This is a genomic window from Corynebacterium sp. UMB6689, assembly GCF_030215295.1.
In the GTDB taxonomy this organism is placed as follows: Bacteria; Actinomycetota; Actinomycetes; order Mycobacteriales; family Mycobacteriaceae; genus Corynebacterium; species Corynebacterium aurimucosum.
In genome coordinates, this window is the sequence record NZ_JASOLS010000020.1 from 1 (window position 1) to 42,117 (window position 42,117).

Sequence of the window (42,117 nt, forward strand, 5' to 3'; positions counted from 1 at the left end):
CCACTACATCTTGCGATGCCTCATCCACTCCGGACAACTACAGGACAAAATCAACGCACTCTAAAACCGGAAGGGCCACTTTTCGGCCTCTTCAGTCGCAGCGGTAGACGCGTCCAGAGCGTTCACGATGCTCCGTTGCTGGCCACCATCAAGACGATCCTACTGCTCGTTCAAGGCCGCGACGATGATCGCCTGGGCGTGCACGCTGACCCCAATCTGAGTATTCCCGATACTGCCCAGGAGCAGCGAGCCCATATGACTACTTGTTCAAGCCGGTTAGAATCCAAGCACTACCCGGATTATCCAGAGAAAAAGTGAGAGCAACTGTCGTTGACTCCATGATTAAAGAAGACGGACTTGATGGAGAACACAGATCGAGAGCCTGTCGAGAGAACCTCACCCATTGTTCGCTGTCGCCCTTTCCTCTAAGAAAGAGGAAGTTTTCGTGATCGGAGAAGCCGTGTTCTGGAACAGGGGGATCATCAGCCATAAGTGTTTCTTTGACTGTTTGATACGGAGTGTATGGGCACACGAGCGAAAACTCAGTCCACTCTGGTCCGTAGAGTTCCTCCAGTGTGATGGACTCAGTAACGGGCATTGCATGTCCCGATCGTCCTAGGGACGCGAGATGAGAAGCCAATGGGTCATCAAAACTACAAGAGGAGAGTAATAGGGAGACAATACTAGTGAACCCTATCCGCGCCATCATGCGTCTCATTAACATAAACCCCTTCTCGTGCCTATCCTAGGAAAGTGGAGATAGCAGTCCAATGCTAGCCCAGAGGGCGCACTGGTTCAGAGCAGAAGCTTCGTCGCCACTACTTGCGAAAGCAAATCCAAGAAATCGACCTTGGGCATTGTTATACAGGTCCATGCTGGTCTCATCCGCTGGCCCCTGAGCGACAGTTTCGTGGTTAGTAGCAATGCGTTCAGCTGCATCTGCACCGATTCTCATCGTCATCAGGGCATTCCACGAGCAGTGCCGAAAAACATCGCCCTTTCCATTGTGGAGTGATGTGGCGCCAGGAAACCGGTTCTGCGCTTCCATACTCGCGGTTGTGGCTGCCTGATTGGCGATGCCGCATGATACTACATCGACCAGCGCGATGCAGGACAGCATTTCAAGGCCCTGGATATATATCCGGTAGGGGTCCGACTGGGCGGTCGCAAAAGGCGCTACCTGAGGATTGATGTCAGTGACCCTGGCACGTTCAACTGCAGCAATGATTGCGCGTTGTTCATTAGCTGACAGGGATGCGAAGTAACCGTACGGGTCGGCTCGAAGTAGAAAGCCATCTTTACCAAACAGTTCAGTGCGCAGATTGGATCTTTGCCCTACTTGGAAGGATTTCAGCCTACAAATATGACCCAGATTTCAAGGATTTCGACTGGGCAATCAAGTATTTCGGAAACCGACTAGCCCATGCGAGTAGTCCCCACAGCAAGATTCGTGCCGCAGGAACAGGTCGGGACGTTTATGCGAATCATCTTGGCAGCTACCGCAGTTGTTTTTCCAAACCCGAAATCCCCATGAGTCCTACCGATATGGAAGCTCTGGCGAAAAAGTTCAACGGTTAATTCTCTATTTTCTGAAGCGCCGGTTTAAACCGTTAGGCGGCCGCTCAACGCACGCGAAAGCGTCAGCTCATCGACGAACTCAAGGTCGCCGCCCAGCGGCATGCCGGAAGCTAGGCGCGTGATTTTCAGTCCCGGGAAGTCTCGAAGCAGACGCACAAGATAAGCTGCGGTGGCCTCGCCCTCGGTGTTGGGATCGGTGGCGAGGATAACCTCGGTGATGTCCGGGGAGTCGTCGTAAAGCGGCTCCTCCGGGGTGGAGTCCGCCAGCTCTCGGTCCGGTAGCACGCCGCCGAGGCGCTGCAGTAGTTGCGAGATGTTGAGATCCTTCGGGCCCACGTTCGCCAACGGATCGAGTGCGCCGCCGAGCACGTGATAGCGGCCGTCATATTCGCCGGTGCGCTCGATAACCTGAATGTCCTTGGGCTCTTCCACCACGCAGATGGTGGAAGCATCGCGCTGCGAATTGATGCAAATACGGCAGACTTCCTCGCGGGAAATATTGCAGCAGATGCGGCAGAAAGTCACACCATCACGCACTGCTCCCAGCGCCTTCTGGAGGCGATCAATCTCCTCTGGGTCTTGATGCAGTACGTGGAAGGCGATGCGTTGCGCTGACTTCGGGCCAATACCCGGCAGGCGCGAGAACTCATCGATGAGATCCTGCAGAGGTCCTTCAAACACGCAATGCTCCCCTCACTCAACAATCCCCTAGACCGCGACGGCCGGAGACACAACTAAAGGCCGCGCCGCCCTCCGCAAGAGGGCAACAACGGCCTTTAAGTCTAACGCGCGGCTTACTGGTTACCGCCGAAGACATCCTGGATGGACGGACCATCGTAGTTCTGCTGGGACTGCCCCATGCCCTGGGACAGCGGGCCAATCTTCTCCTGGGCCAGGCGGCCAGCAGCAGCGTGAGCCTCCTTGAAGGCGCCAACGATGAGGTCCTGAAGGGTATCGATATCCTCCGGGTCGACGACGGACTTATCAATGGACACGCTCTGCAGCTCAGCGCCACCGGTCATGGTGACCTTCACCAGGCCATTGCCAGCGCTACCCTCAACGGTGGCGGCCAGGATTTCCTTCTGAGCCTTCTCCAGCTCAGCCTGGACGCGGGCGGCCTGCGCCAGGATCTCGTTCATGTCATTTGCCTGCTGCATCGGGTCGTTCTCAGTCATGCTAAAAATCCTTTCACACGGTTATTTTCACTACGGGCCAAGTGTACAGATGCCACGCTAGAGCCGCCGCGCTCCCAACTCCTGTGCGAGAAGCTCCATCGCGACTTCCGTGGCATTGCGGTGGTCCATCTCGCCGGCGTTCTGCGCGGCCTCCATCATCTCGCGTTCCTCATCCGCGCGGGTGTATTCCGGCTGCGAGGCGGGAGCTTGTTGAGGCGCAGACTGTTGCGGCGGGACAGGTGCTTGGCCTGCGCTTTCCGGCGCCCCACCCATCCCTGTCGGCGGACCGTAGTTCTCCGGTGGTGCTTCGAACTCACCCTCGTCCGGGCCCGGCTCCGGCGGCAGCGGAACGCCGTTGCCAAACTTGGGAACCTTGGAAAACTCTTCATCCCGCTGGGCTGCTACTTGGCTCGCTTGCGCGATGCGTGATCGCCATTGGCTGCCACGGGCCTCCCTCTTTGGGGGCACTGCTGCCCCGCGCGGGGCAGCTTCCGGTCGCGTGCCTGCCTCCTCGCGCGCACCGTGCTGAGACTGGGGCTGATCCGCCGTCATTTCAGACGACGGCCCCTGCTGCCCGATCCGACGCGGCGCGCCCCACGGGTCATCGCTAGCGTCGCCGCGTTCCTTCGCCTCGGGCTCGCTGGTCTTGTCGACCTCATCAGATTCTGTTGCGGCTGCGGAAGCTGGCGCAGTTTCGGAAGAGTGCGAATCAGTAGCGTTGTCCTGAGTCTCCGGACTCTCTGCCTCCTCGTCGGGCTCGGCGGCCTCACGTGGCGGTTGGTTGGGGTTCCACTGGGTACGTTGAACTGGCTCAGTCACCGTGAACCCGTGGGCCTTCGGGTCGGTGCCGATGACACACGTGACCTTCAGGGTGCGGTTGAGCTCCTCCTGAAGGACGGTCACGATGACCTCGTTGGTGCCTGGAGAATTGATGCGTTCCGCCAGCGCACCGGTGGTGTGCCCAAGAACCAGGGTGTCATCACGCACGCCGAGGACACGGGCTTCGGCAAGCATGATTTCAGCGACCTTGTTGCGACGGCCAATGGTGGCGCGCAGGTCCGACCACCGCCCGCGAATCTCCGCGGCTGGGTCGTGCGGCTGCTCAGGCTCAGGATGCTGTTCTTGAGCCTGTTCTTGTTGTTCCGTCTGCTCCTGTTGCTGCTGTTCCTGTTGCTGGCGCTCCGGCGGCTCTTGGCGCTGTTTAGCCTGGTCTGGCTGCGGCTCAGGCTGCGCCTCCGGCTGTGCAGGACGCTCTGGCACTTGGGGCTGCGAGTCCTCGGGGGCTGGGGGCTGCTGCACCTGCTGGACTGCTTCCTGAGCCTTGTCGGCCTGCTGCGGTTGCTGCAGTGGTTGCTGTTGCTGGGCCTCTTGCTTTGCTGCTTGACGGCTGCGGCGCTGCGCGATGATCGCCGCAGCGGCGGCCTCGGGATCCTGGGCGCTGGCGACCGCAGATTGCTGGCGCTGTGCAGGCGCGGTGGGCTGCCCTGCGGGTGCCGAAGGCTGCGCTCCCGCACCTTGCGGGGCAGCGGTGGGTAGCTGACCGGCCGCTGCCGCTGCGGGGGCGGCACCAACGATGAGGTGCGCACACAAAATTTCTAGAAGTAGCCGTGGGGACGTCGCTCCCCGCAGGGAGGACACGCGCTCGTTGACGGTTTCCGCCAGGTAGGCCAGCTGCGGGCCAGAGAAGCGCTGCGCCTGGGCAGTCAGTACTTCCCCGCGGTCAGTCGGAGCCGAGACCAAACCTTCCTCCAACGCGGATGGCACGGCCTGCAAGATCATCAAATCCCGCAAACGATCCAAGAGGTCAATAGCAAAACGACGGGGATCGTGGCCGGCCTCAATGACATCGTCGACAAGCCGGAAGAGCCCAGCCTTATCCTGGTTTGCCAGGGATTCAACCGTGTTATCCAGCAGGCCCTCGTCCGTGACACCCAGAAGCGGACGGGCCACATCGTAGGTCAAGCCATCGGGCCCCGCGCCTGCCAACAGCTGGTCCAGGATGGATAGCGTGTCACGCGGTGACCCGCCGCCGGCCTGGATGACCATGGGGTACACGGTGTCATCCACGTGGACGTTCTCCGAGGCCACGGTGCGCTCCAACAGCCCCTTCATCGCCGGTGGGGTTAGCAGGCGGAAGGGATAGTGGTGGGTACGCGAGCGGATGGTGCCGATGATCTTTTCCGGCTCCGTCGTGGCGAAGATGAAGATGACGTGCTCCGGTGGTTCCTCGACAACCTTGAGCAAGGCATTCGCACCGGAGGCAGAAATCATGTGAGCCTCATCGATGATGAAGATGCGGTAGCGCGACTCTGCCGGCGCGTAGTAGGCGCGATCACGCAACTCGCGCATATCCTCCACACCGTTGTGGGAGGCGGCGTCGAGCTCCGTGACATCGAGGTTGCCCGGGCCGCCAGGGGCCAGCGAGACGCAGGAATCGCACACCCCGCACGGCGTAGAGGTGGGGCCCTGTTCGCAGTTCAGCGAGCGGGCCATGATGCGCGCAGACGACGTCTTTCCGCAGCCACGCGGGCCGGAAAAGAGGTAGGCATGGTTAATGCGCCCCGCATCAAGGGCGGCGGACAACGGCGTGGTGACCTGCTCTTGGCCTACCACTTCCGCGAACGTTGCTGGACGATATTTCCGGTAAAGAGCCACGGTTAGTCAGTCTAGCGTCTCGCCCCGACACGTCACTCCGAGCGCTGCCAATCCAGTAGATCGATGCCTTGCTCCGCCACCGCCTGCTGCAGCGCCGGCACGCCTTCCTCGACGGCGTAGGCGTACTCGGCGTCGCTCAGCATCAGCAGTTGGCAGACCAGTGTCAGGCGGTCCTCCTCCGCCACCTGCGGGGTCTGGCCACCCCACAGGTACGGAGCGATGAGCATGCCATGACGCACGCTCACGTGGGCGAAGCGCTCGTCCCCTTCAGCAAAAAGTTTGGGCAGGAGCAAACCCGGCTGCGCGGGCAGCAAGCCTGCGGACTCTGTGAGCAATGCCGCTGCCGCACTCACTGCAGCAGCCGCTTCAGCCTGGTTGGTGCGGGCGACGGTGAGGAGCTCGCAGCGCACATCGATCCCCTGCTCGGCGTGCGCCAAGCCGGTATCGACGTCGGCGAAGCCACAAGTGACCGCAAGGGACTGCTCACCCTCCAGCGAAGCTAAGCCCAAGCGCTGCCCCTCGACATTCTTAAACGCCAGTTCAGCGGGAATAATCTGGTCGAGCCAGTAGGCCGTCTCGTCAGAGTTGATTGCCTTATGCCCCCAGCTTCTCCAGTGCGGCGAGCAGCACACAGGTGGCCACGCCATCCATTGCTGCCTCAACCTCTTCCTGCGGCGGCAGGGACGGGGCCAAGCGAATGTTGTGGTCCTTCTCGTCCTTGCCGTAGGGGAAGGCCGAGCCAGCCTTGGTCAGGAGAATGCCGGCATCGCGGGCCAGCTCCCACACGCGGGTCGCGGTGCCCTCCAGCACGTTCAGGGAGATGAAGTAGCCACCCTCCGGGTGGGTCCAATCAGCGATTTCGTGATGGGTGAGGTTCTTATCCAGGATGCGCAGAACCGCTTCGAACTTCGGCGCCAGCAGCGCAGCGTGGCGGCGCATAACCGCACGCACGCCCTCGGCGGACCCAAAGAACTCGTAGTGTGCCAGCTGGTTAATCTTGTTCGGGCCAATGCCGCGGATTCCGGCATGTTCCAGGTACCACTTCAGGTTGTCCGCGGAGGATCCGAAGAAGCTCACGCCGGAGCCAGCGAAGGTGATCTTCGACGACGAGGACATAGCCCAGAAGCGGTCCGGGTTACCTTCCTGCTCTGCAATCTCCAGAATCGGCAGAACCTCCGGGAAGTCCTCGGTCAGCGTGTGCACGGCATAAGCGTTATCCCACACGATGCGGAAGTCCGGTGCACCGGTCTCCATCGCTGCAAGGCGGCGAGTCTTCTCTTCAGAGATGACAGCGCCCGAAGGGTTGGAGAACATCGGCACTACCCACATGCCCTTGACCTGCGGGTCCTTGGCCAGCTCTTCTACCGCTTCGATGTCCGGGCCGTCTTCTTCCATCGGCACCGAAATCAGCTCGAAGCCGAAGGATTCCGTGATGGCGAAGTGGCGGTCATATCCCGGGGTGGGGCAGATCCACTTGATGGTCTCTTCTTTAGACCACGGCTTCTCAGAGCTGTTGGTGCCGAAGGTGTAGGCCCACAGGATGAGGTCATACATGATGTTCAGGGAGGAAGAATCCGCCGCGATGAGGAGCTCCGGATCCATGTTGGTGAGCTTGCCCCACAGTTCACGCAGCTCCTTGATGCCCTTCTGGTTACCGTAGTTGCGCAGGTCATTGCCTGCGGCATCGGTGTAGTGGCCGCGGCCCGGCAGGACGAGCAGATCATTGGACAGATCAAGCTGAGCCTTAGACGGCTTTCCTCGGGTCAAGTCAAGTTCCAAACCCTCAGCCTTGAGGGCCTCGTAGTCCTTGCGTACCTGCGCGGCAAGCTCAGTAAGCTCGGACTTTTCAAGATTAAGAAGAGACATCCGTCTTCCTTCCGGGACGTAGTGCGGACATATGGCAACCATACTAACGCCCCGTTACATCCCCCGTGTTAAAGCACACAAAATAAAAGGGGACCCCGCGCACCCGCCAGAGCCTCCTGACCCTTGCTGCATTCCTGCCCTGGGGGAGTTCAGAGGATGGACGCCACGCGGAATCCTGCGGTCTAGCCTAGCGTGCCTTGCTTGTCGACGCCAAACCGCTCCCCCACCGCCCGGCTCCCGCTCCGCTTCCAAGCGCACTTCTTACCTCGCGCCCCTAAACCCTCAAGTTCTTCGCGCTGACCTGGCGATTTTGCTTCATTAGGGGGCTCATGTAATGTTTCTCAGCGGAGGATTCGACTAGCGGCCTATGTCACACGCCTGGAACGCGTGCGGGAGTCACATCCCTCAGGGGTTCAAATCCCCTATCCTCCGCCACTGGGAAATCCCGGGCTTCACAGCATCACGCTAAGAGGTCCGGGATTTCTCGCATTTAGCACTGCAGACCCTTAACCCTTAAGCCGCCCGGGCAAAGGAACCAAAGTAGGGGAACCATTTGCGGGACCCCAAACGGAAAACCCCAGGTGATTACATGTGATTCTTCGCATAAGGTGTCAGTACTTTGGTTTCTTTGCAGCCCGTCTGCCAGCCGTGCAATCCAACCCAAACGCTGTTAATCGAACTCGGGAGCCTCGTAGCCGTCTTCCTTGAGCCACTCCACGTGTGGCGGGGTGTTCATGCCCCACTCGGTGCGGGCAAGCAGGAAGGCCTCTTTCACCTCGGCCTCGCCATAGCCGCCATCGCGCAGGTACTGGCGGAAACCGTTGGGCCCCGGTTCTTTGATCCAGAGCCACACGTAGTCATCCAGTGTGCTATCCCCCAGGATGTCTTCCATGCCCGCCGGCAGCAGCTCACGCCCGGCGCGCACGCGCTCCTCCAAGTCCTCTTCGAAGAAGTCATAGAGGTAGTCCAGACCGTCTTCCAGATGGGCGTACTCAAAGGCTTCCATGCTGCTCCGTTCTACACCGTTCCATCCCAGACAAAGGGCTCCCGTGAAAGCTTATCGGGGATAAAGCGTTCGAGGAGGTCCGCGGCGGTGTTAATCCCTTCGGTGTCATATCCCAGCGAGCGGGCGAGTAGGCGAAGCACATCGCCCATCTCCCGCCCTGGCTCCGCGAGTAACTGGCGGAGAGTTACTGCCCCATCGCGCTTGGACAGGCGGACGTTGTCCGAATTCAGCACGAGCGGGACATGAACGAACTCCGGCTCCGGATAGCCCAGCTTGTGCGCCAGGTAGGCCTGACGCGGGGCGGAAGACAGCAAGTCATCGCCGCGCACGATCTGATCGACGCCTTGGAAGGCATCGTCGACGACAACCGCCAAGTTATAGGCCCAGTCCATACCCTGGCTCGGATCCGCCGGGGGCTGGCCGCCACGGCGCAAGATGAAGTCATCCACCTCCCCGGTGTACTCGCCGGCGAAGGCGTCATGGATGGTGAAGGAGGAGACGTCAGCACGCAAGCGTATGGCGGGCACGCGGTTCTGAGCGGCGAGCTCGGCGCGTTTGGCCTTGCGCTCGGCGTCACTGAGATCGCGGCACGTTCCCGGATACTGCCCAGGAATAGCATGCGGCGCACGGGAAGCTTCCTGGATATCTTTGCGCGAGCAGTAACACTCAAAGGTAGGAAGCTGCGCCAGCGCCGCCTCATAAGCCGCATAGCGATCCTGCTGGTAGATGACTTCCCCGTCCCAGTCCAGGCCGAGCGCGGCAAGGTCCTCCAACTGGCGTTGTGCCGACTCCCGGGAGGAGCGCTGCGTGTCAATGTCTTCCACGCGAACAAGGAAGCGGCGCCCACTGCTTCGGGCGTAGAGCCAAGCCAGCAACGCCGTGCGCAGGTTACCCAGATGCAGATCTCCGGACGGGCTCGGGGCATAGCGCCCAGCGGGGCTGAGAAAATCCATGGCAACCAGTCTACGAGGAGTCCCGCGCGCGTCGGGGTCCTCTACTAGAATCTCCCCCATGGCTTCTGATGCGACGTATCCCCTGCTTGATTCTGCCGACGCCGAGAAGATGCTCGCCTTCGCGCGGGCCCAGGCGCCGGGGGTTTCTCTCCCCACCGATGAATCCGCCCACATTGATGAGCAGATCAACCGAGTACTCGCAGATGACAGGTTCTTGGGCAGCGTGGAGGACGCCGTCCCCGCCGCCCAGTACCTAGAAGCCCGCGAAACCCTTCGCGTGGCTGCCGGCACCATCGAGAACATCGACGATTCTCTCACCATTGCCTCACTGGGCGCGCTGACCGGACAGCCTGCGCTCGTGGCTACCGGCTATACCCGCGTGGCCCGCGCATGGCTGGATAACAACAACACTGAAGCGGCAGAGAAATTCGCAGCCAAGGCCGCTGCAGCTGGCGACGACACGGCGTTGAATGAAATTGCCGCAGCGCGCACCGCGGCCAGCCAAAAAGACTTCTCTGAATCCGCCCCCACCAGCGCGGAGGTGTCCTCCGGCTCCGCCAGCAACACCTCAAGCACCGACAGCAATGTATCACTGGCCGTGCTCCAAGAGCGCCTAGAATCTGCCAAGAGCGGTGAAGCGAGTGCAGTGAAAGGACACGCTGCTGAATTCGTGGCTATCAACGACGCCGTCACTGGAGGAGATTTCGACGGCGCAGGGGCCACGATGGGTGACATCCTCCGCACCATCCTCGAGTCCGCCGTGGGCGCGCTGTGGGCATCTAATTCTGCCGCCGACTGCGAGCGCGTGGCTACGCAATCTTTCACCATCCTCTCCAACGCACGGGCGGACGAGGAGTACCAGCAGCTCCCCGCAGTGATGCTAGCCCGCTTCTATAGCGATGCTGCACAGCACTCTTCTTCAGACTTAGAGCAGCGCGTGGCCTGCTTTGCCGCTGCTGCCCGCGAGTTCCAACGCTGCGGAGACCTCGATGGCGAGCTCCATGCTTTGCTCAAGACCGTGGCCCTCGATGTTCGCCACAGCGATCCAGAGGAGGCCTATGACATCTTGGCCTCGCGCTACGTGGATTCGCTCAAGCTCCAGAGCCTTCCCGTATCCGCCAAGTGGACCGTCCTGTATTCCGAAAGCCTCCGCTTGCAGGCGCAGGACATGTTTAAATCCACCCAGGTTTTGCTCGATTTCTTGGACCGGCACTCTGTCGCCGAAGCCACGACGCCGTCGGAGCAAAACGCCATGGCGGAGGTCGCCGAACTTTTAGGTGATCGCTACTCTTCCGCCGACGCAACAGACCGCGCGCGCAAGATGTACCACCTTGCGTTCAACCTCTTTGCCAAGGCCAATAATGTGCGCGCTCTCGAGGAGCTGCGCAAGAAGGCCTAAGCCCCGCGGTGCACGGGGCCTAGGCTTGTCACGCTTGGCCGCCGAACCACTGCCGGTTCGCAGGCAGCCACAGCAGCACAATGACCACCGCCGATGCGATGGACGCGGGCATGACCGAACTCGCCGGAATGAGCAGCACCACGATGGCGCTGATAACGGTCAGCGCAATCCGCGCGGACTGCTGCGCGTGCAGCACATAGGTGGTGAGGGCACACACCAAGAGAACCAGTACGGCAAGTAACACGCCGAGCTCAGTGGAGAGCTGGTCCGTGCGGCTTACCGCCGCCGGGCTGTTTTCAAAGGCGATGAGCCGGCAGATGTTGTATACCGCGTAGCTCGTGATGAAGACCTCCAGTACCGCTGCAATCTTCAACGGCCACGGTGCCCATTGCGCCTTCATATCGGCGGCACGGCGGGTCTGACGGACAGAATCGGTGACTGCACCGTAGCGATAGTCCGGTGCGGGCGCGGCAGGCGAGCCTGTCGGCGGGGTTCCTGGGGGTTGTGGGCTACCGAAAGTCATGACACATCCTGCGCAAAGACGCCGCGTTGGCTCAGCAACCAACGAATGGGATCCAGAACGCGGTAGGGCGCAATGCCGCTGCGGGCTAGCTGGCGGCCCGTCGGGGCCTCACCCAACGCGGAGACCACGAAGAAGCTACCGCCGCGCGGAGCTGCCGAATAGATCTTGTTGATGAGGTCATTAGCACCCAAGAAGCGCAACAGCGATTCGGCTTCAAGGTGGACCATCCAGCGGTCCGAATCGCGGAAGTTCCACCCGGTATCCCGGCGGAAAGCGGAGCCGCGGTTGGCCATGAGTTTCTTCCAACGCACGTCATCCACCTGCTCAAGTTTCTGCACCGTGTCGAACTTCGAGATGGTCACGGCCAGTGGCGGCGGGGTATCCGTATCGAGCAGCGCCAGCAGGTTGTCCAGAACCCGCAGGGAATCCGCACCGAGCTCACCAATATTGGGAATCAGACCGTGGATAAAGTCCTGAATTTGCTGCACACGCAGCGGGTCAAAGAGGAAAATCACCAAATCCGCGTGGGAGAAGAAAGCGAGGTTCTCGCGGTCGGCTTCGTTCTCTGGCGGGTTCTCCAAGTCTTCGCCCGCCACGTCGCGGAAGACCAAGTAATTCATGCGCTCGTGTCCCTGTTCATCAGGCCACTTACCGAGCTCAAAAATCAGTGGGTCGCGCTGGTAGGCGTCGGTAGCCACCGCACTTGGCGTGGGGTCCATGGCACGCATCTCCTCAAAGAGCGGCTTCTCATAAACCTCGGCGTAGCGCTCGCGCGTGGATTCATCCGCCGCTTGGACGGAGCGGTTGTGCTTGTGCGCCAGCTGCTTGAGCTGCTTGATCATCACCGCGGTGTAGAGCGACTTACCGGAGTTACGCGCGCCGGCCATGGCCACGCAATGTGTCACGGCGTCGGTCCATCCCTGCGGCAGCTCCCGGTTGGTGTATGGGCTTACCGTCACACCATCCTCGAGCGGTTTAAAGGTCCACGGGCAACGTGCCTGGCTCATTAGTTCCTCTCTTTCAGCATGGCAGTGACGCGGTCAGTCAATTCCGAAAGCTCCGTGTTCGCGCCGGATTCGAGCTGCTTGACGACGTCCCCGTCGATCACCGCGTACGCCACATGAGCCGGGGTTCCGTTGATTCGCGCGAGCTCCAGCTCCTGGCGTCCGATAGCGCTCGTGATGAGCACCACGGTGGGCACCTGGGTTTCCAGCATGGAAGTCACGGGAGAATCGGTGACGTAGATGACCAGCGAGGACGTGGAGGTGAGAGTCGGCAAGCGCCACGGCCGCTGACCTACACGCTCCGCTCCACTATCAATGACGTCCGCGATGAAACGGGTCAGCTCATCCACCTTATGGGTCTCGATGCTGTCCTGCCCATCAGTGGCGCGGAAGTGCCGGAAGGCATCCGAGAGCGCATCGATATATTTGGCGGTCGCCTCGACGATCTTCGGTGTGACATTGATCTGCATGGAGGCGGAACCATCGACGACCACGGTGACATTATCAAGGCCTGCGACATCCAGCTCCGCGCGACGCATCTTGGAGCGCACCTCGCGGGCGGAATCGGTGATTCCGGCGCCTTCGGTCGTGCCGAATGCTTCTAAGTGGTAGCTGCCGGATTCCGGGGTGACCTCGGCGAGGCGTTCGGCGGAGTCCTCGGCGGCGTCGATAAGCACGCGCGGGAACGTCACCGAATCACTCGCGTTGCTCACCGTCAGGCGGACCTCGCTGCGCAGGCCGAAGGTCCCATTCCGCTTCGGGCGCACGACGATGGTGGCGCGCTCGGGCAGGGAGTGCACCATGATGGAGAGGTCGTGGACGCGCACGGCATCAACGCCTTCTCCCAAAATCGCCAGCTCCATGGAGGCGCCGCCGGTTCCCATCTCGAAGGCTTCGACGCGCAGGATGCCGTCTGAGCCGATGCGGCGGGACTCTCCGTCCCGCAGTGTGTATTTAGCCATGACGCTTATTTCCTTCTCTTACCTTCCGTGGAATCCCATGTTTCGACCGTGCTCACCGAGAGCTGCTCCCCGGTGTTGCCATGCTGTGTTCGGTTCAAAATGCGATGGGCCCGGTCGTTGCTGCATGGGAGCTGAGCGCTCCGCCAGCAACTGTGTCGTGCCATCTAGCAACATGGCGACGCGCCCCGTGGCATAGCGCTCGCAATGATCCAGTGCGATGATTCCGGCGAAGTGCGTAGCGGTGAGGTATCCGATGTGCTCGAGCTCGCGGTCCTCCCAGGGCTGCAGGGCATCCTCTGCTAGGAGGTTGAAATCCCGCGGGAAGTAGAAAACCCAGGAGGCAACAATCGCGGACATCAACAGCTTGTCCAACCCCTCACCCAACGAGTTTTTATCGAGGTAGGCCAGCTGGATGGAGCGACCACGGTGGGTATCAAGGTGCTCGATCCACCAGCGCGGATCGAATTCCTTGAGCCTATGCCACTCCTCGGCGCTGAGCCCAGGAACGTTGGCGTTGCCGCCCGACGCCGTTGCCGGCGCGGTGTCTGCACCAGCTGACGGCGCGGCCTCCGCCTTCGTGGCAAAAGGGTTCTCCTGCGCCGTGTTCGGCTCAGGCGCATCGAGGGGATTTGGCGGAGTACCCGCGGGTCCATGACCCGGGAGCGCAAAAGGTGAGGAGTCTGCGATAGGTGCTCCGAAATCAGCTGGGTCCTGACCCCAAGAATCGTCAAAGCTCTGCGCGTCTCGCTGTGCAGGTTCGCTACCCGTTGCAGCGTTCTCCTCTGCTATGGGTGTCGAAACAGTGCGCTGCTCGGCCTGCTCTTGCTGTGGCTCCGGAGCCGCAGACTCAGCTTCTTCCGCGGCATTTTCTGCATAGGAGCTGACGTCTGGCAGGGCCTCATCGAGGGCGAACACGACCGGATTGCCGGGGATCGCCGTCTCCGCGAGACGCTGCTTCTCGCTCGGCGGCACCACGAGCATGGTGGAGGTGCTCAGCGGGAACTCATTGATGGCGGCGGCTTTTTCAAAAGTGGAGAAGCCGAAACCATCCTCCCCCACCTCGCGGGCGGTGGCAGCAATCCACAGCGCTGCCTGGTTATCAGGGGCCACGAGGATGACCAGGCCGTTGCGGGAATTCAACACTGTGGCCATGGCAGAAACCAGCGCACGGTTGAAGCTCGGATTCGGGTTCGGGGCTACCGCCTTGAACGGTGCGGGAAGCTTCTCTGGGTAGCGGAATTCGCCATCCAAAAACTCTTCCAACAACACGTCCGAGTGCAACGGTCCGCGCGCTGAGATCTTTTCCGGAATCTGCACCTTATCCACCTCGTAGATGGAAAAAGGTGCTGGGATGTCAGGAGAAAACAGGACCGTCGCCGGTGCCGGCGGGGTTCCCGTGCGCGAAATCGAGGTGTAGGTAAAGACGTTGCCGCCGCGGCCAGTCGCATCCAGGCCCGCGGGGACGGATACCATGGTGACCCACTTTTCCGCCTCAGGGGTGAGCGCAAAGACCGCAGTACGGCGAACCAGTTCCGCGCGCTGCTGGGCAGAGGGGAAATCCGGGATCGTCGTGCCGTTGTTGAGAGAGGTCGGCACGAAGGACACGAGCTCAGCCAACTCTTCTTGGGTGATATCACCGGCCTTCTGGCCTACACCCCAGCCACCGGCGCGGCCATTGGCACGGGAAAATGATGCATAGCTAAAGGCGCCGCCCATAACTACTGGCCTCCTTGAAAGTACTGATCCTGCGAATAATCCTGCCCGTAGTTCTGCTGGTCGTAGTTCTGCTGCTCATACTGCGCCTCATAGTTCGGAGCCTGATTCTGCACGGGTGGGTACAGCCCCAGTCGGTAGGACACATCGCCTTCTACCACCACAGCTTTATCTGATGCGCTCAGCGTCGAGGAAGCATCGCTGTAGCTTTCCGAGAAACCACTGAAGGCATCATCACCACCGAAGCTGTCGAACGAGGTATCAACCTGGCTATCAAAGCCCTCGACGGCGAACAGGCGGATGAAGCCGCCGCGCTGAATGCGCTCGCCTAATGCCACCGTGAAATCTGGGTGCTGCCCGCGCATCGGGCCCAAGCCATGAGCCACGTGCGTGGTGCTCTGCAGATTGGTCTCCACAATGCCGAGCGCCTCGCCGTCTTCGGGGAAAAGCGGCAGGCGGTCAGCTCGGTAGACCACCTGGCAGGAGAACTGGCGCTTATCGCCGTTGCCCAAGCTCCAGAGGAACACCCTGGCTTGGCCTTGGGAGGAATCGACCTCAAAGTCATAAGTCACTGGGCGCAGACCTTCGTACTGGATCACGCGCTCATTGCCCTCGGTGCGCTTGCCTGCGAAGACCGCATAAGGCTTCAGCCGCACGGTATCACCGTGCTGATCGAGGTGCAGGCGGATGCCTCCCTGGAGGTCGTAGTCCTCTTCGCGGATCTGATCGTGCTCGCGGTTGGTGGAGTACTCCACCGCCGTTGCACCCTTCGGCCAATCGAAGGTAATGAGCTGGCTGTCCACGCGCTCAATGAGCCGGAACTGGTCATCCTCAATGGATTGCACGCGCTGCAGCACCTTGGATTCGCCTACCCAGGCATCAGCATCGTTGAAGTTCACTGGGGTGATGTAAACCTCGTACCAATCTGGGGGCCACGGCACCGTGGTGGTTTGGAAGGAACCCGGTTCGGACACACCGCGGGTCTCACTGATAGCACTCGACAGTGCGCTTTCGACGTAGGTCTTCGGCACTGCGGACGTGCGCAGGTCCGCCTGCGGGGCGGTGGGCGTGAGATAAATCTTTACCTCGCCGGTCTTGGGCGAGTACCAATCCACCTCGATGGTGTCCTGTCCGTATTCGCTGCGGCGCTCGCAACGGGAGAGCTCCAGCTTCTCCAGCTCGCTGGCGAGCTTCACGGAGCGCTGGACTGCGACTTCGTCTTGGCTTTGCTCAGTAGCGCCGTGGAACTCCGCCTGGCCCAGCAAGGAGATGACGACGGTCTGTCCGGTCTCTTGCACCGGAATAGTCGCCTTGCGCCCGCTGCTGTCCACGTCTTGTTCGAAGCGCGGGGACAGCTTTTCCTTCTCGCTATCGCGGCAGGCATAAACCATGGCGCTCGAGTGCCCCGGCAGCAGGTCCCAAGACACCTGAATGGCGCCCTTGATGGTGGACACCTGAACGTTCACCGGCGGGAAGACCACGCCCGTGTCTCCCATGAATACCGGCTGGCTGTTGACAAGCTCACGAAGGTCGCGGCCCTTATAAGCCCATACCGCGTAGTGGCGCAAGCCTGTCTCGCCCGGCTCGTGTTCACGGTAGGCGGTTCCCTTCGTGTAGACGAGGGTGTCACCGGCATCCGGGGACGCCACCATCTCTGCGTCATCGGCGACGACTCGGTAGAACACCACCTCATCCGGCGCGTGCTCGAGCTCCGGCCACCACAGGCGCACCGGATGGCGCTGATCGGAATCCTCCGGCTCCGGTTCTGGCTCTATGCCGTAGCCAGGCTCTTCTTGAGATTCCTGCTCCAGCGCCGCCTCTTGCGGCACCTCGACTTCAAACTCGATGCCGGGGGCTTCCCAGTTCGGGTCCTGGCGAAACTGGTACTCCGCCTTAATCCCGAAACCAGGGATGGTGATGTAGTCCTCTTCGTTAACCTGAGTCTTTTGCTCTTCCTCTGCCTGCAGTGCCTCCCACTCGGCGAAGAAATCGTGCGGCTGTGCCGCTGCTTGCGCCGGTTGGGGTTGAGCCGCGGAACCTGTCTGCGCTACACCGGCGGCTGCAGCGGCACGCTGTGCTTGCTCGCGTTGGCGGGCCTGCGCTTCAGCCTGTGCGGCGCGCTCGCGTTCTGCGCGCTCCTGTGCCGCGCGTTCTTGCACGGCACGTTCTTGCGCTGCCCTCTCTTGTGCCGCGCGCTCCTGCGCAGCACGTTCCTGGTCCACCGCAGCATTGCGCGCCTGCGCGCTCAGCTCCGGGTGCTCGACCGCTTCGCCGTTATACGCGGCGGCAATCTGCTCGGCGAACTGCCTAAACGGCGCTGATACAGCTGCACGCACATCATCGGCGTTTACGCGCTTGAGCTGGTGCAGGGACTTAAGCTCACTCAGCGGCACATCCGCAATCGAAGGTTTCTGATTGTGTGTCATCAACGTTCCTTAAGAAGGTCTCGTCAGAAAGTTTCGTCGAGGTCTGAGAGGTCCGGCGCTTCCGGCCGGCCAAACGACGGCTGCGCAGTCGGGCTTTCGCTATTGCTCTGCCCCGGCGACTTGAAGCCCATGTGGTCCATGTCATCCAGATCATCCAAGGAGAAGTCCGAGGAATCCTTAAAGGACGGAGCACCAGACGCCGCATCCGGGATCAGGTACTTGAAATCAGTGATCCTTCCGTACTGCACCACGGTCACAGAACGTGAGAGCTGACTGGTCAGTGCGGTCTGGCTGTCCACCTCCACGATGCGGGTGCGCGAGCCGTCGATTTCGGTATATCCTTCAGCGCCGCCCGCATTGGTCAGCGCATTGGGGCTAAAGGCCTGAAGAGCACCCTTTTCCTGGTTCATGCCGTCGAGGAACTCGGCGGTGCTCTGAACGCGGCTGCCGCCTTCCTCGCGGAAGGTCACGCGACTGAGGTATTGCTGCAAGCTGCGGGCCATGCGTGGATCCGTAATGACCTTCTGCCATTCCTGTTGCTTGAGGTCGCGGTCCTGCATATAAGGGTGGTCAAGGCTGCGCGATAGGTTATCTAACGCAGTGCTGGAGCCGAGGCCAGCCATGCCCCACATCTCATTGAGCGCCACGGCCGAGTGGCCAGTGCGGTTGCGCTCAAAGGTGTCATTCATGTCATCGAGGAGGGACTTGAGCGAGCGGTGTGCCCACTCCGTCTGGAAAATGTGGGAGCGGATTTCATCCGTCATGCGCACGGCATCATCGCGGTTGAGCACGGCCTGAGCAATGCGAGCGTTCTCCGGAAGGCCCGACTGCGGCGTCCGCAGGTGATCGCTCGACGTCTCCTTGCGCCCAAAGGGCGCGTAGATAGCGCGGCCCAGCAATGCCGACCAGCTCAGGAACTGGTTATAGGCATTAGAGATACGCGAGATCTCGGCCGAGGCCGTCGCCAGATTCTGCGCGGCGATCTCTTGGTTGCGGTTCAACAGCTTGCGGCGCTGCACGTAGTCAAAGATCTCACGCTGAGCCTTGGTAAAGACCGCCCAAGAACACACAAGGAAAAGAAGAACAGCCAGGATGATGCCCACGACGTACCACGGCCAGTCGAACCACTGCAGGTACTCACCCAACGGCAAGTCCGGGTTGTAGCGGCCGGCCACCATGTAGGTCATCAGAGCAAGCACTACGAAGAACACAATCCACATCGTGCGCAGCTTTCGGGTCAGCGCTTTGTTCTCCGCGTTGAAGTCACGCGCTTGGAAGCTGTTGGCCAACTCTTGCAGTTCACGTGCCTTGGCGTGTGCGTCGCGGTACTTCTGCTGGGCGTGCCCCAGCTTCTCCCACAGGCCCTGGCCCACCTTCCACGCGAAGGTGGTGCTGTTCTTTGCTCGCCACGAAGCAAACTCGTGCTTCTTGCGGCTGACAGCTTCATTGCGGGTCTGCTGGCTGGTGTACTCAATATCGGCGGCGAAGCGCTCGGCACCCACCGGATCGAAAGGCGCGACGGTTGCTTGGGACTCGTGCGTATAGCCCAGAGTGCTGGTCATGAGCGGATGGAAGCCCTCGAAAGAAGCGCTGACATCCTGCACGGACTGGCCACCGTATTGCACGATGTACATGTTGCCCTGGTTATTGCGCAGCCCCTTGGTGTCGATGCTGTCGCGCCAGGATCCATCGACAAGCCCCAGCGCATAATCGTGATAGGCCTCCCACGTGCGCGAGAGTTGCGGCTCCTGGCCCAAGGAGAACTGCTGCTCGCGGGCAACTCGCATGGTGTGCTCACTGGCTTGGCGCAGCTCGTCGACGCTCGTCGCACCGCTGCCCTTACCGGAGTGCCCGGCCAAGACGACCTCCACGCTGGAGTCCGCACCGTAGAGCATCTTCTGCAGGAAGGTAGCCGCGTTCTTGTTCATTGCACCGCGCTGGCCCTCGACCCAATCCTGCGGCTTGCCCACCACGGTGGACCAGTACAAACGCAGGTTATCCTTCAACGCCGCCCAGCCGCTGACTTTGTGGGACTGCAGCTCCTCATAAGCGGTCGGAGCGCTCACCAACGGGGAAATCTCCTGGTTGATGAACATCTGGGCGCACTGATCCGTCAGCTGCTCCGGATTGGCGTAGTGCACGGCGCGAGAAATGTTATTGACCTGCGGCTGCGGTAGGCGCTGGCCGGGATCGAAGACGGCCTTCCTGACCTTGTCCTCAATATCACCGGCATCGATGGTGCGGTGGAAGGCACGCACCAAACGGAAGCGCTGCCGGTCACCGGTCTCGATGACGCGATGCGTATCCGGGTCCAGCACTGCCGGCTCGGGCATGCCGCGCCACAAACCGAAGATGCTGGCTACGGCTGGGGCTGCAAACTGTGCAAGCTCGAAACCGTTGGCAGTGCGCTTGATGGGGCGAATACGCGAGGAGGCCGGGGTTCCACCCTCCTCCGGGGAGAGCACGAGGTTACTCCAGCCCTGCAGCGGAGCGATGTCCACGCTCTCACGCGGCAGGGCGGAGAGCAGCAAACGCACGCGCAGGTTGGAGGCTTGAATCAGGCGCTGATCGACGGCCCCGACCCACTCCGTGAGCTTGGCGACGTCCTGCGGTTGCTGAGCATCCATCGGGTCAATGGTGGCGAGGAGGACGTCCCCGCTGAAGCTGCGGAGGGCATCGTCGAGCGTCGACAAGCGCGCCGTGCCCTCCTCCGTGAAGGAGCGCACAACGGCCCCGTTGGTGGGGTGGGCATAGTCAATCCAGAGGAAGTCCTGCAGGAGGCCAACCGCACGCAAATCGCTAAGGCGCGAGCGGATATCATCCGCCGTGGCGCCGTGTCCGAAAAAGATTACGTTCGTCATTAGAAGGTGTCATCCAGGTCGTTGAGGTTGAATTCCGGTGCGACGTCCTGGCCAAAGCCGGAATCGGAGCTACGCACCTGCGGGGCAGGCTGGGCGACGGGATTCTCCGCCACAGTCTTGGCCTGGTTCAGGTAATTGCGGATAACCGGAACTACCTCGATGACGTCCAGCGCCAAGTCACGGTAGTACGGCGTATGCGATGCGACCTCGCGAGAGCGTACCTCCGCAAAGGGCTTTTCCTTCCGTCCCTGTCCCGGCAAGGAATTGGTGTGGCCCGGCACGAAGTGGTCCGCACCGCGGGTGAACTTATCCAGCTCCTCCACGAAGGATTCGTAGCGGTCCTGGATGGAGGTACCCATGACTCCGCGGTTCGGAGCTTCACCGGATGCCAAGAACTGCGCGAGGCGGTGAACCACCGGGTGCGTGGATGCACCGGAATGGGCGAAGTCCAGGCCGTCGTCGAAAAGCCCGCGCAACAGCTGGTATGGGTAGAGCGAGGAAGCGAATCCGTAGCGCCCGGTTTCCTGCACCTTCGCGTAGGCGATGAAGATGGACTCCAGAACCGAAGGCATCCAGTCGGACTTCTTGATCATGCGGCGCGGCGAGATAAGCAGCGGATCCGGGAAATCAACCCAGCCGTTCACGCCACCATCCGTGTCATCGAAAATGTGGGCTGCCGCATTGGCTGCATCGGCGTTGGAAATGTAGACGCGGCCGGTAATGCGTCCGATGATCCAGCCCGCCACCATGGCCTGACGCTCCGTCTTCGTCAGCGGCAGGGCTGCCGGCAGCGGACGGGTGCGGCGCTCCGACCACCAGGAACCATCGAAATTGTCCTGCTTCTCGATGTCCTTGGCGATGTAGTTGAACATCGAAGAGAAGACGATCGGCGAGTAGTTGGGGTAGGAACCGAAGATCTCGATGTGCTGAACGTGATCCGACATGTTTAGCGAGTTGCGCAGAGCCACCGTGGAAGGCCCGTCAATCTCCGGGCGGCTGAGCACCGACTCCAGCTGGGAGGCAATGCCAGTTTCTGCGGAGCCAAGCTCCGCAAATGGGATATCGGAGAAGGAGTAGGTGTACTGCACGGACTTGCCGTGGATGCGCTGAACCATGTCGTCGTTAACAGCAGCCAACGGGCGGGCATAGCTCAGGGCCAGCTGGAAAGCCTCGATGAAGCGGCGCTGGCGCTCAGCGTGCTCGACCTCGTTGATGTCCGGGGTAAGAGTGAGGTAGCGGCGCAGATCCACCGAGTTGAACTTCTGGAACTCATAATCACGGCGGTTAATCCACTGGCGCGAGCGCTCCAGCAGATCAGTCGGGCGGATCTTAGCGTGGTAGTGCGCGCGCTGCGATTCGCGGGACTCACCACTTTGCGGATGGCGCGAGAGGTACTTGGACACCCAACCAGCACGGTTGGAGTAGGCATCGTTGGTACGCTTCTGCGGGGCCAGGGTGTCATTCGGCGCCTGGGCCGCATCGAGCGACTCCCATTCACCGCGGATGACCGCACGCACCGCAAAGGGATAAGCCTGCTCGTAGTTGGTGACATCCGAGGTGGACTGCTGGCCCTGGATGGTACGCAGCATCTGGTCCCGGTAGTCTGAGATGAAGGTGTTGACATCAGTCAGCATGATCTCGTTCTCGGCACCCTTGAAGCGGGTTTCCACGACCTCATCGAGCTCTGTTGGCCACGAGTTGACCTCGTCTGTGCGGACGTCGGCCAACTTGTTGGTCTCCGGGCGCTTTGACACGGCCTTCTCCAACACCGCGTGGGCATCCCCCAGCTCGCGCTTAAGGTGGAAGAGGTTCTCATCGGCATAGTCCTGCAGGACATCCTTGAGCAGGTGCGCAATGGCCATAAGGGCGTAGCTGTAGAACTGGTTGAAGTACAGACCCATCAGAGCATTAACCGTAGGAGTCGGGTCCGTCATCTGGCCCTTGCCAGTCAGCGGGCTGAGGATTGGATCCGCGCCTTCCGGCTTCGCCAACACGCGGGTGTTCTGGTAGTAGCCAGAGTACTCAGACAGGCACGGCAGGAGACGGTCAGAGTTGGTGAGCACATCCGTGATCTTGGAGAGCATCTCGCGCACATAGGGCACGCCCACCGCAGCCAGCTCCGACTCCACGGTGGCGAGGACACCATCGCTGAAGAAGTTGGCGTAGCGGTAAACAGTGTCATACGCAGCATTGTTCAGAACCGATGCGATGGCCTGCTCATTGCGGGGATCGGCCATGTTGCCCTCAAACTCTTCGCGCCATTCGTTGACGTTGCGGCCCTGGCCCACCGGAATGAAGTTCTGCAGGTGCTTCGCGGCGCTGTCCGCGGCTTGCTGGGCTTGGCCACCGAACACACTGTTGAGCCAGTTCCAGACGCTACCGCTATCGATCTGTCCGCCCTGTGCCCAGGAAGGATCAAGCGTCATAGAGCTAAAGGCGCTAGGCAGGCGCTCCTCCAACTTCTTCGCAATCTGCATCTCGCCGGCCTCGGGGTTCTGCGGATCGAGGTGGCCGTTGAAGAGGCGCTCGAAGGCGCTGCGGGCAAGGCGCTGGGAAGAGTATTCGGCAAAGCGGTCACGGCCCATCGAAACCTGGGCATAACCCAGCGAACCCCAGGGCAGGCGCCCCCACGGCGTGCCGTCCGGGCGATCCCAACCGAAGAAACGGCGGCCGCCATCACCGGCCGGGGTGTTAGTCAGCGCGTAGGACACGAGGTTATCGCTGGCCTTGGTGGAAGCCATCAGCCCCGCCAACGCGCGGCCCAAGCCGCGGTAGATGGACATGGCGGAACCATCGCCGAAGCGAGCGCTGGTGGTGCCCATCTTGGAACCAATGGGGAAAATACGGCCGAAGGTCTGCCCCTCCGGCGGGGTTCCCATGTCGAAGGCCTCAAAGATAGCGCGGTCGTGATCATACGCATTACCCATCTGTGCGGCGACAACCTCACCGAACATAGCCAGCGAGTTCGGCCACGCGCCGGCCATGTCATCCGCCTTGTTATCGGCGAAGATTTCCGGGGTGTACATGAAGATGAGGGTGCCCTGCGGGTTCACGTTCGGAATAGTGGTGAGTACACGGCACACATCCAAGAACATCGAGGCGCCCGCGCCACCTGCCATGGAGGAGACAACGAGGACAACCGGCTGGGAATCACCGGTATCGGTGTCCAGCTTGGTCTGCTTGTAGTTGAGGCGGTTGAGCTCCTGGATTGCCTCCTGCGTGAACATCTCATCCACCGCTTCCTTGAGCGACTGGCGGATCTTCTTGAGATTCGGCAGGGTCAGCATACGGCCAATCGCGCGGTACTGGCCGGCGCCATCAGCCAGCTTCACGTCATTGGTAGAGGGGTTGCGGGTGGCCCACGTTGCGATCTCACCGAGCTTGCCGGCACGGCCCAGGATGCTGGACACGCCCTCATCGAAGGTGTTGTAGTTCTGGCGAGCACCAATGCCCACGTAGTGGCCGCCATTCTGGGTAACATTCGGCAGCTTCTGCGGGCCTGCCTCCTCCTCGAGCGGCACATCGATGTTGACGAACTGCCAGGCCTTGGGCAACTCGGTCATGTCCGAGTCGATGCTTCGCAGCTCGGCCTTGAGCTGGTCCATCATGAACGCCAGTGTCTTGGCGCCGGAGCCACCGCAACCGACGACGAGGAACTTCTTCATCTTTAACTACCTTTCGAAGGGGAGGTTCGCTTCTGTGCTGTTTATGTCTGTTGTGTGCTGCTCTGCCGGCTTAACCCTGGGAGCCAAATCCCGGGGCTGGGGGCCAGCCGCCGTTATTACCAGGGTTACCAGGATTGTCTGGGCGCTGCTGGCCTGGTTGGCCAAAGCTCGGGCCGCCGCCGAAACCAGATCCACCACCAAAGTGTGGTGCTCCGCCGAAGCCGGGGCGTCCCGGCTCTTCAGCGCGACCTGGCTGGTTCTGAGGTGACGGTCCGGAAGGCTGGGACTGGCCGAAACCGCCAGGTTGCGGCGCCTGCTGGCGCCCACCCGGGTGGGGAGCGCCCTGCTGCGGTCCACGTTGCGGCGGCGGACCGCTCGGCGGCTGGGAGCCGGGCTGGTTCTGCTGGACCGGCTGCCCCGGTTGGCCTGCCTGCGGCGGCGTCTGTGCCTTCTCAGCCTTTTCGGCTGGGAATTCGACTTGGTCAAAGAGTTGCAGGGCCTGGCGGCTGATCTCCTTCGACATCTCGTCGTATGCGCTGGCCTGTGCCAACGTATCGATGGTCATGACAATCTCGCCAGAATCGCGGTCCTTCTTGTTACCGATGAAGAACCACGTGTTCTGCACCGCAAGCGGCAACACTGCCCGGTAACCGGACTTCTTGCCCTTGCCGGAGATAGTGCCATCGCGCTGGACCTCCACGTGGGCGGCAGTGAAGGGGCTCAGTCCCATCTTTACCTTGGCATCATTGCTGCCCAAGCGGGCAGAACGTGCAGAGGCTTCCACCGGAACGGCACCCTGGAACTCATCCTTGGACACCGCAAACGGGCGGCCGGTGTCGGTACGCACGAGGTTCGCACCATCACGGCGTACCGGGATGGTCTTCGTAAACATGCGGGGCTTTTCCGGAATGCGGCCGCTAAACCACTTCATGAAGTACAGAATGGCCAGCGGAATCAGCAGTGCCAGCAGTACCGCCAAGACAAAGGAGAGGCCGAAAGCAGACTTGCTCAGTGGTGCGGTCATGGAGCCCTGCAGCGTCAGCGGCAGCTCCATCTGCTGGTTATCCTCAGCAGACTGCAGGTTAATGACCGGCTCCACGCGCAGTGGTCCATCCGCCATCTCTTCCACGCTGAGAGTCACCGGGATGGTTGCCTTCTCATCCTTGGAGAGCTCGAGTGCGGAATCTTCCGAGTTGTGCTGAGAACTCACTGCAACGGAAGGAACTCCCGCGGGAAGCATTCCGCCATCAGAATCCATGGTCTGGTCTGCCACCCACACCTTGCCGGGGCCGGTCACGGGAACGTCGACGGTAATCTCTTTCTCCGTCATGGTAATTGTCTGCGCCGAGCCCACCGTCGGCATATTGACCGGGGTAACCGTCAGCGGCGTTTCCGCGTTGATGGGGTCCAGCTTCGAGCCCGGGCGCTCACCCGTTTCTTTGGTGGTGATCTCCACGCGGGTTCGCAACTGACCGGATGCCGCGTTTTCCACCTTGTCCAGTGGAATATCTACCTGCTGTCCATCGGTGATCGGCGCATTCTCTACAAGGGCGACCGGGGCGCCGTCCTCTGGTACGAACTCCGCATAGAGGGTTCCCTCACCCTCCAGCGCACGTGGCTCGCCCTTGCCATCGACCAACTGTCCCTTCAGGATCTGGTCCGAGTTAATGCCGCCTTCTACCTTGGCCCCGTCTTCGGTCTTGAGGTCCAGGTTAAGGCCCGGCACCATAACGACGGAAGCGAGGTATTCGCCGTCCGTACCCTCAGCCGCCTTGTAACCAAAAGTCCATGCTCCGGCCCAGGAATCGCCATCCTTTTCCATAGCGATATCAACCATGCCCGGCAGCTTGTTGTTCTCCGTCACGGAGACCTTCGCGCCAGCGACGCTCGTGGTATCGGGTGTGAGCTCCACCGTTTCGCCATCGGGACCAGTCAGGGTCGGTATGAGGTCGCCTTCACCCACCGAATTCTTCGGCACCGCGGACAAACGCACAGGGGACACGGAGTTATCAAGGACGAAATCAAACTGGTCCTTGAAGTTACCTTCCTTGGTTACACCACCCGAGGTAGGGATGAGGTTACGGAAGGCCGCGAACAGCGCTGCTGGGTCCTCACCCGCGTCAAAGAATGCACCGTTTGGGGCACCCTGGCCACAGTCTTCACCCTCCGCCATGCGGGTGAGCTGGCGGACTTGATCCTGGGCTTCCGCAGCTGGCACGAGGCCCACGTTAAAGAGGCGGATATTGGAGTTACGGAACGCGGTGACAGAGGAATTGACCTCACACAGCTTGTCCTGCGCGCCCTGAAGATCGTTGGCCTCGGCGTCGGTGTAGTACTTACCATCGGTAAAGAACACGATGCCGCGGCAGCTACTGCCTTGGTGGGAAGCGAGTTCCTTCAACGCGCCTTTGTAGGCCGCGCCATAGTTGGTCTCTAGATCCGCAACGCGATCCTCCTTGCGGAACTTATCCAGTTCGCCCTGCAGGGCATCAGCGTTACCGGAGACATTGGTCCACCCGCCATACTCGGCAGGATCGCTGTAATAGTCGGATCCGAAGCCAGCGAGTTTCACGTTAATGTCTGCGCCGTTGTCTTCCCCGAGGTGGGCCAACTGCTTCACGATGTCCGCCGTGGCATCAACGCGGAAGGCATCGGCATCCGTCGGCTGCGAGCCCTCATAGCCCACCAAGGACGCTGATTGGTCAAGAACAAAGAGCAGGTCCGCAGACTTCTCGCTGGCAATACAGGAGCCAAAATCGGAGAGGTTCTTTTGTGAGACTTCTGAGAGCGCAGATTCGGAGCCGATTCCCTCAGGGCGCTCTTCCGGAGGCGGCGGAGCATCCTGCGCCACCGCTCCCAGGCTGCCACCGAACCCAGTGATGGCCATCGCAGCGGATAAAGCAAGTACTCGTGTGAACTTCTTCATTAGGCGCCAACCGCCTTTCCTACGTAGAAGGCGATTTCCACCGCAGCGACAATGACAAGGACAAAACTTCCGCCCATGATGATGCGGTAAAGCAAAGTTTGCGTGGTGTCCTCAACATAAAACGTCTCGGCTTGGCGCTGCGTGTTCTTCAGCGTGTACAGGCCCAAGAGGATAAAGGACACGATTCCGGCCAGCAGCCATCCACCGATAGCCAGGACAAAGAACAGAGTCTGCGTCGGCGAAGCAATAAGCGGCGCAATGACCAAGAGGATCAGTGCGATAACTGCGGAGACGCCAGCAGCAATGAGCAGCGGCCACGGCCCCTTCGTCGGACTCGTCGGTGCTGCCACCTGACGGCGATAATCCGGTGCAGGCGAGGACTCACCAAAACCATCAGACGAGCCCGGCGCACCAAAAGAGCCACCTGCCCCTGAACTAGGGTTAGCCCCCGCAGGGCTTCCCGGGGCAGAGCCGAAACCGGAGCCCCGACCAAAATCAGTACCGGAGGAAGGCTTCTGCGCTGGGGTCTGGGCAGGATTCTGTGCTGGATTCGGGGCACCAAAACCACCGGGACCCCCAGCCCCACCGGGCGCGCCGAACCCGGAACCTGCACCTGGCTGATCAGCCCCTTGCGGCGGGCGCCCGCCAAACTGTGGCGACGAGCCTGGGGAACCAAACGTCATATCGATGACCTTCCCTTAAACGAAGTTGGGCCACCGGCGAACCTGGTACCTTCCCCATCTAGCGACGCAGAAGGTAGAAGATCCGCCGGAAAGCTCTAAGGACCAGAAACCAAGGTAGCCGCACCCCCTGACATGACGTGTCTTTCTCTGGCCTCGAAATTCGAACGCGCCCGTATCTCTTCGAGCGCGCGCCATGCACACAATAGACAGGAAACGTTCAGGGAATACGAAAACGTTGCAAGCAAAAGAATGCCATACTGCGTGCATTATTTCTGCCCAGTTCATAGATCTTTATGGGCACAGCACCGAGAGCGCACCCCCGAAACAGCCAGTTCCGCTGCAGGTTCTCAGGAAACAGCCGGGTGAGGGAGCACTCCCCATTTCTGCTTCCCCCAGTTTCGTGGAAAAATGCTGTTCCATGACAACTCAATCGGCAACCGCAACCACCACAAACGGTGGCGAGAGCATCCGATTCATCCCGGTACATTCCACCTTGTACCCGTGGCTGGTCGCGGTGTTCGTCGTTACCTTCCTCATCTCGAACATCAACGCCACGAAGGGCGTCCAGCTCGGCCCACTCATCACCGATGGCGCCTTCTTCCTCTTCCCCATCGCCTATATCGTGGGCGATGTTCTCTCTGAGTGCTATGGCTTCAAGTCCACCCGCCGCGCCGTTTATATCGGTTTCGCCATGGCGCTTCTGGCCGCAGTTTCCTTTTATATTGCAATTTGGCTGCCCGCGGCTGATTTCTACGAAGGTCAGGAAGCCTTCGCCGCCACGCTGGGCCTCGTCCCGCAAATCCTGCTGGCTTCCCTCGTCGGCTACGTCGTGGGCCAGCTGCTCAACTCCTTCACCTTGGTCAAGATGAAGGCCCGCTCAGGCGAGAAGGGTCTCATCGCCCGCCTTGTCGCTTCCACCGTCGTCGGCGAATTCGGCGATACCCTGCTGTTCTGCGCCATCGCCGCACCCGTCATCGGTATCGATTCCTTCAGCGGCTTCCTGAACTACGTCATCGTGGGATTCCTGTGGAAGACCGCCTGCGAGGTGATCATGCTTCCGCTAACCACGCTGGTTATCTCCTGGGTCAAGCGCCGCGAGGATTACGCACCTATCGACGAGGCCGAAACCTCTACGGCAACACAGCCTCAGTAACAGCAACAGCTACCCGTCCCGAATTTTCACCCCCTTGGCACACACTGTGCTGAGGGGGACTATTTCTCTCTTCCCTTTACTCTCCCCATTGAATACAATGTATTCACGATGGTTAAGGAGAAAATATGGCTACTTTGACAATTCGCATGGATGATAACGACGCTGAACTCGTTCGAAATCTAGCCACATTTGAAGGCCGTACAATATCTGATTTTGCCCGAGCAGCGCTTTTAGAACGGGTCGAAGACTACTACGACCTTCAGGAACTGCGCGCAGCAATGGCAGAGGATTCTGGCGAACGGTTTAGCCTTAATGAGGTCCTCGAGGATCTCTAAAGATGCCGGAGAGAATTACTTCATATCACGTCGAATTCACGTCGAAAGCCCGCAAACAGCTAAAGAAGTTTGACCGATTCGATGCGCGAATCATCGTGACGTGGATCCAAAAGAACCTCGAAGGCTGCGAAGACCCTCGAGCTCTCGGAAAAGGATTGACTTCAAACCGTTCAGGCGAATGGCGCTATCGGGTCGGTTCTTACCGCATTCTGGCGTACATCCACGACCAGAAAGTAACGATTGAGGTATTCGCTATTGGCCACCGGAAGGACATCTACGATGCATAAGCATCGACGAACTTCACTCCTCCCTATCCTTGGCCTGGCCACAGCCCTAAGTCTTGTGGCGTGTTCGGGTACGGAAGAAGAGTCGTCGCCCGAAACGACGAGCAACGCAGCCACGTCGGAGTCGATGACGGTGAGCAGTGAGGCGTCGTCAAGCGCAGCGCCCAGCACCACCCCTACCCCGCCGCCGCTCAATGAGGGCCCGGCACCCGCACTGACCGGCACGTTTGAGATGGACGGCCCAGCCACCATCACGGGCGCGACCTATGATTCAATGCCCTTCGTCGTGCCCCTCAACCCCGCCGGACCGCAAGAAACCATGGTGCGCTGGGTGCAAGACTGGGGCGAGCCCCCCGCCACAGCGGAGCAGGGTACCACCTACGTGTTGGGCCATGCGTGGGGCCAGCAAAAACTGGTATTTAACCCCTTCTCCGAGGTGGTCACCGCCAACGTTGATCTGAGCAACCCCACCGCCGTGGAGGGCCTCGACGGGGCGCAGGTGCAGCGCTTTACGACGCCCATCCTCAACGGCTCCCACATCCGCATGACCTCCGAGGGCGGTGCCGGGCGCGAGTGGATCGTGGATAACGCCTTCCTGGTTGATAAGGAGCAGCTGGGCAGCGACGCCGACCTCATGAATACCGAGGTCCCCGGGCGTATCGTGCTCATTGCGTGTGCGGTGGACGGCACATCAGACTTGGAGTACAACGTCATCGTCACCGGTCACTTGGCGTAATAGCGCCCCAGGAATTCATCGCGATAAGCCTCGTAATAGCCGCCATCGATGGACTCCCGGATGTTATCCACCAGGCGAATCATGAACTCCAGGTTGTGGATAGTGCACAGCGTGCCAGCCAAGAATTCCTTGGCTTTGAGCAGGTGGTGGAGGTAGGCGCGGGAGTAATTCTCCGAGACGTAGCCGCCAAATTCTTCATCCACACCAGCAAAGTCACGCTTGAAGCGTGCATTGGTGAGGTTCATGCGGCCATCAAGGGTGTAGACGCCACCGCGGCGCGCCAGGCGGGTCGGCGCCACGCAGTCGAAAGTATCGGCACCAGCCTCAACGGCGGTAAAGATGTCATCCGGTTCAGAGATACCCAGCAGGTGCCGGGGCTTATCGACGGGCAACTCATCGCATACCCAGCCCACAATCGTTCCCAGGTTCTCCTTCTCTAAAGCGCCACCGATGCCGAAGCCTCCGAAGCCGCGCCGGCCATTCGCTTCGGCGCGATCGGAGAGCTCCACCAGTCCGCGGGCAGCTTGGCGGCGCAGGTCCTCATACTGCGCGCCCTGCACCACTCCCCACAGGGACTGGCGCGGCTTCTGCGGGCCGCGGGCAAGCGTCAAGCGGTCGTGCTCATCCAGGCAGCGCTGCGCCCAGCGGCGCGTGCGCTCGACAGATTCCTCCTGGTAAGTGCGGGTATCAACGAGCGTGGTGAGCTCGTCGAAGGCGAACATGATGTCCGCGCCCAGACCATGCTGGATCTGCATGGAGACCTCTGGGGTGAAGCGGTGTGTGGAGCCGTCGATGATGGATTTAAAATCCACGCCATCCTCATCGACCTGCGCCATACGCTCCTTCTTGGCCGCACGGATATCGGAGTCCGTTAGGTCCGCCACGTCCATGGCGAGGACCTTTTTGAAACCCACGCCGAGGGACATGACCTGGAATCCGCCTGAGTCGGTATACGTCGGCCCATGCCAATTCTCGAAGGCAGCCACGCCACCGGCCTCGTCCACGATGTCGTGGCCCGGCTGCAGGTAGAGGTGGTAGGCGTTGGACAGGATGGCCTGGGCTCCGGTCAGGCGAATCTGCTCCGGGGTCAGCGTCTTCACCGTGGCCTTGGTGGCCACCGGGATGAAGGCCGGGGTCTGGATATCACCGTGCGGGGTATGGATAACACCGGTGCGGCCGTGCTTTCCCGGTTGCGCTGGACCGCTTAAATCCAGCTCCTTCTTCACGTCGAAGGAAAGGTCGGTCTCAAGCTGCGGCTTAGGGTGAGTCATAGGGAACTATTCTACGGGCTGCGCTGCTTTATCTTCTGCTTCACGGGATGCTGCTGCGTGTTTGCGCTCCCATTCTTCCTCGAGTGCCGTGCCCTCGATATCCAGCTGCGGGATCAGCTTGTCCAGCCACTTCGGCATCCACCAGGTGGTGTGCCCCATGAGGAACATGGTGGCGGGGACAAGCGACATGCGGACTAAGAAGGCGTCGAAAAGCACGCCCGCCGCCAGCGCGAAGCCGAAGATCTGGATGAAGGGCAGGGGCTGGCTGATAAAGGCCACGAAGACGGAAATCATGATGATGGCCGCGGCGGTGACCACGCGGGCACCGGCGGTAAAGCCGGCGATGGTGGCCTCATCGTTGGCGTTGTACTTGCTGTACTTCCCACCGCTGCCCTGCGGGAAGCGGGAGAAGTGCTCGCGCATGCGGGTGACCAGGAAGACCTGATAGTCCATGGCTAGGCCGAAGGTCACGCCAATGAGGAAGATGGGCATGAAGGAAATCAGCGGGCCCGGCGCGGGCACCAGTCCGGTGAGGCCGTCCTGCCACACAAGCACGGTCAGGCCAAAGGCGCCGCCGACGGAGAGCAGGAAGCCTAAGCCCGCCACCAGCGGGACCAAGATGGAGCGGAATACCGCCAAGAGCAGGAAGATAGCCAGGCCCACCACGATGGCGAGGTATGGCCCCATGGCCCCTTCAAGGCGCTCGGTGATATCGAGCTGCACCGCAGTCAGGCCTGTCATGCCGATCTCGGCACCGGTGGCATCCTCCAGCTCCGCGCTGGCGGTGCGCAAAGCGGAGGCGGTGCCAACCGTGGCCTCATCCGTCGGCGCGGTAGTGGGACTGACCATGATCTGCGCTGCCTTCATATCCTTGCTCACGCCCACCAACTGGGCGTGCTTGACCCCGCCGACCTGGTTCAGGCGCTGCACGGAATACATAAAGGAAGAAAGAGCGGCCTTCTTCTGCTCATCCTCTTCGCCCTCCTGGCCCTGGATATAGGGCTGCAAAGCCGCGGAATCCGGGTTGGCGTTAGCGCCATCCACGATCACTAAGAAGGGGCCGTTGATGCCGGGGCCGAAGCCCTCGGACAGCAGGTCCGCCGCCTTGCGCTGGGTGGTATCCGGATTAGACGTGGTATCCGCCGGAAGCGCCAGCTCCATGTGCAGAACCGGAGCGGTCAAAGCACCGAGGCCGAGCACCACCAAGGCCATGACGACACCGGGGACACGCTGCACCGTGCGCACCCAACGGTTGCCCATCGTTGGTTTCGTGCGGCGCGGTCGGCGCTTCGTGGGGTTGCCGGCCACGCCGGGGATGCGCCCGGCGAAGGCCTTATCACCGAGCAGGCCCAGCATCGCGGGCACCAAGGTCAGCGCCACAAGCACGGCCATGAAGACCGTGCCCGCAGCCGCCAGGCCCATCGCCGTCAAGAAACTAATGCGTGCCACCAGTAGGGCGAAGAGCGCGATGAAGACCGTCGCACCGGCAAAGACCACCGAGGAACCCGCCGTACCAACGGCCATGCCGGCGGCATCCGGCCCGTCCATGCGGGAGCGCTCCTGCCGGTAACGCGACATGATGAACAGCGCATAATCGATGCCCACGGCCAGGCCAATCATGACGGCCAGCACCGGGGTGAGGTTGTTGAGCTCAATCCAGTGGGTAGCGATCATGACGCCCATCGCGCCCAGGCCCACACCCACGACCGCGGAGATAAGCGGCATACCCGCGGAAGCCAAGGAACCGAAGGTAATGATGAGGACGATAAACGCCACGGCCAGGCCGATGACCTCAGAAATCGAGTTGACCTGGATTTCATCACCGAAGCCCGCGCCGCCGGCCTCTACCTCCAAACCCGCCGCACGGCCGATATCCATGGCCTCATGGACCACGTCTTTATCCGCGGGGTCCACCGAATAGGGGCTCTCCGCGTCAAAATCGAAGGTGGTATAAGCAATGGTCTCATCGGCATTGACCATGGCCAGGTTGTCGGCATCCGCCCGTGCGGTCTCCTCCGGCAAGCCCATGGAGGTGAACTGCTCGATGACCTGCTGCTGCAGTGCTGGCGATACCTCAAGCGGATTGCCCCAACGCTGTTGGCTATCCTCCGGTATATCTAGGCCCTCTGCGATGTGGCGCACCACGTCCCCGACTGCCGCTTCATTCTGCGGGTCACTGAGCTTCTGCCCTTCCGGGGCCTTGAAGACGAGGTTGACCGTCGGCGCATTGGCCGGGTTACCGTTCTCCGGGAAGAGCTCCACCGCGCGGCGGGTGGCATCAATTGCTGGCGTGCCGCTGATGGAGTACTCCGTGGTCATCGGCTTCATCAAGCTCAAGGTCGCTCCGCCCGCGGCCGCCACGATGAAGATCCAGGCGATGATGACCTTCCATCGATTGATGTAAGACCAGCGGCCTAGGTGGTAGAGCAGCTTTGCCACGGAAATTCCCCTTCACATGCGCGATTATTGCTCGCGGAAGCTTTGGCGGTGGACACGAATGTGCACCAGTTTAACCAGTTGGGCTGTGAAGCCCTAACGGTCTCGTAAGAGTTCAACGACCCCTCCAGAGTGTGGCCAGCGCTACAATGCGGAATTACTGAAATACTCTAGGAGCACCACCATGTCTACTTTCGTCATTGTCGCCGTCGCGGCCATCCTCCTCATTGCCATCCCAGCAGGCATGATGAGCCGGCGGATTCACAAGCGCACTGAAGACCACGACCCCGAGGCACGCCAAGCCGCGCTGGATTTCCAAAGAGATGTTGATAGAGGGCGAGCTGGCTTCTAAAACATAAAAAGACCGGCACCCCAGAGCTAAGAACTGGAGTGCCGGATGTGGCGGTGGCGGCGGGATTTGAACCCGCGGTTGGGGGTTACCCAACAATCGCTTTCGAGGCGATCACCTTCGGCCGCTCGGACACGCCACCGCGTTCCAGATTACGTCGAGTAACCCCGAGCGACAAAATCGCTGCCCACGCCAGGCGGCGCGGACAGCGATTCAGCTCTTTAAGGCTAGGAATTAGTCCTTGAGGTTTCCGATGACCTCGTTGGCCTTATCCTTGACGCCCTCAACGGCGTCGGAAGCCTTCTGCTTGGCTTCAGAGGTGACCTGGTCGGCCTTGCCCTCGTTCTCCAGCTTCTCGTTGTCGCTTACGTTGCCAGCGGCTTCCTTAGCCTTGCCAACAAACTCGTCCTTCTTGTTCTCGAAATCACCCATGGTTTTCTCCTTACTCTCTACGTCTCTCACGTGGACCACCCAGCCTACACGCGAATCGGAAGGTGGATCCGAGACCACGTCCCAACTCAGGGCTACTCGCTGCTTCCGCGCAGACCCCCGAAGAAGCCTGTGAGCAGCTTCGCGCACTCTTCCTCCAGCACTCCACCGCGTACCTCGGGAACATGCAGTGCGCCGGGGGCGCGCAATACTTCCACCAGCGAACCACACGCCCCCGTCTTCGGCTCAAAGGCACCAAAGACCACCGAGGACACCCGGGAAGCCTGAATCGCGCCCGCGCACATCGCGCAGGGTTCCAAGGTGACAACCAGCTCGCAGCCTTCCAGCCGCCAGCCGTCGCCATGCACGCGTACCGCCTGACGGATGGCTTCCACCTCTGCGTGCGCGGTGGGGTCATTCAGCTGTTCGCGGCGGTTAACGCCGGTGGCGAGTTCTTTACCGGAGGCGTCGTAAAGCACGGCCCCCACCGGGATATCCCCTACCGGCGTGGTGCGCGCAACCTCCAGGGTGCGGCGCATACGGGCCTCCGCACGCACCAGCCCTTTCGCTGGTTTAAGAGTCATCCGAGTCGAGGCCGTCGATGAAATCCTCCAGCTCATCACCAAAGCCCAGCTCGCCGGCGATGCGCAGGAGCATATCGGAAGGCCAGTCCTCATCGTTGTCGATGATATAGCCCACCTGGTCCTCATCGAGGCCGAGGTCCGCGAAGATGTCGAAGTCGCCGTCGCCATAAGGATCGGCGTCCTCCCACTCGTCTTCGTCCAAATCCGGGATATCGATATCGCGCAGGTCCAGGAAGTCCGCCGCGAAGTCGTCTTCGGAGGCATAGGTGGCGTCGGAAAGCAGCATGCGCACATCCCCCGGCACCGGGCGCACAACGACGAAATAATCATCCTCCACGCACAACAGCGCAAATGCCGCTCCCTCCGAACGCAGGTTGCGCACCGCCTTGATGGAGGTGTTGACGTCGGTAAAGTCATCCTTGAAGGGGCGAATCACCCACGCGCCTTCGGCGCTGGTGACGGTGATAGCAAAGGACAGATCGTCGTGGCTCATACCTCGTCAGATTAGTCGGATTGTGCGACAATTGTCACCGTGAGTTCTCAAGATGTTCAACGCCCCGTCTGCATTATCGGCCTCGGTCTCATTGGAGGTTCCCTCCTGCGAGACCTAGCTGCTGCACGCCATTCCGTGTACGGCTATAACCACTCGACTTCTGGTGCGCGAACGGCCATTAAGCAGGGCTATGACGTCACCGATGATCTGCCGGCTATCCTGCGCCGCGCCGAGGAGGACAATGCGCTCATCGTCATCGCGGTGCCCATGGATGCGGTTGCCTCGGTCCTCGACGTCATTCAGGAACACGCCCCGAGCTGCGGGCTGACGGATGTCGTCTCGGTCAAGGCCGAGGTTCGCCAGCTCATCGTGGAGCGCAACATGGAGTCACGCTACGTGGGCGGCCACCCCATGGCCGGCACCTCCAAGTCCGGTTGGGAGAACTCCCACACCGGGCTATTCAACCGCGCTGCTTGGGTTATCACCTACGACTACGCCGCCGAGTGCGACGCACGCGGCGAGCGCATCCCCGCCGAGTGGGAGAACATCTTTGCCGACGTTGTCCGCATGACCCAGATGGTTCACGCGGAAGCGGTTCCGGTACGCGTGGCAAATCACGATGCCGCGGTCGCCCGCATTTCACACCTGCCACACGTGCTGGCGGAGACCCTCGCGGTGGTTGGCGATAATGGCGGTATTCTGGCGCAGTCCCTGGCGGCTGGCTCCTTCAAGGACGGAACCCGCGTGGCAGGAACACGCCCGGACCTGGTGCGCCAGATGTGCGAGACCAACTCGACGGCGCTGGTCCAGGCCCTCGACGAGGCCCTTGAGTTGCTGCACGATGCGCGCGAATCGCTGGCCTCGGAGCAGCCTTCCATCGCCGCGCTTGCCGACGCTGGCTTCCGCGCCCGTACCCGCATCGAAGCCCGATCCGGTGCTCGGAAGGAATCGGTCTCCCCGGTAAAGATCTCTTCCCGCCCGGTCTTGCGGCTGCATCCGGGTGCGCCGAACTGGGTGGCGCAGTTGCGCCAGACGGAGTCTTTGGGCGGGCGCATCGAGATTTTCTAACCGGCGGTGGCCTTCTAGGCCTGACCTTTACCCTAGGCAGGCGGTTTTCAACGGGCTCCCACACATGGTTCTCGTCACAAGGTTTGTTTGCCCCCAAACGAACCTTCTACCGGGTTAAAGATGGTTTACTTGCCCCCAAGGGAACCTTTTGACTGGAGACTTCTGAGTGAAGCCTTTTGCGTGCTGCTGGGCATGGGGCAGATAGCAAAAGGCATCTTGCAGATGGCGTCTGTCAAAAGGCGTTTTCTCGCCTGAAAACGCCTTTTGGGGCGTGCAGATGGCGTTTTCAGCCCCAAAGATGCCTTCTAGCGGATGCCTTTTGTGGGGTGCCATCTAGCGACCGACCGTGGAGGAGTGTGCGCGGTGGCGGCGGGCTGTGAAGCGGCGTAGTGAGGTGGCATGGGGCGTCGGGCGGCGAAGTGCGGTGGCGGCGTGGGACGCTTAGTCGCGGAAGGTGTCGTCGCGACGTTTGCGAGCTTGGGACTCATCGCGGGTGATGCCGAGCAGCGGATAGCCGGCCAGGCCTGCCGCTAGGCCCACCGGCAACAACCACAGCATGCCGGAGGCCAACCACAAGACCACGCCGAGGATGGCACCGGCAATCAGACACGGAACGAGTTTCTCCTTCATGGAGATTCAGCCTAGTTGGTACTCCGCGCGGCGACAGACTTGCGGTTGAGCAGGCGCGAGATGATGGCTATGGCGATAAGTCCTACTACCGAAGCAACGCCCGCTGGCCATGCAACCGGGGCGCTGACCTGCATCGTTGTCGGTGGTGCCGGGGAGTTATCGGCGTTGAGGACGCCGTCGGTATCGCGGCCGCTGGTGACGTCCTCGATCCAATCGCGGACCTCGACCACCGACGTAATCGCCGCGGTCGGGGAAGGCAGATCCGGATCCGCGTTCGACGTTCCAGCCGTGGCCACGCCGACGAGGCGACCGTTGACAAAGAACGGACCACCTGAGTCGCCGCCTTGCATGCCCTCACCATTAAGGGACTTCACGTCCATGATGGCAGCGGCAATCATCGGGCCTACTCCCCCGAGTTCACCGGCCGGGATACTTTCCGCGCCGTCGGGTCCAACGGCGATCTCTGGCATGTCGCCGCCTTCCATCACCTGGGGCGCGTCGGATGCGTCGGGGGCGGGAGCGACCATTCCGCCGGGGGCAGGCACAGCCATGTCGCCAGGAGCCATGGCCCCGGAATCGCCCGGCGCCACCGGCGTCATCTTCTCGCCAGACTCGTCTGGGCTTGCCGGTGGGGTGCCACCCGACAGGAGTTCGCCTACTTCCATCTCAGCCATCGGCAGCTGGCCTTTGCGGGCCATGCGGGAGCTGCTGCTCCAGCCGTAGAAGTGGCCTTTCTCACCAGCGGTAGGAACAGCGTCCGCGAGCTTGGCGGGCTTAACGCCCTTGACGGGCTCGGTCAGGTGCATGAGGCCGGCGTCGATAGTCGGCGAAACAGCCCAGGAGTCCACGTCATAGACACGGGTGTCCTTGCCCTGGCCAAAACGTGCCTGCGAGCCCTCGTTGTTGACGGACTCCAAGCAGTGGCGGGCGGTCAGCACCCACTGCTCAGCCACCAGCGTGCCGGTGCAATCACCGAAGCTTCCGATCTTGCCCATGCGCAGCGCAGCCACGGCAGCGCTTTCCTCCGACTGGGGAGCGGGCTGTGCAAATTCCAAGGCCATGGCCGGTGCAGCGCCCAGCCCCACGACCACAGAGCTGGCCAGAACAGCAGTTATCTTTCGTGCCGTCATCACGCGGCCACCTCCTTGATTGCCCAAGCCACGACCCTCTCGGCCGGACCCTTTCCACAGAACTTCTTCCACAGCGCGCTCAACAGAAGGAACGCGAGCACAAAGCCCAGTGCCGCCGTGGTGTTGTGCAGCGAAACGTTCGCCTGCCAATAACGAGCGGTGAGAATGTGCAGGATATAGATGGTCAACGACATCGAGCCCAATGCTGCGAAGGGGAAAGCCAAGCGCGGTAGCTGACGGCCGATGATCAAACACAGGTGCAGCACCACCGCGGTGACTGCCACGGAGAGAAGGATTTCACCGAGCACACCCGTATGCCCGGTAAAGCGCAGCCAGCCGGGGATATCCGGGTTGAAGCGCTGCCACAGGCCAATACCGGTGACAACGGCAGCCACCGCGGTCGTAATAGCTTGGGTGCGGGTGGGGCGGGTGAGGTAGACGTCGTAAAGCAGCATGCCTGCCACCATGTACGCCAGGAAAGCCACGAGGGGGTAGACCTGCGGGAGGGTGTACGGCGCGTAGAGCACCGTGGCGCCCGCGGTGGCCAGCGCGAAGAGCAGAACCTTCCACACGGTAGCCAGCGGTGGGACCCAAGCGGTAAGAGCCATTGCCGCGCCCATCACCACGAGAACGACCTGAATCTCACCACCCACAGGTAGCAAGGCCACACCGATGAGCATGACTATCATACCGCGGGCAACCAGCTTGAGGAAGACCCGCAGCGAGTAGTCGCGAGCAAGAATCATCATCGTGGTACCTGCAATGATGGCGAACCCCGCCGCCGGCAGCCCAGAGAGCACCACTTTGGTGCTCCACACCAGGTTGGCCATGTGCAGAATAATCATCCCGATGATGGCCAAGGAACGAGCAATATCGAGGCCCACTATTCGGGCGCGCGCTGACACCTATTCATCTCCTTGCAGTTGAAAACGTTTAAGACCGACCAGTGGCTCTGGCCGGTCTTCTTATTTGTGTTTGTTTTCAGCTCTGCATTTCACTCAGCTCTGCGTGATATGCGTCTCAGCGGCTAAGGGCGATGGATTTCTCATCGCGCACGAGGTAAATGCGCTCAGGGGTTGCGGAGGCATCGGGGTCCACCATCACCGTTACTGGTCTTTGAAGAAAGTCAATGAGAGCCCCGTCCGATTGCGAGCCAAAGCAGATGTTGTCTGACATCAAATCCCACGTGATATCTATCTCACTAGCCTCGTTACTCTCAAAATGGAAACCGGCGTTATCGCAGGAGAACTCCAAGTACTGGTCCCAAAAGTCCACGTAGAAGGAATCCGGCTGCTGTGCGGACTTCCACTCGGCATTCACCACAAACTCCAACTGCTGCGCATTGGCGGTGACCAAGCCTGCGGGCGTGCTAGTAATAATGTTGCGCTGTGAGGATCCAGCTTCCGCTATGTCCGAGCTCCCCGGCAGTTCCGAGGAGCCAACAAAAGAGAAGAGGGAGGAAATGAAAAGCAGGATAGCGGAGAGAATCGCTTGAATCATGGGCCAAAGTATAGCCCCAGGTGAAGGACCGGTGTTTGCAATCTGTTTGCACCGCGTTTGCACCCACTTCGGTTTACCTGGGATTACTCGGGCCTACTTTTAGGCGACTAAAACGCAAATAAACCCCCAGGCTATCCGGCGTTTATACCGTTTGACCTGGGGGTTTAGGTGGTGCGCCCGGAGGGATTCGAACCCCCAACCTTCTGATCCGTAGTCAGATGCTCTATCCGTTGAGCTACGGGCGCAGTCCGTTGGTAAGCAGTACGTGTGCTCTGCCGTGCAACGAGGAATAACTATACCTACGGTCTGAAAAACTAACAAATCAGCAGTTCACGACCATTTTTTCACCTTGAGTTTCGAGCTTCCACTTTACCCACTGTTCACCTAACCGGTAGGAGCCTTGAGCTTAAAACGCACTCTGTCCCCGGCACCGAGTCATCGCTTCGGCGCCAGGGACAGAACTACCAGAAACTAGACCGCCAGGCCGAAGATGGGCACAGCCAACAGATAGACGGTCAGGGTGATGAGGAAGATGCCCAGGATGTTGAGGCCCAGACCACCCTTGATCATCTCACCAATCTTGACGTAGCCGGAGCCGTACGCGATGGCGTTCGGCGGAGTAGCAACCGGGAGCATGAACGCACAGGTTGCAGCCAGCGCCACCGGGATGGTGAGCAGCAGAACGTTGATGTCACCCTCCGCAGTCAGGCCAACACCCACGGCAACACCGCCCATGATCGGGATGAAGGTCGCGGCGGTCGCAGTGTTGGAGGTGATCTCCGTCAGGAAGAGCACGAGAGCGGCCACTGCGGCAACGATGAGAACAGTTGGTAGGACACTGAGTCCCTTGGCCATCTCACCAATCCACAGGGACAGACCGGACTTGTTGAACATGGCCGACAGCGACAGGCCACCGCCGAAGAGAAGGAGCACGTCCCACGGCATCTCGTTGGCGGTCTCCCAGTCTAGAAGGCGAATGCGGCGCTGGTTATCCGCAGGCAGGATGAACAGCAAGATGCCGGCCGCGATGCCCACGATGGCGTCATCGTAGTTCTCGAATTCCTTGAGCACGAGCGGCAGGGTCACCCACGCCGCCGCAGCGAACAAGAAGATAATGCCTGTCATGATCTGGGGACGGGTCCAGGGGCCGAGGGCCTTAATTTCATCGTCGATAAGCTCGCGACCGCCCGGAATTTCGGTCATCTCCGGCTTGAAGACGGTGATGAGCAAAAGCCATGCGATGATCAAGAAGATTGCAGCCAGCGGCACACCAACGGCCATCCAGCGACCAAAGCCCAGGGTCACGTCCCAGGTGTCCGCCATGTAAGCATTGAGGAAGGCATTCGGCGGAGTACCAATAAGGGTTCCCAGCGAACCGATAGATGCAGAGTATGCGATACCCAGCATGAGAGCGGTGGCGAACTTCTTCTGCTTATCCCAGCCGCCGACGGTCTCCGCGGTCAGCGCCAGCACCGAGGTACCAATCGGCAGCATGACCACAGCGGTTGCGGTGTTAGACACCCACATGGACAAGAAGCCAGTAGCGAGCATGAAGCCCAAAATCAGGCGCTTCGGCGAGGTACCGATCAACTTCACCACATACAGCGCGAGGCGGCGGTGAAGGTTCCAACGCTGCAGGGACAGTGCGATGAGGAAGCCACCCATGAACAGGAAGATGGTCGCGGACGCATACGGCGCGCCGACTTCCTTGATGGCCCCTACGCCCGCCAGCGGGAAGATGACCAAGGGCAAGAGCGCGGTAGCGGCCAGCGGGATGGCCTCCGTCATCCACCACACGCCCATGAGAATGGTCACGGCCGCCACGGCACGCAGCGCACTCTGGGTGTATTCAACATCATCCTTGGCGCCGGGTGATTGCAACACCGTGTCGACGGCGTTACTAGGGAAGAGAAACCACACAAGTGCGGCGAGGACGAGTCCGACGATAAGGCCAATGGCCATGCGCCGCCATTCGCGTGTATCGACGCCGCGGTCGTCTTCACCCTCCGTGTGTGCGGTTGAGACGTGAGTTTGCGGGGTAGTCATCTGCCCCCTCCTTTTCCTGGTTAACCAGCCCCCATTCAGTTGAGAGAGTTACTGAAATCACTGAATGGGCCTACACGTTCAGGCTATCGAGACCACAGACAGCCAACAAACACTTTCGCCCCATTACCCCCACTAAGGCCACAGATTCACCCCTGTTAGCAAAATCTTTTGCAGATTAGCTGCAAAGAATGCTCACCAATGTGTGGGCAGTCTGCAGCCAATTCCCCTCCCCCAGATCCCCAGACCTCGATCCCGCAACCTGCAGGTGGGGCGTCGCC

33 protein-coding genes, 3 tRNA genes, 1 other RNA gene and 1 pseudogene are annotated in these 42,117 nt (G+C 60.8%); 9 read left to right on the top strand and 29 right to left on the bottom strand.

The window, feature by feature from the left end:
- Window positions 1-318, top strand: a pseudogene (locus tag QP363_RS10410) (hypothetical protein); the annotation flags it as partial.
- Window positions 319-1,602: 1,284 nt separating this feature from the next.
- Here QP363_RS10410 and recR read toward each other — a convergent pair.
- The 6 genes from recR to ffs all read right to left on the bottom strand — a co-directional run bounded on the left by recR (window position 1,603) and on the right by ffs (window position 7,454).
- Complete coding sequence (recR, locus tag QP363_RS10415) at window positions 1,603-2,259, bottom strand: recombination mediator RecR (protein WP_010190001.1); 657 nt, start codon at window positions 2,257-2,259, stop codon at window positions 1,603-1,605.
- A gap of 113 nt (window positions 2,260-2,372) precedes the next feature.
- Window positions 2,373-2,753: a YbaB/EbfC family nucleoid-associated protein gene (locus QP363_RS10420; RefSeq protein ID WP_010190004.1), complete on the bottom strand. Its 381-nt coding sequence runs from the start codon at window positions 2,751-2,753 to the stop codon at window positions 2,373-2,375.
- 57 nt (window positions 2,754-2,810) lie between these two features.
- Window positions 2,811-5,408: a DNA polymerase III subunit gamma and tau gene (locus QP363_RS10425; protein WP_284764500.1), complete on the bottom strand. Its 2,598-nt coding sequence runs from the start codon at window positions 5,406-5,408 to the stop codon at window positions 2,811-2,813.
- Window positions 5,409-5,440: 32 nt separating this feature from the next.
- Window positions 5,441-6,055, bottom strand: a complete 615-nt coding sequence (locus tag QP363_RS10430; RefSeq protein WP_246815703.1) for a suppressor of fused domain protein — start codon at window positions 6,053-6,055, stop codon at window positions 5,441-5,443.
- A complete protein-coding gene (locus QP363_RS10435; protein WP_010190010.1) occupies window positions 6,003-7,274 on the bottom strand; it encodes an aminotransferase class I/II-fold pyridoxal phosphate-dependent enzyme in 1,272 nt (423 codons plus the stop codon). Before QP363_RS10435 ends, QP363_RS10430 begins: the two co-directional genes overlap by 53 nt.
- Window positions 7,275-7,355: 81 nt before the next feature.
- An RNA gene (gene ffs, locus QP363_RS10440) (signal recognition particle sRNA small type) lies at window positions 7,356-7,454 on the bottom strand.
- A 166-nt stretch (window positions 7,455-7,620) separates the two neighbouring features.
- Between ffs and QP363_RS10445 the strand changes: the two genes are divergently transcribed.
- Window positions 7,621-7,709: transfer RNA gene (locus tag QP363_RS10445), tRNA-Ser, on the top strand.
- A gap of 235 nt (window positions 7,710-7,944) precedes the next feature.
- On the opposite strand, the gene QP363_RS10450 is transcribed toward QP363_RS10445, so the two are convergent.
- Window positions 7,945-8,280 (bottom strand): hypothetical protein, encoded by a 336-nt coding sequence (locus QP363_RS10450; RefSeq protein ID WP_070444250.1) that lies wholly within the window; start codon window positions 8,278-8,280, stop codon window positions 7,945-7,947.
- 11 nt (window positions 8,281-8,291) lie between these two features.
- The gene (gene gluQRS / locus QP363_RS10455; protein ID WP_070645430.1) at window positions 8,292-9,233 is read right to left on the bottom strand and encodes a tRNA glutamyl-Q(34) synthetase GluQRS; all 942 of its coding nucleotides are present in this window, start codon (window positions 9,231-9,233) and stop codon (window positions 8,292-8,294) included.
- Between the two features lie 58 nt (window positions 9,234-9,291).
- Here gluQRS and QP363_RS10460 point away from each other — a divergent pair, with 58 nt between their 5' ends.
- Window positions 9,292-10,632, top strand: coding sequence for a hypothetical protein (locus QP363_RS10460; RefSeq protein WP_070710790.1), 1,341 nt, complete (start codon window positions 9,292-9,294; stop codon window positions 10,630-10,632).
- A 28-nt stretch (window positions 10,633-10,660) separates the two neighbouring features.
- On the opposite strand, the gene QP363_RS10465 is transcribed toward QP363_RS10460, so the two are convergent.
- From QP363_RS10465 to QP363_RS10505, 9 genes are all read right to left on the bottom strand, one after another.
- Window positions 10,661-11,155: a hypothetical protein gene (locus QP363_RS10465; RefSeq protein WP_010188427.1), complete on the bottom strand. Its 495-nt coding sequence runs from the start codon at window positions 11,153-11,155 to the stop codon at window positions 10,661-10,663.
- Window positions 11,152-12,162 carry a hypothetical protein gene (locus tag QP363_RS10470; RefSeq protein WP_010188426.1) on the bottom strand — a complete coding sequence of 337 codons (1,011 nt, stop codon included), beginning with the start codon at window positions 12,160-12,162 and terminating at the stop codon, window positions 11,152-11,154. Before QP363_RS10470 ends, QP363_RS10465 begins: the two co-directional genes overlap by 4 nt.
- Window positions 12,162-13,121 carry a hypothetical protein gene (locus QP363_RS10475; RefSeq protein WP_284764505.1) on the bottom strand — a complete coding sequence of 320 codons (960 nt, stop codon included), beginning with the start codon at window positions 13,119-13,121 and terminating at the stop codon, window positions 12,162-12,164. The genes QP363_RS10470 and QP363_RS10475 overlap by 1 nt, the downstream gene beginning before the upstream one ends.
- 18 nt (window positions 13,122-13,139) lie before the next feature.
- Entirely contained in the window at window positions 13,140-14,837 is a 1,698-nt protein-coding gene (locus QP363_RS10480; RefSeq protein ID WP_070524552.1) for a hypothetical protein, read from the bottom strand.
- A 2-nt stretch (window positions 14,838-14,839) separates the two neighbouring features.
- Window positions 14,840-17,260 (bottom strand): hypothetical protein, encoded by a 2,421-nt coding sequence (locus tag QP363_RS10485; protein ID WP_010188423.1) that lies wholly within the window; start codon window positions 17,258-17,260, stop codon window positions 14,840-14,842.
- A gap of 23 nt (window positions 17,261-17,283) precedes the next feature.
- Window positions 17,284-20,121 (bottom strand): hypothetical protein, encoded by a 2,838-nt coding sequence (locus tag QP363_RS10490; RefSeq protein WP_284764509.1) that lies wholly within the window; start codon window positions 20,119-20,121, stop codon window positions 17,284-17,286.
- Complete coding sequence (locus tag QP363_RS10495; protein WP_284764510.1) at window positions 20,121-23,786, bottom strand: tubulin-like doman-containing protein; 3,666 nt, start codon at window positions 23,784-23,786, stop codon at window positions 20,121-20,123. Before QP363_RS10495 ends, QP363_RS10490 begins: the two co-directional genes overlap by 1 nt.
- A gap of 70 nt (window positions 23,787-23,856) precedes the next feature.
- Window positions 23,857-26,712, bottom strand: coding sequence for a vWA domain-containing protein (locus tag QP363_RS10500; RefSeq protein WP_284764512.1), 2,856 nt, complete (start codon window positions 26,710-26,712; stop codon window positions 23,857-23,859).
- A complete protein-coding gene (locus QP363_RS10505) occupies window positions 26,712-27,395 on the bottom strand; it encodes a hypothetical protein (protein ID WP_012714759.1) in 684 nt (227 codons plus the stop codon). The genes QP363_RS10500 and QP363_RS10505 overlap by 1 nt, the downstream gene beginning before the upstream one ends.
- A gap of 418 nt (window positions 27,396-27,813) precedes the next feature.
- Between QP363_RS10505 and QP363_RS10510 the strand changes: the two genes are divergently transcribed.
- The 4 genes from QP363_RS10510 (at window position 27,814) to QP363_RS10525 (ending at window position 29,903) form a co-directional block, all read left to right on the top strand.
- Window positions 27,814-28,548: a queuosine precursor transporter gene (locus QP363_RS10510; RefSeq protein WP_070444267.1), complete on the top strand. Its 735-nt coding sequence runs from the start codon at window positions 27,814-27,816 to the stop codon at window positions 28,546-28,548.
- 125 nt (window positions 28,549-28,673) lie between these two features.
- On the top strand, window positions 28,674-28,883 hold the full coding sequence (gene relB / locus QP363_RS10515) for a type II toxin-antitoxin system RelB family antitoxin (protein ID WP_070444269.1): 210 nt from the start codon (window positions 28,674-28,676) through the stop codon (window positions 28,881-28,883).
- Between the two features lie 2 nt (window positions 28,884-28,885).
- On the top strand, window positions 28,886-29,170 hold the full coding sequence (locus tag QP363_RS10520; RefSeq protein ID WP_070444271.1) for a type II toxin-antitoxin system RelE/ParE family toxin: 285 nt from the start codon (window positions 28,886-28,888) through the stop codon (window positions 29,168-29,170).
- The gene (locus QP363_RS10525) at window positions 29,163-29,903 is read left to right on the top strand and encodes a sortase (protein WP_284764514.1); all 741 of its coding nucleotides are present in this window, start codon (window positions 29,163-29,165) and stop codon (window positions 29,901-29,903) included. Before QP363_RS10520 ends, QP363_RS10525 begins: the two co-directional genes overlap by 8 nt.
- Here the strand turns inward: QP363_RS10525 and tgt are convergent.
- Window positions 29,891-31,174, bottom strand: a complete 1,284-nt coding sequence (tgt, locus tag QP363_RS10530) for a tRNA guanosine(34) transglycosylase Tgt (RefSeq protein WP_010188410.1) — start codon at window positions 31,172-31,174, stop codon at window positions 29,891-29,893. The genes QP363_RS10525 and tgt overlap by 13 nt on opposite strands.
- Window positions 31,175-31,180: 6 nt before the next feature.
- Window positions 31,181-33,613, bottom strand: coding sequence for an MMPL family transporter (locus QP363_RS10535; RefSeq protein WP_284764515.1), 2,433 nt, complete (start codon window positions 33,611-33,613; stop codon window positions 31,181-31,183).
- A gap of 181 nt (window positions 33,614-33,794) precedes the next feature.
- On the opposite strand from QP363_RS10535, the gene QP363_RS10540 reads away from it, so the two are divergent.
- Window positions 33,795-33,962, top strand: a complete 168-nt coding sequence (locus tag QP363_RS10540; RefSeq protein WP_010188407.1) for a hypothetical protein — start codon at window positions 33,795-33,797, stop codon at window positions 33,960-33,962.
- A gap of 48 nt (window positions 33,963-34,010) precedes the next feature.
- Here QP363_RS10540 and QP363_RS10545 read toward each other — a convergent pair.
- The 4 genes from QP363_RS10545 to QP363_RS10560 all read right to left on the bottom strand — a co-directional run bounded on the left by QP363_RS10545 (window position 34,011) and on the right by QP363_RS10560 (window position 35,465).
- A tRNA-Ser gene (locus QP363_RS10545) sits at window positions 34,011-34,101 on the bottom strand.
- Between the two features lie 92 nt (window positions 34,102-34,193).
- Window positions 34,194-34,391 (bottom strand): CsbD family protein, encoded by a 198-nt coding sequence (locus QP363_RS10550; RefSeq protein ID WP_010188406.1) that lies wholly within the window; start codon window positions 34,389-34,391, stop codon window positions 34,194-34,196.
- Between the two features lie 92 nt (window positions 34,392-34,483).
- Window positions 34,484-34,927, bottom strand: a complete 444-nt coding sequence (locus QP363_RS10555; RefSeq protein WP_284764523.1) for a nucleoside deaminase — start codon at window positions 34,925-34,927, stop codon at window positions 34,484-34,486.
- 34 nt (window positions 34,928-34,961) lie between these two features.
- Entirely contained in the window at window positions 34,962-35,465 is a 504-nt protein-coding gene (locus QP363_RS10560) for a tRNA adenosine deaminase-associated protein (RefSeq protein WP_070444279.1), read from the bottom strand.
- 39 nt (window positions 35,466-35,504) lie between these two features.
- Between QP363_RS10560 and QP363_RS10565 the strand changes: the two genes are divergently transcribed.
- Window positions 35,505-36,533 (top strand): prephenate dehydrogenase, encoded by a 1,029-nt coding sequence (locus QP363_RS10565; RefSeq protein ID WP_284764517.1) that lies wholly within the window; start codon window positions 35,505-35,507, stop codon window positions 36,531-36,533.
- A gap of 441 nt (window positions 36,534-36,974) precedes the next feature.
- Here QP363_RS10565 and QP363_RS10570 read toward each other — a convergent pair whose 3' ends face one another.
- The 6 genes from QP363_RS10570 to QP363_RS10595 all read right to left on the bottom strand — a co-directional run bounded on the left by QP363_RS10570 (window position 36,975) and on the right by QP363_RS10595 (window position 41,839).
- Window positions 36,975-37,163 carry a hypothetical protein gene (locus QP363_RS10570; RefSeq protein ID WP_070444283.1) on the bottom strand — a complete coding sequence of 63 codons (189 nt, stop codon included), beginning with the start codon at window positions 37,161-37,163 and terminating at the stop codon, window positions 36,975-36,977.
- An 11-nt stretch (window positions 37,164-37,174) separates the two neighbouring features.
- On the bottom strand, window positions 37,175-38,293 hold the full coding sequence (locus QP363_RS10575; protein WP_284764520.1) for a trypsin-like serine protease: 1,119 nt from the start codon (window positions 38,291-38,293) through the stop codon (window positions 37,175-37,177).
- Window positions 38,293-39,198 carry a DUF418 domain-containing protein gene (locus QP363_RS10580; protein WP_144657660.1) on the bottom strand — a complete coding sequence of 302 codons (906 nt, stop codon included), beginning with the start codon at window positions 39,196-39,198 and terminating at the stop codon, window positions 38,293-38,295. The genes QP363_RS10575 and QP363_RS10580 overlap by 1 nt, the downstream gene beginning before the upstream one ends.
- 115 nt (window positions 39,199-39,313) lie before the next feature.
- Window positions 39,314-39,793 (bottom strand): hypothetical protein, encoded by a 480-nt coding sequence (locus QP363_RS10585; protein WP_070645455.1) that lies wholly within the window; start codon window positions 39,791-39,793, stop codon window positions 39,314-39,316.
- A gap of 169 nt (window positions 39,794-39,962) precedes the next feature.
- Window positions 39,963-40,038, bottom strand: a tRNA-Arg gene (locus QP363_RS10590).
- Between the two features lie 226 nt (window positions 40,039-40,264).
- A complete protein-coding gene (locus QP363_RS10595) occupies window positions 40,265-41,839 on the bottom strand; it encodes a DASS family sodium-coupled anion symporter (protein WP_070444291.1) in 1,575 nt (524 codons plus the stop codon).
- Window positions 41,840-42,117: the final 278 nt, after the last annotated feature.

Excerpts from the sequence above, each read along its gene's own strand:
- QP363_RS10500 (WP_284764512.1), bottom strand. The coding sequence starts at position 26,712 with ATGAAGAAGTTCACACGAGTACTTGCTTTATCCGCTGCGATGGCCATC.
- QP363_RS10595 (WP_070444291.1), bottom strand. The coding sequence starts at position 41,839 with ATGACTACCCCGCAAACTCACGTCTCAACCGCACACACGGAGGGTGAA.
- QP363_RS10575 (WP_284764520.1), bottom strand. The coding sequence starts at position 38,293 with ATGACGGCACGAAAGATAACTGCTGTTCTGGCCAGCTCTGTGGTCGTG.
- QP363_RS10555 (WP_284764523.1), bottom strand. The coding sequence starts at position 34,927 with ATGCGCCGCACCCTGGAGGTTGCGCGCACCACGCCGGTAGGGGATATC.
- QP363_RS10470 (WP_010188426.1), bottom strand. The coding sequence starts at position 12,162 with ATGAGCCAGGCACGTTGCCCGTGGACCTTTAAACCGCTCGAGGATGGT.
- QP363_RS10460 (WP_070710790.1), top strand. The coding sequence starts at position 9,292 with ATGGCTTCTGATGCGACGTATCCCCTGCTTGATTCTGCCGACGCCGAG.
- QP363_RS10490 (WP_284764509.1), bottom strand. The coding sequence starts at position 20,121 with ATGACGAACGTAATCTTTTTCGGACACGGCGCCACGGCGGATGATATC.
- QP363_RS10540 (WP_010188407.1), top strand. The coding sequence starts at position 33,795 with ATGTCTACTTTCGTCATTGTCGCCGTCGCGGCCATCCTCCTCATTGCC.
- QP363_RS10570 (WP_070444283.1), bottom strand. The coding sequence starts at position 37,163 with ATGAAGGAGAAACTCGTTCCGTGTCTGATTGCCGGTGCCATCCTCGGC.
- QP363_RS10420 (WP_010190004.1), bottom strand. The coding sequence starts at position 2,753 with ATGACTGAGAACGACCCGATGCAGCAGGCAAATGACATGAACGAGATC.
- QP363_RS10560 (WP_070444279.1), bottom strand. The coding sequence starts at position 35,465 with ATGAGCCACGACGATCTGTCCTTTGCTATCACCGTCACCAGCGCCGAA.
- QP363_RS10525 (WP_284764514.1), top strand. The coding sequence starts at position 29,163 with ATGCATAAGCATCGACGAACTTCACTCCTCCCTATCCTTGGCCTGGCC.
- QP363_RS10485 (WP_010188423.1), bottom strand. The coding sequence starts at position 17,260 with ATGACACACAATCAGAAACCTTCGATTGCGGATGTGCCGCTGAGTGAG.
- QP363_RS10510 (WP_070444267.1), top strand. The coding sequence starts at position 27,814 with ATGACAACTCAATCGGCAACCGCAACCACCACAAACGGTGGCGAGAGC.
- tgt (WP_010188410.1), bottom strand. The coding sequence starts at position 31,174 with ATGACTCACCCTAAGCCGCAGCTTGAGACCGACCTTTCCTTCGACGTG.
- relB (WP_070444269.1), top strand. The coding sequence starts at position 28,674 with ATGGCTACTTTGACAATTCGCATGGATGATAACGACGCTGAACTCGTT.
- QP363_RS10465 (WP_010188427.1), bottom strand. The coding sequence starts at position 11,155 with ATGACTTTCGGTAGCCCACAACCCCCAGGAACCCCGCCGACAGGCTCG.
- gluQRS (WP_070645430.1), bottom strand. The coding sequence starts at position 9,233 with ATGGATTTTCTCAGCCCCGCTGGGCGCTATGCCCCGAGCCCGTCCGGA.
- QP363_RS10450 (WP_070444250.1), bottom strand. The coding sequence starts at position 8,280 with ATGGAAGCCTTTGAGTACGCCCATCTGGAAGACGGTCTGGACTACCTC.
- QP363_RS10550 (WP_010188406.1), bottom strand. The coding sequence starts at position 34,391 with ATGGGTGATTTCGAGAACAAGAAGGACGAGTTTGTTGGCAAGGCTAAG.
- QP363_RS10480 (WP_070524552.1), bottom strand. The coding sequence starts at position 14,837 with ATGGGCGGCGCCTTTAGCTATGCATCATTTTCCCGTGCCAATGGCCGC.
- QP363_RS10430 (WP_246815703.1), bottom strand. The coding sequence starts at position 6,055 with ATGGCGTGGCCACCTGTGTGCTGCTCGCCGCACTGGAGAAGCTGGGGG.
- QP363_RS10585 (WP_070645455.1), bottom strand. The coding sequence starts at position 39,793 with ATGATTCAAGCGATTCTCTCCGCTATCCTGCTTTTCATTTCCTCCCTC.
- QP363_RS10495 (WP_284764510.1), bottom strand. The coding sequence starts at position 23,786 with ATGAAGAAGTTCCTCGTCGTCGGTTGCGGTGGCTCCGGCGCCAAGACA.
- QP363_RS10520 (WP_070444271.1), top strand. The coding sequence starts at position 28,886 with ATGCCGGAGAGAATTACTTCATATCACGTCGAATTCACGTCGAAAGCC.
- QP363_RS10505 (WP_012714759.1), bottom strand. The coding sequence starts at position 27,395 with ATGACGTTTGGTTCCCCAGGCTCGTCGCCACAGTTTGGCGGGCGCCCG.
- QP363_RS10435 (WP_010190010.1), bottom strand. The coding sequence starts at position 7,274 with ATGTCTCTTCTTAATCTTGAAAAGTCCGAGCTTACTGAGCTTGCCGCG.
- QP363_RS10475 (WP_284764505.1), bottom strand. The coding sequence starts at position 13,121 with ATGGCTAAATACACACTGCGGGACGGAGAGTCCCGCCGCATCGGCTCA.